The following is a 46,225-nucleotide window of genomic DNA, read 5'->3' as shown; positions in this document are numbered from 1 at the left end:
CTGACCTAGTCGACCAGTCCTTCTTGAATCCCCTGGCAGACGCTGGGGGGTTTTTTCTTCTACCGCCCTCTCCGATCCAGGTGGGAGACCAAAATGGCAAACGGTTTCACCAGGATCTTTCCCCCAGTCAGTTAGAGTAGGGCTATCGCATCTGCGAGTAAAGGATATGGCGATCATTTCTTCTCGGGCTGCGGGGGCTGAGGATCCCGGGCAGCGGCAGCAAAAGAGTTCTGCTCGCAGAAGAGAGTCGAAATTGGCTTTTGCTAAGGCGGAAGGGCTACTGCAACCGCAGGCTCACCCCAGCGAAGCTCAAGAAGAATCCCTGCGCCCGCGCACCCTGGCAGAGTACATTGGCCAGACAGAGCTGAAGGAAGTGCTCTCCATCGCTATTGCAGCGGCCCGCGCCCGCGGGGAGCCTTTGGATCACCTGCTGTTCTACGGCCCGCCTGGCTTGGGCAAAACCACGGTGGCCGCGGTGCTGGCGGCGGAGATGGGATCCCGCTTCTACATGACCACGGCCCCGGCGCTGGAGAGCCCCCGCGACATTGCCGGCTACTTGGTGCGCCTGAAGCAGGGGGACGTGCTGTTTATCGACGAGATCCACCGCCTGCCCAAGGTAACCGAAGAGCTGCTCTATCCAGCAATGGAGGATTTTCGCCTCGACATCACTGTTGGCAAGGGACGCTCGGCCCGCATCACCTCCATACCCCTGGAGCGCTTTACCCTCATCGGGGCCACTACCCGCATTGGCGCTCTGACTTCGCCGCTGCGGGATCGCTTTGGCCAGGTGCAGCGGCTGCGCTTCTATGAGCCCCACGAACTGGCGGAAATTGTGTTGCGCAGCGCTCGCCTCTTGAACACCTCCATTGACCGAGCGGGAGCCGAGGAGATTGCCCGCCGATCCCGAGGCACACCGCGCATTGCCAACCGCCTCCTGAAGCGAGTGCGCGATTATGCCCAGGTGCGGGGGGATGGCCACATCAGCCGTGAGGTGGCAGCCGCTGCCCTGGAGCTGTTTCAGGTGGATCCCATGGGTTTGGACTGGACGGATCGCAAGCTGCTGACGGTACTGGTGGAGCAGTTTGGGGGAGGGCCCGTGGGCTTGGAGACCATGGCCGCAGTGACAGGTGAAGATCCCCAGACAATTGAGGAGGTGTACGAGCCCTACCTGCTGCAGATTGGCTACCTGCAGCGCACGCCAAGGGGTCGGGTGGTTACCCCCGCTGCCCTGCAGCACTTAGGCTACACAGCCCAGTCCCCTCTGCCTGTGTGGAGCTAATGGTTTTCCTCTCCCACCAGGGGAGAGGGGGGTTGAGCTAGCTGCGATCGTTGCTGCCAACAGGTCTGAAACTGGGCACCACGAGCTCCTTGTTTTGCTTGGTGAGGCGGCCATACAGCTCTTGGGTGTTGGGGAAGTTGGCCGCCGGCAAGGTGGGGAAGCGGCGATAGGGCACCGTGTCCTCGCCGAAGAGATCCCGATACTCCTGGGTGTTGAGCAGGGCGCGCACGAAGGCCTTCAACCCCTGGGTGGCCAAGATCTGGTTGTACTTGCGGATCTCCTGCTGGTTTAGGGGTGCGCGGCCCAGGAAGTGCTTGGTGCCCAGCTCGATCACCTTGGTATTGGGATAGGGAGCGTAGAACTCGGAGCGGTACAGTTCCGAGCACCCCAGCGCCTCGACGAACTCCTTGACGGTGATCTCGCCGTTGCGCAGCTTGGACTCGGCAGAGCTGAGCTCGGCGCTGATGTTGTAGATGTCCATGTCGCGCTCGAAGATCTGCCGGTAGGCGGCGCGGATGAGGTTGTTGACCTCGGCTTTGTTGGCCAGGCTGGTGAGCTTGAAGATGGGTACCTCCTGGCGCACCTTGGGCACCCCCTGCTGGACTCGCCGCTGGATCTCCAGCTCGCCGGAGGGCTTGTCCTGGGGCTGGCCCAGCTTGACAAACAGGGGGATATCGTCGTCGGTGCGGATGGGCCTGGTGACCACGGCCATGTCGCTGGATCCGGGGCGCATGCGCCGCCGCGCTAGACCGGCAGGGGTGAGGTAGCGCTCGTAGGGCACGACGTCTTCCCCGAAGACCTGCTGGTACTCCTCGCTGTCGAGGATGGCGTCCACCACGGCGTAGAAGCCCTGCTTGGAGGCGATGTCAAACAGCCGGTTCATCTCCTGCCGGCCGTAGGTGGGCCGGCCCAGCAGCTTGCGGTGGATGAACTCGATGGCCTTGCAGACATAGAGACTAGACCAGTACTTGTTGCGGAACAGATCTGACTTGGCCAACTGGCGGACAAACTCTTTGACGGTAATCTCGCCCGACTCCAGCTTGATCTCCCAGCGGGTTAGCCGTTGGCCTTCATAGGGCACATAGCCGTACACCTGCTGGTAGCAGGCGCGGATCACCGCCTGGGTCGAGACTTCGCTGCCAACAACCCCGGCCCGCACCCCCAAACGCCGGCTGCGATCGCCAGGGGTTTGGGTAAGCTTGAAGACTTTGGGGCCAAGGCTGCCGGGATCCCCGACCGCCTTGGGATTGGTGCGCTCGTTGGTGAGGGCAAAGCCGCGCCGAATAAGGATGCGCTTGACATCCTTGTTGAAGGGGGCGGGGCTGGCGTTGAGGGAGCGGGTTTCTTTGGGGAAGATGGCGCCAAATTGGATCTCCAGCGGGTCGTTGCCGACACCGTAGGCGTGCTGATCCGGCAGGGGGCGGTTGTAGCGGGCAAAGAGGGTAATGAATTGGGGCACCTTGCGGCGCGGAGCCGCGTAGTTGTAGAGGTCAAACTTGGGCCCCCAGTTGGCGCTGGTTTGGGCTTCCACCCCCAGCTTGCGCAGGTAGGGCACCGTCTCCTCGCCGAAGTAGTCGCCGTACTCGCGGCTGTCCACCAGCGCATCCACCAAGCCGGCCAGGCCCTTGCTGGAGACGATGGCAAAGTAGGTCTGCACCTCTTCACGGGTCTCTGGTGCCCGTCCCAGGAAGTGGCGGAAGGCCAGCTCCACAACGCGGCTGTTGATGTAGGGCTCGTAGAACTGCTTGCGGTAGAGTTCGGATTTGCCCAGGCGGCGGATAAACTCCTTCATGGAGATCTCGCCGTTTTTGACCTTCGACTCCAGGTCGGCCAGCTTAAGGCCATAGGCACGGCGGATATCCCGCTCGAACACCTGCCGGTAGGCGGCTTTGATGACCTCTTCTTTCTCAGCATTGGAAAGCCCCGGCTTCATGGCAAAGACGGGAACCTTTTCTGCGGCCAAGTTGTAAACCTGGGGTAGCTGTAGCCCTTGCAAGGGCAGGCCATCGGCGGTGCTGGCGTTGCGCTGCCGCAGCTTGTCGGAGGGAGCAGGGGCAATGAACTCGCTCAAGAGCACGTCGAAATACTGGTTGATGATGGCCACCGCCTCGCCATCTTTGCGGAAGTAGCTGGCTGAGGCCCGCTTCATCTCTTGGATGGCGACAATGGTGGCCTCGGCAGAGCAGGCGTTTTCGATGATCTCCCGCAGGCCCCGGGTGTTAACCACAAGGATGTTGGGATCCCCGGCCACCAGGGCGTAGGTGACATAGCGCAGGAACCAGCTTAGATCCCGCAGGGACTTGCGCATGTTGGCAGCCCCGTAGCGGGAGATGTTGATGGGGCGGAAGTTGGGCGGGATCTCCACGCCGCTGGCGCTGAAGAGATTGCGGATGGCCTCGAGGAAGCCACCCGTGGACTCCACATAGAAGGCGGTGCCCAGCTTAAAGGCTTCTTTCTCGTCTTGAGTGACTTCTGGCCGCTCCAGGTAGGCCATGGGGGAGCCGCCGGTGAAGATGCGGTTGGCAGCTCGGCTGACAATGATTTCGGAGTTGGCGGCGATGACCTCGGCAATCTGCAGCCGCTTCAGACCGCTGGAGAAAAAGTCGTCAAGGCGATCCAGCTCGGTGCGCGAGAGGTAGCGATCCTGCTGTTCTGCCTGGGAGATGGTGGAGAGGGGCACGGTTTGGTAAAGACGGGGGCTGGAGACGACTGCGCCGCCAGATGCGTTGATACCCATCGCTCTCTTAAACTCCGTTTATCGAAAAACTGCCGACAAGGCTCAGGGAGGATGCCCCGGGAAAGGGGCTGACCCATGGACTTAGCTAAACCGGCCCCCATCCCTCTCAGAGTTGGGGAGGAATGGACGCCGCGTCCCTGAGGGGGAAGCCAAGCCTAGAATACTAGGGGGATGCGACCAGAGGGGGGAGGTTGTTGCAGTTTGTAACACTCATTCTCAGTTGCCTTCTCGTCAAAAACCATGGCCTCTGACCCTTCTTTGCACCTTCCCGACTCTCTGCGGGCAGACTGGGAACAGGGATGCTACGGCTCTGTTGCTCAAAGTTTGCAGCGGCAGCTTGAGCAGGGATCCCAAGAGCCCCTGCTGTATTGGTGGCTGGGATCTGCCTACCTACTCCTGGGGCGGGAGCTAGAGGCGCAGCTCACTTGGCAGGAGGGTCTGGCCCTCCTAGGGGCCGAAGCTGAGGCTACCCGCTGCTGGGCAGAGGGACTGCTGGAGCTGGCAGAGGGGCTGTGGGAAAGGGGGCAGTGGCCGCAGGCGGCGGCTTTGTATCGGCAGTTGCTAGAAAGTGGCGCTGCCCCAGAGGCGGCGTTGGCGGCCCATCGCCTTGGCCTAGTCCAGGAGCGCAGCCGACTGTGGCTAGAAGCAGCAGAGTGGTTTGAAGAGGCCTGCCGCTGGGATCCAACGGCCACGGAGAGCTTTTGGCGCTGGGGCCTGGCCCTGCTCAAGCTGGGCCGGTTGCGGGAGGCCCTCTCCCCTCTCCAGGAGGCAGCGCGGCTAAGGCCAGAGTGGGGGGATCCCTGGGTGCAGATGGGCCTGGCTTGGCTGGATCTGGGGGAGCTGGAGCAGGCGGTGGCCTGCTTTCAGGAGGCAGCGACGCGGGGCACCCAGACAGCAGAGCTCTACAGCTACTGGGTAGAGGCTCAGGTGCGGCGGAATGACCCGCAGGGGGCTTGGGAGAAGTTCCGGCAGGCGCTGGCGGCGGAGCGGGAGTGGCTACAGGCCTGGTGTGAGGGCAGCGGCAGAGACAGTCGGCTGCGGCTGGAGCTGGAGCAGGCCCTGCAGGGATCCCCTGGCAGCCTTTGGCAGGAGCGGTACCGCGCCTGGCAGCAGCGCTGGCTCCCTGCGCAGGCAACCCTTCCTTCCCCAGCCTGCCAGAGCCCACCGCCCAGTGCTGGCAACCCCCTGCCAGTGCCCAGCCAGGGTTACCTTACCACCCGGCAGTGGCACCAGGCCACCGGCGAGGGCAGCTACCAGGTGGTGGATCCAGAAGGGGTTCTCTGTCTCCAAGCTCCTCCTACGGCTGACCCTGCCATTGGGCAAAAGCTGCGCTCGCAGCGGATCCCCTTGGCCGAGACCTTTGTGGCCCAGATTCCGCAGGGATCCGTGCACGTGGGCCACTATCCCCGCCACCTCTACGCCAGCTTTGCCAGCGCCGTGCTTACCCGTAGGGGTGAGTTGCTGGCCGATGTCTCCCCCAGCTTGCCGCCGCCGGAGTTTCTCGACTGGGACTGGAAGCCGGCTCACCTAGAACACCACCCCGTTTTGGACTTGCCCCACCTGCCGCCGCCAATTCCGCTGGATGGCCCTGTCGCCCTCTTGCCCCTGGGGGCGGTCAACTACTTCCATTGGATGGTGGACATCCTGCCCGCCCTCGATCTCCTACGCCGCTCCGGCGTCCTCGAAAAGGACATCCCCCTCTTGGTTCACGGCTACCAGGGCAAGCCTTTCCAGGTGCAAAGCTTAGCTGCCTTGGGGATCCCAAGCGAGCGCCTCCTCAGCTTTGAGCAGGCGGGGGGATCCCATGTGCAAGCGCAGAACCTGATTGTGCCCTCGCTGGCGGGGCCGGTGGGGTGTCTAACCCCCAGGGGCTGGCAGGTGCTGCAGCAACTGGCTCCTCTGGGGCAGGCGGCGGGGCTACCGCGGCGGATCTACATTAGTCGTCGGGCTGCCCGCTGGAGGCGGGTCATTAACGAGGCAGAGGTTCTCGAGGCTTTGCGCCCCTGGGGATTTGTGTCTGTGCAACTGGAAGCCCTTTCTCCGGGCGAACAGATAGCCCTGATGCAGAGAGCAGAGGCAGTCATTGGGATCCACGGGGCGGGCTTGACCAATCTTGCCTTTTGTCAACCTGGCACTGTTGTTATCGAGATTTTCCCCACCAATGCCGTGCTCCCCTACTTCTGGAGCCTGGCCCAGGTGGTGGGGCTGAACTACTTTCCCCTGCTGGCTCCAACCTGTGACCCGGCCCTGGTGGCCCTGTTGGCCAGCCCAGAGTTGGATCGGGAGGATGCCTGGGTGCGGATCCCGGACTTGCTGAAGTTGCTCGAGCAAACAGGGCTGCGTTGACTGCTTTCCCAGCCTTGGGAGTGGGATCGGAGGGACTCGAACCCTCACGTTCTTGAAGAACAACGGATTTTAAGTCCGTAGCGTCTACCATTCCGCCACGATCCCTAAAGTAGCCGTACTACTCTACCAGACTCTTTGCTGCAGGGGGCTAGGAGGCTTCTATAGGGAGAGTATGGCATGCCAGCTTCTGCCAGACAGCCTGGCGCAAGAAATGGGCCAGGGCGGCTACGCAGTCTCGATCCTCAAAAAGCAGGTCGCGCCGCTGTTGGATCTGCTGAGAAATTTGCTGCCGAAATTGGGGATCCCTTCCCAGTTGCACGGCTAGATCTTCGTAGCGCTGGAGGTCTTGGGCAATCAAAAGATCAAGGCCCATCCTTTTGAGGATGGCGTAGGTATGTCGGCCCCGCAGGAACCGGCCAGGGCAGGTGACCACCGGCAAGCCGGCAGCAACGGCTTCCAGAGTGGTGATCCCCCCCGACCAGCCGTAGGAATCCAGCATGACGTCGGCGCAGCGATTGAGATCCAAGTAGTCCTGGTGATCCAATTGGGGCAGGAGGCGGCAGTGGTTTTCTATGGCCAGCCCCCAAGCAGAAAAAGCCTGGGAAAGACGCTGCCAAAACTGTCTCCCAATGGCGGCATTGGGCAAAGCTAAGAAAACAAATTGGGCACTGGGCACTTGCCGAGCAATAGCTGGAAAAAGGTAGTCGTATTGCGGCAGGTACTTGCCCAAATACTGGCAGGTGAGATAAACGACGGCATCCTGGTGTAGACCAAAGTCCTGGCGGTAACGTCTCTGGGGAGGCAAAACCGGCTTTTCAAAACAGGTACCCAGTCGGGGCAGTCGGACTAAGGTTTCGCTGTAGTGGGCTTGTCCATCTTCTGGCTCCATCAGGTCGCTAGATAGGAAGTAGTCAATGGTCGAAAGTCCAGAAGTAATGGGATGAGCCCAAGTGGAGCATTGCACTGGGGCTAGACGCAGGGAAGCTAGTTGCAGAATAAGAGGCGATAGTCCAATTTCCAAATACACCAAAACATCAAGCTGATCCTGCAAAATTTGGCGGGCAGCATCTTCAAAGCCAGTGGGAATGTGCCGGAAGACATCGGCATACTGGCGGTACTGCTCGGTCATGAAATCAACTCTGGGATCCAGATGGTAGGCAAACACCTGAAAAGGCCACTCGGCGCTGGCTTTTAAGTATTTCACCCATCCCAAAGAAAGGCGGCTGTAGGAGCAAGCCCGCATGGAGGCCGAGACAAACCCAACGCGCAGGGGATCCCCTGGCTGCCGAGGAAGACACTGCCAATTGGGGTAGCAGGATTGGACAATGCGCTGTACAAACTGAGCGTATTTTTTCTGCAGCTCCAGGTCGTTGTAGCCCTGGTACTGCAGGTGGTGAGGCGTTCCCCAGCTTGACCCCAAAAAGGCCAGCTGCCGCTGTTCTTGGGTATCTAAGGGTGTCTCCTCAATGAGGCGATCCAGGTGTTCTACAAAGCGAGAGCGAAAGCTGTGCAGCTTCTGTTCATCCTGATAGATAGCCGGCAAATAGAGGTGGTAAAGCCAGCGGGCTTGCACCAAGTTGGGATCCAAAGCCACCGCCTTCTCTAGGTGAGCCAGGGCAGGGCCGTGTTCCCCTTGCTCGCGATGGGCCATCCCCAGGTAAAAATGCACCTCGGCCAACGGGATCCCTGCTGCCGGATCTGGATTTTCTAGCAAGGCGCCGAGCAGCGGGATCGCCTCTTCGGAGCGGCGTAGGTTCACAAGAATCTTGCCCGCTTGCAAAGCAGAAAGGTAAGCCTTAGGATCAAGGCTTAGGCTCTGCCGATAGCAGGGTAGAGCCTTTTCCAGTTGCCCCAAGGACTCATAGACAACGCCCAGGTTGTGATGATAGAGGGCTACGTGGGGATTGAGCTCAATGGCCTCGGCAATCAAGGCAGCCGCCCATTCCCCCTCCCCCTTGGCCTGGGCCACCGTCCCCAGCAGGTGCAGGGCATCGGGTTGATCGGGAAACTCCGCCAGAATTTGCGAGTAAATGGCTTCCGCTGTTCGCAAGTCGCCAGCCTGCTGGGCCTGGATCCCGGCTAGAAGCTTCTCTGTAAGGGCGAGATCCGACATCGACAGCCACGGAAGCCGGAGAACTTCCCCCACTATAGGCGCTTCAGCTCTATCCAAAACCCTCCTCACCGCCCCCTGAGCCTCATGTTGCCAAAAACACAAGAAAACGGTATCCGCAGCTCTGCGAGCGATCCACCAAAACCCCAAAAGGCTGATTCTTTCGTCGGATCCCTCGACGCCTTACGCCACAAGGCTTTCAGGCCCCAAAGCCCCCTCGCCAAAGCTCCTTTTGCCAACTTTTTCTCGGATCCCTCGCAAATGGGTCTTGCATCCCTTGCCCTGCTTGGGTTTAATGGGGGTAGAGTTCCCCCTTCGTGGGGATCCCTAAAAATTGGAAACATGTAAACGATCCTGTATTAGTAGATCGGATGAATTTTATGTTCCCCCTTCGTGGGGATCCCTAAAAATTGGAAACGTAAACATATGTACCTCCCTTTACGGGAATAAAGGAACAGTTCCCCCTTCGTGGGGATCCCTAAAAATTGGAAACCTCAATACTCTTCTTTGAACACCAACCCGGGAGAGAATAAAGTTCCCCCTTCGTGGGGATCCCTAAAAATTGGAAACTTAAAGGCCTTTGCAGACACTATACTGTACGAGAGGGGAGAAGTTCCCCCTTCGTGGGGATCCCTAAAAATTGGAAACATAAGACAGGTACGCAGCGTAGTCTAGATACTGTTCAGTTCCCCCTTCGTGGGGATCCCTAAAAATTGGAAACTTCTCAATGTTGACTGCTGGAACAGTTCATGCGATTCTGGTTCCCCCTTCGTGGGGATCCCTAAAAATTGGAAACAGGAAGCGGGAGGTAAAAGGTCAGTAAGAGGTATCCTGGTTGTTCCCCCTTCGTGGGGATCCCTAAAAATTGGAAACAATCTAGGGCTCCTGTAAGGTCCATAAAGGCACAATCTGTTCCCCCTTCGTGGGGATCCCTAAAAATTGGAAACTAATAAATACAACTGGGAGAAAGATTCATGGGCTATTGTAGTTCCCCCTTCGTGGGGATCCCTAAAAATTGGAAACATCCGCTGTGCCCTGTCTTTGGGTGTAGCGCGATAAAAGGTTCCCCCTTCGTGGGGATCCCTAAAAATTGGAAACCAGGTAGAGACGCCGGCTACCGTAAATGTATAGGCGCCGTTCCCCCTTCGTGGGGATCCCTAAAAATTGGAAACTTTATACTGTCCGGGTCGTGACATAGCGGAGAGTTCTTGTTCCCCCTTCGTGGGGATCCCTAAAAATTGGAAACCACCATAATTCAGTACCAGTATGTTCCAGGGTTTAAGGCAGTTCCCCCTTCGTGGGGATCCCTAAAAATTGGAAACACTCTGTAATAGGAATTGTTTTCTCTTCCTCTTGGGGTAAGTGTTCCCCCTTCGTGGGGATCCCTAAAAATTGGAAACGTGTTACTACCCCGTCGTAAAAACGTATCATTCTCACAGGTTCCCCCTTCGTGGGGATCCCTAAAAATTGGAAACCTCCTAACCACCTAACCTCCCCCACCCAACACACCCAGGATGTTCCCCCTTCGTGGGGATCCCTAAAAATTGGAAACACCAGGATACCCCGATCCAGAACAGGTTCTCTAACAGGTTCCCCCTTCGTGGGGATCCCTAAAAATTGGAAACGTGACGGTGGGGACACCAGTAGTAGTTCTTACCCCCAAGTTCCCCCTTCGTGGGGATCCCTAAAAATTGGAAACCCCTGATATACTTGCAGCGAGAAGCACGCAAGATTTGTTCGTTCCCCCTTCGTGGGGATCCCTAAAAATTGGAAACAACCGAGACAACCGAATACCACTATAGTTCATACCACAAAGTTCCCCCTTCGTGGGGATCCCTAAAAATTGGAAACTCGTGAGCGGCGGAAATCCATCTGGTATCTACTCCGAGTTCCCCCTTCGTGGGGATCCCTAAAAACTGGAAACAGGTCGGAGCCCAAGCGCCGGTCGTTTTACAGTCGTGTTCCCCCTTCGTGGGGATCCCTAAAAATTGGAAACATAGCACCCCCGGAGACCGCAGTTGCAGGGTACTAGAAGTTCCCCCTTCGTGGGGATCCCTAAAAATTGGAAACTTGATAAGGTAGCTACAGCAGCCTTGACTAAAATTGCTGTTCCCCCTTCGTGGGGATCCCTAAAAATTGGAAACATTTATCGAGAAAACCCCATGTGCAACTCTCTTTATCTAGTTCCCCCTTCGTGGGGATCCCTAAAAATTGGAAACTATGAGAATACAGTAGTAGTAGCCATAGAATCCTCCTAAGGCGTTCCCCCTTCGTGGGGATCCCTAAAAATTGGAAACACTTTGTTAGCTGATACTCCTCAAACACATCAGAAGAGTTCCCCCTTCGTGGGGATCCCTAAAAATTGGAAACAACTTAGTGTGTTTAGCTGCTGAATCTGATCACTACTCAGGTTCCCCCTTCGTGGGGATCCCTAAAAATTGGAAACTTCCCGGACTACCCATCCCAGGCCACTGTAATACCTGAAGGTTCCCCCTTCGTGGGGATCCCTAAAAATTGGAAACAATTGATCGGGGGACAACTTCTTAGCATTCTTAACCACTGTTCCCCCTTCGTGGGGATCCCTAGAAATTGGAAACTCCCACAGGACAGCTGTGGGCCTAGCGTACCAATTGATTGTTCCCCCTTTGTGGGGATCCCTAGAAATTGGAAACGTGCGGTCTCCGGTGAACTTTGGATTCACCTTCCTCCGCAAGTTCCCCCTTTGTGGGGATCCCTAGAAATTGGAAACAACCGCCAGGTGCTCCCAAACTTCACGCGCCTGTGCAGCAGCCACAATCGGGCAGTGCTGTACGCGCTAGAAGACTTCGGGCTCAAGTATGACGCCGTCCAGGCCCACAACCCTATCGAAAGCAGCATCAAAGCTTAGGCGGAGGATTGGGCCTCCCAGCGGTCAAAGATCTGCAGCAGCAACTGCACCCCATCGGTCAAGGCAGCCGGACCGGGCTGCAGAATCACCTCTGACGGCAGCTCGTAGACGTGTCCGCTCCAGACCGCCGGGATAGTCTCCCACCCAGGGCGGCTGTGAAGCCGCTCAGGCTTGAACCTCTTGCCACACCAGGACACCAGGATGATGTCTGGAGCGCGCCGCACGACCTCTGCCGGTTCAGCTATAATCCGGCGCCGTGCATCGGGATAGGCACTGAATTCGGAAAAGATGTCTTCAGCTCCACACAAACGAATGAGTTCGCTGATCCAGCCGATGCCTGTAATCAAGGGGTTATCCCACTCCTCGAAGTAGACCCGTGGATGGCGGCACCGTTGCTGTCCACGCTGCATAGCTCGGTGCAATCCCTCCCGCAAGGAGCGCACATATGCCCGTGCCTGAGCAGCTCGCCCTACCAGTGCCCCAAGGCGCAGGATCATGGAGAGGATCCCCTCAACCGTGCGCTGGTTGAAGCAGACAACCTCCACCCCCTGGCGAATGAGCTCAGCGCAAATGTTTGCCTGCAGATCCGACCATGCAAGCACAACATCGGGCTGCAGCGCCAAAATCCGTTCGATGTTGGCATCCAAGAGGGTGGACACCTTCGGCTTCTTCCGCGCCTCCGGCGGACGCACCGTAAATCCAGAAATGCCGACGACGAGATCCCCAGCCCCCAAGGCGTAGAGCGTCTCTGCCGTCTCCTCCGTCAAGCACACGATGCGCTCTGGCAATCGCGGTCGCGGAACATGTCTGCCAATCATCGGGATTTCTTCGAGCGAGTCTACGAACTGGTTTGCCAAATGGGCGCTCTAGGCTGCCCGCTTCGATGCCTCACCCCGACGCTCATGCAAGAGCTCTTGCAGTGGGAAGGGGTTCAATGCAAGACGACTGCGGGGGGTTCCTAGAAATTGGAGACAGCTTTAGGAGAAGTCCGCCGCTACCCGGTGGGCGCAGGCAAACCCAGAGAAAGCGACAGCGTTGAGTCCCTGGCCGGGGAAGGTGCTATCCCCCACGCAGTAGAGGTTGGGGATGGCGGTGCGGTTGAAGGGCATGCCCAGCAGGCCCCAGGGAGTGCCGCGAGGGATGGGGCCGTAGGTGCCGTCGACGCGGCCCAAGAAGCGGCGGTGGGTGCGGGGGGTGCCCACTTCCTGCAGTTCAATGTGGGATCCCAGACCAGGCCAGAGGGCCTCCAGGCGGCGGATGAGACGCTCGGCTGCCGCTTGTTTTTGCTGCCGGTACTGCTCTGGGCTCAAGCCCTGCCAAGTCTGCATCCAACTGGGGGTAAAGGCGTGGACGATGTGGCGGCCCGGCGGCGCCAGCTCCGGATCCAAAAGCGTGGGGATGGAGACGAAGATCGTGCCCTGCTCCGCCTCCAGGTCTTGCCAATCTTCTAGAAGAATGTGGTGGCAGTAGCGCTCGCCGGCCAGAGGCTCGGCCCGCACCCCCAAGTGCAGGCTTAAGAAACTGGGGGACTGTTGGTAGCGGCTTTGCCAGCGCCGCTCCGCCGCCGGCAGGGATCCCGGCCAGAGGCGCTCAAAAGTATCCCAGCGGGTGGCATTGGAGATGACCTTGCGGGCCCAGAGCTTTTCCCCTGTGGAGAGCTCGACCCCCACTGCTCGTCCGCGCTCTTCCAGAATCCGCCGCACCGGCGCCCCGTAGCGGATTTGCCCGCCGCAGGCCTCTAGCCCCTGGGCCAGCTTCTGGGCAATCTGCCCCACCCCTCCCTTGGGGTAGTTGACGCCGCCGTAGTGGCGGTCGCAAAACACCATGCCGGCGTTGATCATGGGCGTGCGCTCTGCCGGCACCACCGACCAGCAGTAGCACTCCATGTCCACAAAGCGCAGCAGCGCCGGATCGCGTAGGTGGCGCCGCGCCACCTGGCCCACATTGGCCGGCAAATAGCGGGCCAAAGTCAGGCAGGCGCGGGGGTTGCCGACAAAAGAGCGCCAGAGATAGCCCCACTCCTCCAAAGAGAGCAGCTCCATGGCGTTGAGGCTGTTGAAGATGGGCCAGAAGCGGTCGTAAAAACGGCGGATGCTGCCCGCTTCCTGAGGGAAATAGCTGGCTAGCTCCTGCAAAAACTGCTCGTAGTCCCGGTGCACGCGCGGGCTGAGCCCCTGGGGCAGGTGGTAGGCAATCTGCACCGGGTCGGGGATGGAGTCCAAAGACTGGCCCACGGCAGCCAAGGCGCGGGTAAGCAGGTTGGTGGTGCCCTGCCTGCCCAAGCCAAAGATCATGGAAGCCCCGACATCAAAGCGGTAGACCCCCTTGCCGTTGGGATCCGGGCGCTCAAAGTAGCCGGCGCTGCCACCAGGGATGAGGTATTTTTCCAGCACCAACACCCGGTAGCCCTTGGCCGCCAACTGGGTGGCCGCCACCAGGCCGCCGATCCCAGCGCCGATGACAATGACATCCCACGTTGCCGGGGGAGAGGACTTGAGCTGGGCGGAAGCCTGAGGAAGCAGAGTTTGGGTCAAGGGATCCCTCTCGCACAACGCCAGTATCCTCAACCTACCAGAGCTTGCCAGCAAGCGGCGATCCGCCATCTCCCGGATCCCTAACTCCCCTCTCCCTAAGGGAGAGGGGCTGGGGGTGAGGGGATCCCTTGCCAGCGACTTAGATCAGCTCTTCTAGGCCGCGGCTGCCAACATAGCGGCTATAGGCGTAGATTAGCCCCAGGCTCAGCCCGGTAACCAGAAAGCTGAGGGCCGCTCCAAAAGGGTAGTCCAGGCTGGCGCCAAACTGCATCTGGATGACATTGCCAATCAACAAGGTTTTGCTGCCCCCCAACAAATCGGGCACCACAAACATGCCCAGCGCCGGAATTGCCACCAGGATCAGGCCCGCCGCCAGCCCCGGCAGCGTCTGGGGCAAAAGCACCCACAGGAAAACCTGCCAGCCGTTGGCGTAGAGATCCCTGGCTGCCTCTGCCAGGTGCCAGTCGATGCGCTCTATGGCCGTGTAGAGGGGCAGGACCATGTAGGGCAAGAAGGTGTAGACCATGCCCAGGTACACCGCCAGCCAACTGGGGTAGAGAGCTGTCTGGGGCGGGATCCAGCCCAGCCAGGCCGCCAGCCGTGCCGGCCACCCCTCCGGAGCCAGCACCACCATCCAGGCATAGGTGCGGATCACCAAGTTGGTCCAGAAGGGCACCACCACCAGCGTCAGCAACAGATCCCGCTGTCGGGGCGGGTGGGCGGCAATGAAGAAAGCCAGGGGATAGGCCAGGAGCACACAGAAGAAGGTGGTGACGGCCGCCACCAGCAGGCTGCGGCCCAAGATCTGCCAGTAGATGGGCGTCCAGCCCAGGGGGCCATAGCCGAGAATGCGCAGGTAGTTGGCCAACGTCAGGGGCAGGCCCACCTGGCCAAACTGGCCGCTGCTGAGAAAGCTGCAAACCAGCAGCAACAGCCCCGGCAGCACCAAAAACGTTACCACCCAGAGCACCCCCGGCCCGGCAAAGATGAGGCTGCGCAGCAGCTCCTGCCAAGGGGCGAGCAGCTCCCCTGAGCGCACCTGGAAACGCTGGATCCCTGGCTCTGCCGCTGCTGGCCGCTTCAGCATGGAGCCTCCTGTCGCCGGGGATCCGGCTGCAAGTGCACCAAGTTCTTGGGAGGGAGATGAGCCACTAGGGCCTCCCCGATGGCAAAATCCTGATCCTCGATGTCGGCGTTGAGGGTGAGGGCCTTGAGCTGCTGGCCGCTGGCCGTTTGCAAGAGGTACTGGTTTTCTGCCCCGGTGTAGATGAGGTTTTTTACCCACACCGGCACCTGGTTGGGCAGCAGATCCCAGCCGCTGCGGGAAAGCTGAATCTTTTCCGGGCGGATGGCCAACTGCACCGGCTCCAGGCTGGGTGGGATCCCGGGCACCTTGAGCTTGCCCAGGGGCGTATCGACGCAATCGGTGCCACAGGCGATCCCCTCGATGAGGTTGCTGGCCCCCAAAAAGTCCGCCACAAAGGCTGTTGCCGGCCGCTCGTACACCTCGTCGATGAGGCCAACCTGCTCGATGCGCCCGGCCCGCATCACCGCCACCCGGTCGCTGGTAACCAAGGCCTCCTCCTGGTCGTGGGTAACAAAGATAAACGTCATGCCCAGGCGGCGCTGGAGCTCGCACAACTGCACCTGAAGCTGCTTGCGCAACTTGGCATCCAGAGCCGAGAGCGGCTCATCCAACAGCAGCACCTCCGGCTCGTTGACCAAGGCGCGGGCCAGGGCCACCCGCTGCTGCTGCCCGCCGGAGAGCTCCTGCGGCTTGCGCTTGGCCAGATCCCCAATCTCCACCAATTCCAAAGCGGCGGCCACCCGCTTGCGCAGCGCCTCCCCTCGCACCCCCCGCATGCGCAGGCCAAAGGCAACATTTTCCTCGACGGTCATAAAGGGAAAAAGGGCATAGCTCTGAAACACCGTGTTGACATTGCGCTTGTGGGCGGGCAAATGGCCCACCGGGCGCCCCCGGATCACCACCTCGCCAGCGTCAGCCATCTCCAGGCCGGCGATGATGCGCAGCAGGGTGGTCTTGCCGCAGCCGGAAGGCCCCAACAGGCCAAAAAACTCGCCCCGCCGAATCTGCAAGTCAATGCCGTCGAGGGCCACAAAATCGCCAAAGCGCTTGCGGAGCCCCTTGAGCTCCACATCCCAGTCGGGATCCCTGGAAGTGCCGGCAATGACTCCTGCCACCACAGTTAGCAACCCTGCAATACTCTCTAACTCAGTATGCAGGTTTGGAGAGCGATTGGGGTCACCGAGATCCCGGCGGCTATAGCCATTCCGCCTCAGGCGTTTCCTCTAGTGGCTCCGCTTCCGGCCAAACCCAGTCCGTCAGGTTCTGGGAAGGGATCCCTGGCGGCATGAGCCCGTGGCAACGGGCGCAAAACAGGCAACTGGCACAGCGTTCGCCGTAGGGGAGGGCGGGAAAGGCCTGCGCCTCCAGTTGCCGCAGGCGGCCTAGGGTGGCTTTGAGGTGGGCCAGATCCCGCTCGTAGGCGGCGGCGCTGTAGCGCAACTGAAAAGGCTGCTGCGGGTGCTGCACATACCAAAAGGTAAGCTGCACCTGCTCCGGCTCAAAAGGGCCTGCCAGGGGCAGTTGAGCGGCCACCCCGCAGAGCAACAGCGGGTAAAGGCGCACCTGCCAGTCCTGGGCCAACTGTTCGTCGGGGGGGCGCTGCCGCTCCGTCTTCCAATCGACAATGTGCAGGGATCCCGGCGCAATCACCAGCCGATCCAGGCGAGCCATCAGCTTAAACCCCTCAATCCGTTGCCAGAGGGGCAGTTCCGCCAACACCCGCCCCTGCGGCTGGGCATGGGGACTGGCCAAGAACACCTGCCACCACTGGCGTACTGTCTCCTCCAAGGCCGACAAGCGCGGCTCCACCTGGAGCCCGCGGCTGTACGATTCCACCAGGCGGTGAAACTGGCGTCCCCGCTGCTGCTCCGCTTCGTGCTCAAAGGCATCCGCTGCCGGCCAAATCAGCCGCTCCAGGTACACGTAGCAAAACAAGCGGGGGCAGTAGTCCAACAGCGCCAGAGCCGAAGCTGAGAGGTTGACCTGCTCAAGCGTCAACCTCAGCGGGGAAAAAGCAGCAGGGATCCCAGGCATGGACCAAGAAGAGGAGTTCATGGCCATTCTAGTGCCGCTAGGACTGGAGAATGGCTTCTAGAGCCGCGCGCGGATCTAGACAAGATAAAATTAAGCTCAGGCTCGTGCTAGAGGTCTTGGTTTTTTGCCGCTAGTGTCTGAGCGTCTGCAAACTGTTTCGAGAGCGAGGAAAAGGTCGTGGAGCTAGCTGAGATCGAGGAGTTAATGAGCAAAGCGGTGCAGGCCACCCAGCGTTCCTTCAACACGGTGCGCACCGGGCGGGCTAACGCCAGCCTGCTGGATCGCGTTCAGGTGGAGTACTACGGCGTTCCCACTCCCCTGAAGGCGCTAGCCAGCATCACCACTCCAGATGCCAGCACTCTCTTGATCCAGCCTTTTGATCCCTCGACCCTGGCAGCAATTGAGCGGGCCATCGTCGCCTCCGACCTGGGCCTAACCCCCAGCAACGATGGCAAGGTGGTGCGCCTCAATATCCCTCCTCTAACCGAAGAGCGGCGCAAGGAGCTGAGCAAACAGGTGGCCAAGCTGGCCGAAGAGGGCCGGGTTTCCATTCGCAACATCCGCCGCGACGCCATCGACTCGGTGCGCAAGCGGGAGAAAAACGGCGAGATCTCCGAAGACGAGTCCAAAAGCTTGCAAGAAGAAATCCAGAAATTGACCGACCGCTATATCAAGAAGATCGACGATCTGCTGGCGGAGAAAGAAAAAGAACTGACCACGCTTTAGGGCTTTGTCCTTGAGCACGCCCGCCAACTGTTTTTGGCCCGCTGCAGCCAAGCAGCAGCTCCCTCCCCGGGGCTGGGATCCCGGCCTAGGCCAGCATGGACCTCATCTTGTGTCATCAGTCAGCAGATTTCGACACCCTAGGGGCGGCAGTGGGGGCAGCCCGACTCTACCCTAGCGCCCGCATTGCCTTGACTGGCGGATCCCTGCCGGGAGTGCAGGAGTTCTTGGCCCTCTACCGGGACGAGTTTCCCCTCATCGAGCTGCGTTCGGTGGATCCCCGCCAGGTCCAGCGCTGGATCCTGGTGGATTGTTACGACCCGGATCGCCTCGGTAAGGCTGCGGCCTGGCTGAGCATTCCTGGGGCGAAGATCGAGATTTTCGACCACCACCTGCCGGCCACCCCGCTGGAAGAGCTGTGGCCGCAGCAGCAGGTCAGCGCTCACATTGAGGCGGTGGGCTCCACCTGTACCCTCCTGGTGGAGCGGCTGCAGGGGGCCGGGATCCGCCTCAGCCCTTTCGAGCGGCTGGCGCTGGCGTTGGGCCTCCACATGGACACGGGATCCCTGACCTTCCCGGAGACCACCGCCCGCGATGCCGCCGCCCTCACCTGGCTGATGCGTCAGGGAGTCAACCTGGTGGTGCTGCGGCGCTTTTTGGGCGATGGCCTCACCCCCCCGATGCAGGAACTGCTCAGCCAGGGACTGGCCCAGATGCAGGTGGAGGCGGTGGGGGAGTACCGCTTGGGAACGTGGCTGCTGGAGCTGCCGGAGTTTGTGCCCGGCTTGGCCGGCCTGGTGATGCGGCTAATGGATCTGACAGGGGTGGACGTGCTGCTCTTGGTGGCACGACAGGGGGAGCGGCTTAGCCTCATCGGGCGGGCGCGGCAGGAGTTTGCCCAACTGGGCCGAGTGATGGCCCGCTACGGTGGCGGCGGCCACGACTGTGCGGCAGCCGCTACCCTAAAAGCTTCTCCAGACCAGCCCCTGCCCGATCCCGCCCAGGTGCTGAGCGACCTCAGCCAGGCGGTTAAAGAGCGGATCCCGCCGCCTGTGACGGCCAAGGATTTGATGTCCTCGCCGGTGCGCACCATCCGACCGGAGGTTACTATCCAGGAGGCGCAGCGGGTGCTGCTGCGCTATGGCCACTCCGGCCTGGTGGTGGTGGATGGCCAGGGCCGCCTGGTGGGAGTGATCTCGCGGCGAGATATCGACATTGCCCTGCACCACGGCTTTGGCCATGCCCCCGTCAAGGGCTACATGACTACCGACGTCAAGACCCTCTCCCCCGACACGCCCCTGGCGGAGATCCAGCGGCTGATGGTGCAGTGGGACATTGGCCGTCTGCCAGTGCTCCAGGATGGCCAGTTGGTGGGGATCGTTACCCGCACCGATGTGTTGCGACACCTGCACCAGCTGCCGGCCCTCTCACCCCAGTTGGCTTCTCCTGCTCTCTCTTGTCCTTTGGATCTCACCTTTGCCGCTCTCTCGCCGCAGCACCGCCGGCTGCTAGAGGAAGCTGCCCGAATTGCCGATGAAAAGGGTCTGCGGCTGTATCTGGTGGGGGGGGCGGTGCGGGATCTGCTGCTGCACCGGTGGGGACGGCAGCCCTCCTCTTGCCTGGAACGGCTGGATTTGGATTTGGTGGTGGATGGGCCTTACCCCTCGACCCCCCAAGGGACGGATCCGCCGGGCTGGGGGTTGATCCTGGGAAAAGCCCTCAAGCAGCACTTCCCGGAGGCACGCCTGGAGATCCACGGCAAGTTCCAGACGGCAGCCCTGATCTGGCCAGGGGGCTTTTGTGTGGATATTGCCAGCGCCCGCACCGAGTTTTACCCCTACCCGGCCTCGCCCCCTGAAGTGGCCATGGGATCCATCCATCAGGATCTCTACCGGCGGGATTTTTCCATCAATGCGCTGGCTTTGCGCCTCAACGGCCCCCAGCGGGGTCAGTTGCTGGACTTTTTCGGCGGGCAAGCGGATCTGCAAAAGGGGATCATCCGCGCCCTCCACCCCAACAGCTTCATCGAGGATCCCACCCGCATCTACCGGGCAGTGCGCTTTGCCGTGCACCTGGGCTTTGCCCTGGATCCGACCACCGAAGAATGGATTCGCACGGCTGTAGCCAGCGGCCTCCACGATGCCGTTGGCGGGGAGCGCCTCAAGCAGGAGCTGGCCTACATCCTCCGCTCCCGCGACTGGCCCTTGGCTTTTGAGCGGCTGGCGGCATGGGGAGCCCTGCGCTGCATTCACCCCGCTTTGACCTGGGATCCCTCCCTGTACCGGCGGCTGCAGCGGGTGGGCCGCTGGGCCTATCACTTCCGCCGCCGCTACCCCGAGCTGGGATCCCAGGAGATCTGGCAACTGCGCCTGGAAGCCTTGCTCTTGCCCCTGCCCCAGGCACCCCAGGTAGCCAGCCAGCTCCACCTCACCCAAGCGGGCATCGAACGCCTCAGCCATTTCTCCCACTACCAAGCCCTCTTGGCCCAACTGGAGACCGGATCCCTGTCTCCGGCTCAGGTAGTACGGCTGCTGCAGGGGCTGCGCATCCCGGCGGTGATCCTGTTGGCAGGGCTGGCCGCCAAGCCAGCGCGGCGGCTGCTCTGGCGCTACTTGCAGGAGTGGCATTGGGTGAAGCCACCCCTCAACGGGCACGATTTGCGTTGCCTGGGCTACAAGCCGGGCCCTCTTTTTCAGGAGATCTTGGAGCGCCTGCGCTGCCTCACCCTCAACGGCGAGCTTACCACTCGCGCTGAGGCAGAAGCCTGGCTGCGGAAACACTTCCCCTTGCTGCAATCTCAGCCAAAGTAGCCAAAAGAGTAGAGGGGTTGCCCATTTCTGGTAGGACGATCCCATTGCCAGATCGCTAGCCTGAGAGAAGGTTGTCTTGGAGGGATCCAATGCGGGTATTGAAACCTCGCTCTGCTGTCGAGGCAATCCCGTCGGTGGGCCCCATCCCCCCCCAGCGGCGGAGTTGCCGCGTGGCCAAGCCGGTTGCCTTTGCTCTGCTGGCCATCCTTGCCGCCGGGATGGGATCCCCTGCCCAGGCCCAAGACCTGGTTCGGCTGCTGATCCACGGCCTGCAATGGCTGCAGGTGAGCCAGTTAAACGACGCCCAAGAGGTGAGCTTGGGCCGCCAGATCGACCAGCAACTGAAAGCCCGCGGACAGATTCGCGTCAGTTCAAATTTCTATTGGGTGGAGCGGGTGAACCGCATCGGCCAGCGGGTGGCCGCCCACAGCGAACGCCCTAACTTGCCCTATACCTTTCAGGTGGTGGAGGATCCAGACATCAACGCCTTTGCCACGATGGGTGGTTTTGTTTACATCACCACTGGCGCCCTGGAAGCTGCCGACAACGACGACCAAATTGCTGCTGTCTTGGGCCACGAAATCGCCCATATCAGCGAACGTCACGGCCTCCAGCAACTGCAGCAGGCTGCCGCCGCCCGCTTCGGCGCCCAATTGCTGGGACTCGATGACAACACCTTGGCCGCCCTAGCCCTGGAGCTGGGAGTGCGCCGACCGCAAAGCCGCGAAAACGAGTTTGTTGCCGACGAAAAAGGTTTGTGGGCCGCCTATCGCGCTGGCTTCGATCCCAGGGGCATGTCGCAATTTTCGGCCAAGTTGCAATCCCGTCCATCCCTGCCGGACTTCTTGCGTACCCATCCCCCTGTCGCGGAGCGCATCGCCCGCCTCAACCAGCTTATCGCCGAGCACAGCATGGTCAGCCCTGCTGCCTATGGCTCCGGCGGCCCCACTTGGCCTTCGCAATCTCTCCCCCAAACCCAGCGCACCGAAGTTGAGATTCTGCCGGTGCTGCCGGTTTTGCCCTGAGTAGGCCGCTGGGATCCGTTTTCCCCGTAGGGTGGAGATTCGCATCTGGGGGGAACGCTTCGCACCGCTGGCGCGAGCAGTAGGCGAGGGTAGCCTTGTAAGCTGAGAAAGGGTTTCCTACCTGCCCCGCTGCGTGGTTCACTTGCAGTGGGCCGTAGGACTGGGCAAGCCAGGAGGCATGGGAAGAACATCAAGCAACAGAACGTGCCACACAAAAGGATAGCTTGGTAGCCCCGCACTTGAGTGCAGGGCGGAAAAGCTCGCTAGCCACTTTAGTCGCTTACCCATGATGGGGGTCGTTGATATAGTTTCATAGCTCAAACAACCTCTTCCTGACTTCTCCTACCAAGACCTTTTTCCTTCTCTTTGGCCAAAAAATAAGATAAACAACCGCTAGCCCCACAGCATGGTTGTAGTGATTGTACCGTTGACTTTCCTCTCGCACTATCGCTTGCCCATGTCAGACTGCGGTTGTCATGCCGCTTGCCAACAATGATGGAGTGCGGCTGTCAGCAGGTTCGAGTCAGGAACAGGGAGCTAGTCCCCCTATTAGAGTACTTGTGTCAACAGTCTAATAAGGTGTACAACTGTGCTTTGTACTATGCGAGACAAGTCTATTTCAAAACGAAGCGATGGGCAAGCTATGGTGAGCTTTGTGCTGAGATGGCCAGAACCCAAAACAAGCACTTTATCGCAATGTATGTTTCCGCCGCACAACAGACGTGTAAGTCTGTAGCTGAGGCACTCAGTAGCTCTAAGAAAAAGCTGAGGCTCTCCTGGCAAGAAGGAATGAGTTTAAGACCAAACCTGCCGCGGCCTTCAGGAACTGTCTAGAGGCGCTTTGACAACGCCGTTACGGGTTCTTTTGTGGACTGCGTAAGAATCCCCCGCCTTTAGGCGCTGGGAGTGTCAATGGATCCCATCTCTTCAACAGCAGCACCTATGGATCCCTGTCTGATCCCCGTCAAGCTTCCCCACGGCTCCTACGACATTCTCATCCAGTCCCCCGAAGGCTCCGGCGGCCACAGCCTTATCCAGTTGGGATCCCAACTGCAAGCCAGGGGACTTTCGGGCAAGGCGCTGGTGGTGAGCCACCCCGGCATTGCCAAGCATTTTGGCGAAAAGTTGATGCAAGGGTTGCAACAAGCGGGGTTTGCTGCCCGTCTTTTTCTGTTGCCCGCCGGCGAGCGCTACAAAACCCTGCGCTCGGTGGCCAAGATCTACGATGCTGCCTTGAGCTTTGGCCTGGAGCGCTCTTCCACCCTCGTGGCCCTGGGAGGGGGGGTCATTGGGGATATGGTGGGGTTTGCCGCCGCCACTTGGCTGCGCGGGATCCCGTTTGTCCAGGTGCCCACTTCGCTTTTGGCCATGGTGGATGCGGCCATCGGCGGCAAGACCGGCGTCAACCATCCTGGCGGGAAAAACCTCATCGGCGCCTTCTACCAGCCGCGCCTGGTGTGGATCGACCCAACGCTGTTGCAGACCCTGCCCCGGCGGGAATTTACCTCGGCCCTGGCGGAAGTCATCAAATACGGCGTCATCCAGGCTGCCGACCTATTTGAGTTTTTGCAAGACCGGCCCAGGCTGAGGCGCTACGCCGATTTTGCCCCTGCGGATCTGCACTATCTGCTGCGGCGCTGTGCCGAGTGCAAAGCCTGGGTGGTGCAACAGGACGAGCGGGAAGGGGGCCTGCGGGCCATCTTGAACTACGGCCATACCCTCGGCCATGCCCTGGAAACCGTTACCGGCTACCGCCGCTACCTGCACGGGGAGGCGGTGGCCATTGGCATGGTGGCTGCGGGGGAGATCGCCCGTCGCCTGGGGTGGTGGAGCGCGGCTGAGGCCGAGCGGCAGCGACGCCTTATCGAAAGGGCAGGGCTGCCCAGCCACTGGCCCGCCGGGATCCCTTGGGAGGCAGTGCTGCAGGCAATGCAGGCCGACAAGAAGGTCAAACAGGGGCGGATTCGCTTCGTTCTGCCCCGCCGCATCGGCCAGGCCGAGCTGACCGATCAAGTCGAGCTGGCAGAGGTGCAGGCTGCTTTGGCCTCGATTACAGACACCTCTGGAACCCTAGAATTAGGAAAACCTAAGGACAAGAAAGCATGGCACGGCAACAACGGGTAGCCATTTTGGGAGCAACAGGGGCAGTAGGGACGGAGCTGCTGACGCTATTGGAAGAGCGCCACTTTCCTGTAGCCGACCTCAAGCTTTTGGCCTCGCCCCGCTCAGCGGGCACCTATTTGACCTTCAAGGGGGAGCGGATCCCAGTGGAGCCGGTTTCAGAAGCGGCCTTTCGGGGTCTGGATCTGGTGCTGGCCTCTGCCGGTGCCAGTGTCTCCAAAACCTGGGCCAAGCCTATCGTCGAGGCGGGGGCGGTGCTGATCGACAACTCCAGCGCCTTTCGTCTGGATCCCGATGTCCCGCTGGTGGTGCCCGAGGTCAACCCCCAGGAAGCCTTCCGTCACCAAGGGATCATTGCCAATCCCAACTGCACCACCATCCTAATGTGCGTGGCCATCTACCCCCTGCATCGCCACATCCCCCTGCGCCGCGTGGTGGCCGCCACCTATCAATCGGCCAGTGGGGCCGGGGCCCGCGCCATGGTGGAGCTGCAAGAGCAAACCCGCGCCTACCTACAGGGGCAGCCGTTGCAGCCCCAGGTGTTCCCTTACCCCATTGCCTTCAACCTCTTCCTCCACAACAGCCCCCTGCAAGAGAACGGCTACTGCCAGGAAGAGATGAAGATGGTGAACGAATCCCGCAAGATTATGGGATCCCCCAACCTGCGGCTGACAGCTACCTGTGTGCGGGTGCCGGTGCTGCGTACCCACGCCGAGGCCCTCAACCTGGAGTTTGAACAGCCCTTCCCTGTGGAAAAAGCCCGGCAAATCCTGGCTCAGGCACCTGGGGTGGTGCTCATTGAAGATTGGCAGCAGAACCGCTTTCCCATGCCCATCGACGTGGCCGGCAGGGATGAAGTGGCGGTGGGCCGCATCCGCCAAGATATCTCTGAGCCCAAGGCCCTGGAGCTGTGGCTATGCGGGGATCAAATCCGCAAAGGTGCGGCCCTCAACGCCGTTCAAATTGCCGAGCTGCTTTTGAAGGACTAATTCACCACAACCGTCCAGGTTACCGGTCCTGCCGTGGCAGGGGCGGCCTGAGCGTTGGTCAATGTTACTGGGGAGTTGGGGTAGGTGTAGGTGCCGGCTAGGTTCAGAAGTCCCGTTTGGACAGGGATGGTCACTGTGCAGGTTGCGCCGACAGCCACTTGTCCTCCGGTGAATTGAATGGTGTTCCCACCCACCATGGCCATGAGGGTAGCTCCAGCACCACAGGAAGCAGGTAAGGGAGGAGGTGGAGCAGATACGGTTAAAGGAGGCGGCCCTCCCGGCAAGGTGTGGTCAAAGGCCAAGCCCGTCAATGGAATGGCTGCGTTGTTGGTTATTGTAAACGTCAGAGTTCCATTCCCGGTAACGGGAGGGGGAACTGGGCCGATTGGGCCAAGCGGGTTGGGAGAAAAGGCCATGGTAAAGGTGGGAGCTGGCACCGTTACCGTTAAGTTAATAGCAGCAGCGATGGCACTGAGCCCTTGGTTGCTGCTCAGGGTTACCGCGGGGCTGGTCAGGGATCCCGCTGTCGTGGCTGTAACTTGAAGATCCAGGCTGATGGTGCAGCTAGCGTTGGCTGCCAATGAGCCGTTGATCAGCAAGATGGAAGTTGCTCCTGGTGCAGCTGCCAGCGTCCCGCCACAGCCGTTGTTGAGGTTGTTGGGATTGGCAACGACCAAGCCGGCAGGCAGGGGATCGGAAAAGGCTAGACCCGTCAGGGGCAGAGCGGCTGTGTTGGTGATCGTGTAGGTCAGAGTTGTTGTGGCATTAGGGCCGGCATCTACCGAGGTGGGGCTAAATGCCTTGGTAAAAGTCGGGGCACCCGGCGTAGGTGTCGGAGTCGGCGTAGGTGTCGGGGTTGGGGTGGGTGTCGGAGTTGGAGTCGGTGTAGGTGTAGGCACTGTCGTCCCACCGCTTCCGCCTCCACCGCAGCCGGTCAGTCCTAGACAGGCCGCTCCTAGACTCAAGGCCACAAGAGTTGTAACTGCTTTTTTCTTCATCGCTCTCTCACTCCTCATCACTATCGGACTTGACTTTAGTTTTTATCGACCTGTCTTGCTGCAGTGTACTCCAGTCCAATTGCTGTTCAGGACGCTTCTGCGCCGAGGCAATTTGCAATTATTGTAATAAACCTTGGCTTAGCTGGCAAACTCCAACTAGGGAATAGCTCCTTCAGACTTGCTCTTAGGTACCTTGCTTGTAAGCACAAAATCTGGCGCTCCAAGCCAACTTTCAGAACCTCGCCTATGCCGCTCGAGCCAGCAATGTTCACACAACGTTGGAAAGGGAGGAGAATTGAAAAGCATTCGGCCTTTGTGGAGATTGGCTTGTGCATCCAATTGGGATGGGATCCCTGGCTAGCTTTATCGCCGGCTTGGCGACGGGGCTGGGGGCTTTGCCGGCCCTTTTTCTTCCCTCGCTCTCCGAAAGGGCGCAAGGGATCCTGCTGGGATTTGGGGGTGGGGTGATGCTGGCGGCCACCTCGTTTTCGCTGGTGGTGCCGGGCACCGAGGCAGCCATGGCGCTGGGGTATTCCCAGTTTGGAGCGGCGGTGGCGATGGCGGCGGGCCTGTTGTTGGGGGCGATCTTTCTGGAGAGTGCCCACCAGCTTTTTCCCCACGAGCACTTTTTCAAAGGGGCTGAAGGGGAGAACCGCGCCCACCTAAAGCGGATCTGGCTCTTCATCATTGCCATTGCCCTGCACAACTTCCCGGAAGGCCTGGCGGTGGGGGTGGGATTTGCCACCGGCCAAGTCAGCGATGGGTTGGCGCTGGCCCTGGGGATCGGCCTGCAGAACATGCCGGAAGGGCTGGTGGTGGCCTTGTCGCTGGCCAGCCAGGGGTATTCGCGGCTGTTTGCTTTTGCCATTGCCCTGCTGACCGGGCTGGTAGAGCCCATCGGCGGCATCGTGGGAGCGACGGTGGTCACTTTGGCTCAGCCGCTGCTGCCCTGGGGCATGGCCTTTGCCGCTGGTGCGATGTTGTTTGTGATCTCGGATGAGATCATCCCCGAGTCGCACCGGCAGGGGTTGGAGCGGGAGGGCACCTTTGGGGTCATCAGTGGGTTTGTGGTGATGATGTTGCTGGATATCACCTTGGGCTAGCAAGGGATCCCGTCCTGAGGTGAGGTTTTATGCTGAGCAACGAGCCTTTTCTGTGGCGGGGAAGAGGGGATCATGCCTGCCTGCTGCTGCACGGGTTGGGGGGTGGCGTCTACGAGTTGCAGTGGCTGGCGGAGCGGCTGTTGGCAGCCGGCCTGACGGTGCAGGGGTTTAACTATCCCGGCCATGACCGCCCGGGACCCCGCATGCCCCCTTCCCGCTGGACGGAGTGGTACGGGCGGGTTTTGGAACATTACCTGGCGCTGCAGCAGGAGTACCCGCGCCTTTCGCTGGTGGGGTTTTCCACCGGCTGCCTGTTGGCGCTGCACCTGGCCTTTGCCCACCCTGTCCACAAATTGGTCCTGCTGGCGCCGTTTTTTGCCATTCGCCACCGCTGGTACTATCTCTTTCGCCCGGAGCAGTACCTCAACAGCCTGGGCTGGCTCTTGGAAGAGGTTCCCCGCTTTCGCCTGCCGATTCGGGATGGCGATGTCCGCGCGTTGGCAGAAAGAGTGGCCTATTTGCGCAGCTTCAATCTGTCGGCAGTGCGCAGCGCCCTTGAGCTCATCGAGCGGGTCAGGGGGGAAGTAGCCAGCATCCAAGTTCCCACCCTCATCCTGCAGCCGCGCCAAGATACAGTGGTGGATCCCGACCAGGCGGCGTGGCTCTACCGGGAGCTGGGATCCGCCGAGAAGACCCTGCATTGGCTGGAGCGCTCCGACCACGTTCTCACCTTGGACTGCGAGCGGGAGACGGTGTTTGCCCAGGTCTGCGCCTTTCTCACCCCGGATCCCGCTCCAGCCGCATCAGCGTAACCCGCTGCCAGGCGCCGCCCTCGTCGTAGTCGCGCACCAGGCGCAGCAGGTGGCGGCCCTCCGGCCCTTCCGGAAACCAGCTCAGGCTGACGGAAAAGCGGCGATCCCGGTGAAGAGTGGGGATGGGCAAGGGATCCGGCCCGCCCATCCACAGCCCTCCCGGCAAGGGATCCCAAGGGCTGGCCCACTCTGAGAGATCTACATGAGTTTCGCTGAGCAAGCTATCGGCAGCAGAAAAGCTCTGGGCGATCCCCCGCCATCGCCCTTGCAAGGCCTCTCCCAGTTGCGCTTGGGTCAGCGCAGGAAAGTCGGCCCCAAGATCCAGCACCTGGCCGCGCCGCTCCAAGATGACCGTCACCCGCACCAGGCGGCCCTGGGGATCCCACTGCTGCACCACCCGCGCCTTGCGCTCTCCCCAAAGAAAGCCCTGCTCGACGGCAAAATCGCCAAACGGTGCCAGCTGCAGCCGCCCGTTGGAAAAGGAGCCATCGGGGAAAAAGCGCAAGCCGGGCGAGAAATCTTGATAGACCCAGCTCTGGCGGCTTGTTGGGGTAGGGGATCCCTCTAGGGGGTAGTAGGCATTGGTTTGGCGGATTGCGTCCCGATCCAAAGCCTCAAAGGTGATGAGGCTGCGCTTTTGGCCCACCAGCTCCCAGCCGTGGGCGGTGGGTCGATACTCGGAAAAGAGCCCGTGCCATTCTCCCAGGTGCAGGGCCAGGCATTCTCTCTGGGTTGTCATGAAGCACTGTGAAGTAACATTAGGGAGACGCAACGCGGAAGACAGAGCCGATGGGGAGGAAGTTCCGAGGTGGCATTTTACTGGTTTTGGGGTTTATGCTCTCGCCCTTTTCCTGGTGGAACGATTTGTTCTTCAACCTACCCATTGCCTATGGATTTGGCTACCTCTGCAGCTTGTGGCAGCCCCAGTGGCTTTTGGGAGGAACCCTTGCCGGGTACTGGCTTTCCAACTTGATTGGCCTTCTCCTGATGCAGTTTGGCGCTACTGATGTGGTTGAGCAAGGGGATAAACCCCGCAACCTAAAGCGCGATCTCGTTATTAGTTTGGCTTCTTCTACTGCCTACACTTTGGCGATCCTCGGGCTGGTGCAGCTTCACCTTGTCGATATCGGCGCCCTCTTCCCCACTTCTTAAGCTCATGCCCCTCCCTCTTTTCTGGACAACGCTGGCGGAAGGGATCCTCGCCTTTATTGCCACCCACATCGACGACTTTTTTGTGCTGGTTGTGTTGTTTGCCCAGGTGCAGATCCAACCTACTTGGAAGGGCTGGCAGGTTTAGCTGGGGGGCTACTTGGGCTTGGCAGGATTGATCTTGATCAGCCTTTTGGGGTACTTGGGGGGCCTGGTGCTGCCGCCATCTGCCATTGGCCTGCTGGGACTGATCCCGCTGGCGGTGGGCGGCTGGAAATTCTGGCGATCTGAAGCGGAAGAAGCCCTGTCGAAAGAGCTGGAAAAACTGCAAGATCGACCACCCGCAAAGACTGGGCTGCTCTTTTTGCCCTCGCCAGCTCTGCTGTCCATGTTCCTCACCTTTGCCAATGGCGGGGATAACATCAGCTTGTACGTTCCTTTGTTTGCCGGCAGCACCCCTCTCCAGTTGGCTCTCTTTTCTATAATTTTCTTTTTGATGAAAGGGCTGTGGTTTGCCATGGCTCAAAGGCTGACGGTGCAACCGGAAGTGGCCAAGATCTTGGCTGAACAGGGAGAGCGCTGGGTACCCTGGATTTTGATGAGATTAGGGGTGTGGATCCTGTTCAAAAACGAAACTTGGCGATGGCTGCTCGGGATCCCGTAGCGGGCGGAGTCCCTTCGAGTTTCAGTCGTTGTGCCGCTCTGAAGCCGGATCCTAGTTCAGATCTTCGTGGCGGTGTTCCCGTTCCCGCCAATCAAATAGCGGCGTTCTTCCGCGCTTGTGGGGGACTGATTGAGTTGTGCAATTAGTTGTGCAATTAAGCGACGTAAAGTAGCCGTGCCCTAACCATAAACTGACGCAAAATAATCAACGAGAATCCATCAAGGACTGGTGAGGACAGTTCAAGATCAGAACCATCCAATCATCAAAAAATGGGGTAGGCCAAATTAACTTATCAAAGGATCGTCAAAAGATCCCAGAATGCGCACTTCTGGCTCTAGGAATATCGACCATCGTTGATAAACCTTTTCTTGGGCCAAGCAAATCAGACGGTAGATGTCGTTGGCGCTGGCCTGACCACAATTGAGGATGAAGTTGGCATGGCGCTCGGAGATCTGGGCCCCGCCAATCCGGTAGCCCTTCAGACCGACCTGCTCAATTAGCCAGCCGGCAGGATAGGTTTCGGGGTTGCGAAAGACGCTGCCACAACTGGGCAGATGATAGGGCTGAGAGCTCAGGCGCTGGTTGAGGTGGCGCTGGGTTTGTCGCTGCACCTGAGCCGGATCCCGGCCTGGGAGTAACTGCAGCGTTGCCCCCGTCACCGTCCAAGGAGAGTCCTGTAGCCGCGAGCGGCGGTAGCCCAATTGCAGATCGACCGGTTCTAAGCGGCAGGGCTCCTGCTCTTCATCCAAAATCTGCACTTCCACCAACACGTCCGACATGGCGCGCCCGTGGGCGCCGGCATTCATCACCACCGCTCCCCCCAGCGTGCCCGGGATCCCGATGGCCCACTCCAAGCCACTCCAGCCCCGCTTGGCGGCTGCCCGCGCCAGGTTAACCAAAGGTTCTCCGGCAGCGGCCCAGATCCTCCCCCCCTCCAACAGTTGCATCCCGCGCAAACGCCGGGTGTGGATCACCAGCCCCGGCAGGCCGGCATCGCTGATGAGCAGGTTGCTGCCCGCCCCCAACAGTGTAACCGGGATCCCTTGCGCCCGCGCCCAGGCCAAACATTGCTGCAGCTCCAGATTGTTGTGCGGCTCGCAATACCACTCCGCCTTGCCGCCCACCCGAAAGCTGGTCAGAGGGGCCAAGGGGATCCCCGCTTGAATCCGTCCAGAGAGTCGGGCAACGCTTGAGGCATTGGGCACGCAGGGAGCTGTAGTCATGATGCCAATACCTCAGAAGCCCCCATCTCCCTGATCCCATCCTCCGCTTGCCCCGGCAATTTCCCTTCAAAGTTTGCCAGAGGCTGCTCCCCCAGCCGAGCCGCATAGGCCCGCATCGTAGCGGCTATCTGTTGATTGAGATCGCCTGCGCCCAAAAAAATTGCCAGATCTCCAGGTTGCAAGATAGACGGCAACACCTGCGGCAATTGCGGCAAAGAAGACACATAACGTACATGGGGATGGTGCTCCGCCACCGACACGGCCAGCCGCAAGCTGTCGGAGCCCTCAGGCGCTGCTTCTCCCGCCCCATAAGTGGGCACGATCACCACCACCTGCGCATCCGCAAAGCAGCAAGCAAAGTCCTGGAACAACTTGGCCAAGCGGCTGTGGCGATGGGGCTGGAACACCGCCACCACCCGCCGCTGCTGCAGCCGTGCCGCCCGCAGCGTAGCCCGAATCTCGCTGGGATGATGGGCATAGTCGTCGATAAAGGTGACCCCACCCACCTTGCCCCTGTGCTCAAAGCGGCGCCGCACTCCCGGAAACTGGGCCAGAGCAGAGGCAATCACGGGGAACTCCAAGCCCAGCTGCCGCCCCACGGCAACCGCGGCCAGAGCATTGCTGAGGTTGTGGGATCCCAGCACCTGCAGGCGGAGCTGGCCGAGGAGGGATCCCCTTTCCCAGATCTCGGCAGAGGTGCAATCGGCAGTGTAGAGGATCTGACGGGCCTGGTACTGGGCTTGGGGATGGCCGGCCAGGCTGTAGCCGATGTCCACCTTGAGGTGGGTGGCCACGTTGGGACAGTCCAGACAGGCCACCAGGGTTTGGCTCTGCTGCCCATACTGTTGAAAAGCCCGGATCACCTGCCCCAAATCGGCATAATGATCGGGGTGATCCAGCTCGATATTGGTGATCACGCCAATTTGGGGATAGAGCCGCACCAGGGATCCATCCGACTCGTCCACCTCGGCTACCAGGTATTCCCCCTGGCCTAGACGGGCATTGCCATCCCAGGCGTCCATCTCCCCGCCGATGATCAAGGTGGGATCCCAGCCCGCCGCCAGTAACATGTAGCCAATCATGCTGCTAGTAGTGGTCTTGCCGTGGGTGCCCGCCACCCCAATGCTGGGACGATGGTTAAACAGGGCAGCCAGCAAATCGGCTCGATGCCAAACCTTTAGTCCCTTGTCCAGCGCCGCCGCTAATTCCGGGTTGGTGGGGCGAATGGCGCTGGAGTAGACCACCTGGGGATCCCCGGCCAAACCCTCCAGAGTGTGCCCCTGAATAAAGCGCACCCCCAAGGCTTCCAGGCGACGGGTGCGGCCATTGGCGGCAATATCCGACCCTGAAACCCGAAACCCCTGCTTGGCCAAAATGTAAGCCAGAGCCGACATCCCCACCCCGCCGATCCCGACAAAATGATAAGCCGGAAGTAGCGGGTTCAACGGATCCAAATTTTTCGCAGGCGGAGATGGAGAACGAGCTGGCGCCGGCGCAACGGCATCTTTCCCCCCAACTGTTTCCACCATCGCAACTCCACCTCACTCCTCGCACCACACCTAGAAATCGGCACCTGCAGAAAGGCCCCGGACACGGCAGATCATATCAGGAATCCCTTGGGTTAGGTAGCCGACGAAGGTCGACAACCGAAGACAAGCCGGAGAAAAACGAATACCCGAAAAATAAACACATGAGAAAAACCTGGACATCCTTGCCCCATAAACTTTACATTTATTAAAGAATTGCAACTGTAACGACCGACCTCAACCGCAAAACTCAACGAGTAGGGAACGATGAATCAGCGGCTACTCTGGTCTATTGCGGGAGCTGGATTGCTGGCCGGAACTGGGCTGGCCTGGCTGGGCCTGAGCCAGCAGGCGGCCACCCAATCCGTATCAGAGAATGCAACGGAGGAGACGCGGCTACCTCCCCGCGTTGGCGCCCTGGGTCGCCTGGAGCCGGAAGGAGAGGTGGTGCGGGTGGCCGGCCCTCCGGGAGAGCGACTGGGAGAGCTGCTAGTGGCCGAAGGGGAGCGGGTGAGGGCGGGGCAAGTGTTGGCCCGTCTGGAAAGCTATCGAGAGCGCCTGGCCGAGCGGGAGTATGCTGCTGCCCAACTCCAAGAAGCCCGCGCCCGGCTGGAGGCCGAGACCCGCTTTGGCCAAGCTCAAGTGGAAGAGGCGCGCACCCGCCTCAGCCGCCTAGACGAACCGCAACAGATGCAGATCCGATCCCAGGAAGCGGTGGTGGAGCGCCTTCGGGCGGAGCTGGCCGATGCCGAGGCCAACCTGGCTCGCTTCCAGGCCCTGTGGCAGGAGGGGGCTATCTCCCAGCAGGAGCTAGACCAGAAAGCTCTGCTGGTGCGGCAACGGCAGGAGGACTTGCGGGCTGCCGAGGCCACTCTGGATCAACTGCGCCTGGCCCGCGAGCGGGATCTGCGCAACGCCCAAGCCCAGGTGCAAGCTGCTGAAGCGGGGCTGAGGCGGGCGCAAGCGCAAGTGCAACTGGGATCCCTGGCCCGCAACCTGGAGCTGGCGGAGGCCCGTCTGGAGCGCACCCTCATCCGCGCCCCCCGGGCCGGCCAGGTGCTCAAGATCCGCACGCGGCCTGGGGAAGTTATCGCTGCCGACACAGGGATCCTCGAGCTGGGCAACACCGACCAGATGATGGTGGTGGCGGAGGTCTACGAAACCGACATCCTGCGGGTGCGGCCCGGACAACGGGCCACCATCAGCAACCGCGCGCTGCCAGAAACGCTGCAGGGCCGGGTGGAGCGGGTGGGCCTGCAGATCGGCAAAAAAGACGTGCTCAACACCGACCCCGCCGCCGATGTGGATGCCCGCGTGGTGGAGGTGTACATCCGCCTGGAGCCGGAAAGCAGCGCCCGCGTGGCCGGCCTGACCAACCTGCAGGTGGATGTGGCCATCGAGGTCGAGGGGTAGGAGGGGGGAATGTCCGGCCTGTTCAGCGTAGCGTTTATCGGGCGGCGCATCCCCTTGGCCTGGCTGCAGTTGACGCGGGAGAAGATCCGCCTGCTGGTGGCCCTGGCGGGCATTGCCTTTGCCTGCATTCTCATGTTCATGCAGTTGGGCTTCCAGGACAGCCTCTTGGAAAGCGCCATCCGCTTCCACGTCGCCCTCAAAGGAGAGATCTTCCTGGTCAGCCCCCAGTCCAACGCCCTCATTGCCATGAACACCTTTTCCCAGCGGCGGCTCTACCAGGCGTTGGGCTTTGAGGGGGTACGGGCCATCTCGCCCGTCTATGTGGGCTTTGCCCTCTGGAAAAACCCCCAGACCCGCCGCACCCGCAGCATCTTTGTGGTGGGGGTGGATCCCTCTGCCGACCTGCTGGAGTTGCCGGAGCTGACCCCCGACAAGTTGGAGGAGATCAAGAAAGCAGACGTGGTGCTCTTCGACCGCCGCTCCCGCAGCGAGTTTGGCCCCATCCCGGAGTGGTTTGAGGCCGGTCGAGAAGTTTTTACTGAAGTAGGCAACCGCCGCGTCCAGGTGGGGGGCCTGTTCAAGATGGGGGCCACCTTTGGCGCCGATGGCACCATCCTCACCAGCGACCTCAACTTCCTGCGCATCTTTCCCCAGCGGGAGCGCGGCCTGGTGGATATCGGCGTAGTGCAGCTGCAGCCGGGAGTGGATCCCCAGCCGTTGGTGCAGCAGATGCGGGCCTTGCTGCCGGAAGATGTGCGGGTGCTGTCGCGGGCAGAGTTTATCGATATGGAGCAAAGCTACTGGGAGGAGGGCACGGCCATCGGCTTTATTTTCGGCCTGGGGGTGGCCATGGGCTTCATCGTCGGCATTGTGATTGTCTATCAGATCCTCTACACCGATGTATCCGATCACCTGGCGGAATATGCCACCCTCAAGGCCATGGGCTACACGGATACTTACCTGTTGGGGGTGGTGTTTCAAGAAGCTATTTTGCTGGCCGGCTTGGGGTATATTCCAGCTTTTGCCCTGGCAGTTTTGCTCTACGATTTGACGGCCAATGCTACGTTGCTGCCGATCGCCATGACCTTCAACCGGGCGGTGTTGGTGCTGCTGCTGGCAGTGAGCATGTGCTTTATCTCGGGGGCCATTGCCGTGCGGCGGCTGCGGGCAGCCGATCCCGCCGACATTTTCTAAGTTTTGGCAAGAATGGAGGAGGCAGATGGATTGTTGAATAGCTTGATCAACTGCCCAAAGACTTCTGGGATCCCTTCAATAGGCTTCTGGATGGTTCAATCGCGGCGGTTCCGATGATGGCCCAAGCGGTTACTGAATTGAATTGTCAACCCAAGTTGTTTGAGATTTTGAGCTCCCTATGCTGCCTTCCCTTCTCGATCAAGCTGCCCTCGCTTCCACCCAACATGCCGTTGAGCCGGTGGTCAAAGCCGAAGGGGTGAACCACTACTTTGGCGAGGGATCCCTGCGCAAGCAAGTGCTTTTTGACATCAACTTCGTTTTGCAGCCGGGGGAGATCGTGTTGTTGACCGGCCCCTCTGGCTCCGGCAAGACCACGCTGCTCACGCTCCTGGGAGCTTTGCGCTCGGTGCAAGAGGGCAGCCTGCGGGTGTTGGGGCAGGAGCTGCGGGGCGCTAAGCCCAACACCCTCATCCAGATCCGCCGCCAGGTGGGGTACATCTTCCAGGCCCACAACCTGCTGCGCTCCCTGACGGCGGCCCAAAATGTGCGCATGGCCCTGGAGCTGCACAACGGCCTTTCTCCTCAACAGGTGCAGCAGCAGGCAGAAGCGATGCTGGCGGCGGTGGGTTTGGGGGATCGCGTCCACTACTACCCGGAGCAGCTTTCGGGAGGGCAGAAGCAGCGGGTAGCCATCGCGCGGGCCCTGGTCAGCCACCCCAAGTTGGTGCTGGCCGACGAGCCGACCGCAGCCCTGGACAGCAAGTCGGGCCGCGAGGTGGTGACCCTGATGGAGAAGTTGGCGCGAGAGCAGGGCTGCACCATCCTCATGGTGACCCACGACAACCGCATCCTCGACATTGCCGACCGGGTGTTGCACATGGAGGATGGCCGCCTGGAGAGCCAGGTTGTTGCCTAGTTTGCCGGGGCGTGGCGGCGGTACCACTCGATGGTGCGCTGCAGCCCCTCCCGCAGGCTCACCTTGGCCACAAAACCTATCCTCTCGCGGGCTTTGGAGACGTCCAAGCAGCGGCGCGGCTGGCCGTTGGGCCTGTCGGTTTGCCAGCGGATCTCGCCCCGAAACTCCATCAGCTCGCAGATGAGGGCGATGAGATCCCGAATGGAGATCTCCTCGCCGGTGCCCAAATTGAGTGGCTCAGGGCTGTTGTAGAGCTGGGTGGCCAGGAGAATTCCCCGAGCCGCATCTTCGGCGTAGAAAAACTCGCGGGTGGGGCTGCCATCTCCCCACACCTCGACGTAGTTCTGGCCCCGCTGCTGGGCTTCATGCACCTTGCGGATCAAGGCCGGGATCACGTGGGAGCTTTCCGGATCGAAGTTGTCCAGGGGGCCGTAGAGGTTTACCGGCAGGAGGTAGATGCCGTTGAAGCCGTACTGCTGCCGGTAGGCCTGCAGTTGCACCAGCAGGGCTTTCTTGGCGATGCCGTAGGGGGCGTTGGTCTCCTCCGGGTAGCCGTTCCAGAGATCTTCTTCCTTGAAGGGGACGGGGGTGAACTTGGGATAGGCGCAGATGGTGCCCACGCAGACAAACTTCTCCACCCCCGCCAGGTAGGCGGCGTGGATGAGCTGGGATCCCATGATCAGGTTGTCGTAGAAGAGCTCCGCCGGCTTGGCCTGGTTGAGGCCGATGCCGCCCACATGGGCCGCCAAATGGATGACGACATCTTGTCCCTGCACCACCTCTTGGCAGACCTCCCAGCGGCGCAGGTCGTGGGTGCGGGAGCGTGGGATCCGCACCTGCTCCGGCTTGACCCCCAGGAGTTGCAACTGCTGCAGGACGTGTTTGCCCAAAAAGCCGCTCCCTCCGGTAAGCAAGATGCGCTTTTGGCTGAGATCGATGGCACTGGACAAGCTGTTGGGCGTCATGGCTGGCGCGGAAAATCCCCGGCTTTCATTATGGGGTAAGGCGGCAGCTCCTAACTGCCCAAGCCTGAAGACAGCTCTGCCTGTAGCCGCTCCTGGGCCACCTGCAGGGCTTGGGCCAGTTTCTCTGGCTGTTTGCCGCCGGCCTGGGCCAGGTTGGGCCGCCCACCGCCACCGCCGCCTGTCAGCTTGGCGATCTCGCCGATAAAGGAGCCCGCTTTGAGACCAAGTTTCTGCACCGCCGGGCTAAAAGCCGCAACCAGGCTGACCTTGCCAGCTTCCGGCACCGATCCCAGCACCACTGCCCCTTCTCCCAGTTTGTGGAGCAGATGTTCGGCAGCAGTTTTCAGCGCCTCGGGGGGAGTGGATCCCAGTTCCGCCGCCAAGATCTGCAGATTGCCAACAGCTACAGCCTGGGGCAGGAGCCGCTCTGCCTGCAGCAAGGCCAATTGGCTGCGCGCCTCCTCGAGCGCCCTCTGGGCGGCCTTCAGCTCCGCCTGCAAAGCCGCCACCCGCTCCGGGATCTCCTGGGGCTTGGCCTTGAATTGGGCGCTCAGCTCCCGCACGACGCTATCCCGCTCGTTTAGGTATTCCAGCACCGCCGGCCCAGCTACCGCCTCGATGCGGCGGATCCCGGCCGCTACGCCACTCTCGGAGATGATCTTGAACAGGCCGATCTCGGCAGTGTTGCTGACGTGGGTGCCGCCACAGAGCTCCATTGACACCCCCGGAAAGTCAACCACCCGTACCTCGGCGCCGTATTTTTCCCCGAACATGGCGATTGCCCCCCTGACCTTGGCCTCTGCCAGGGGCATGATGGAGACTTGCGCAGGATGGGCCTCGGCAATCCAGGTGTTGACCAGATCCTCAACCTGCTGCAGCTCTTCGGGGGTGAGGGGACGCGAGAGGGTAAAGTCGAAACGCAGCCGGTCAAAAGCCACTAGAGATCCCGCCTGGCTAATAGAGGGATCGACAACCTTTTTCAGGGCTGCCTGCAGCAGGTGGGTGGCTGTGTGGTGGGCCTGGGCGCGCCGCCGGCAGGCCAGGTCAATCTGGGCCTGCACCGGATCCCCCACCCGCAGGATCCCCCGTTCTACCCGGCCAAAGTGGACAAACAGATCCCCCCGCTTCTGCACATCCTCCACCCGCACCAACACTCCGTCGCCGGCCAGGTAGCCGCGATCCCCGATTTGGCCCCCGGACTCCGCATAAAAAGGCGTGCGATCCAAAACCACCTGCACCACTTGCCCGGCCTCTACCTGGGGCACCGACTTCCCTTCCACCAGCAGGGCCTCCACCACGCCGCGGGCAGAAGACTGGCTGTAGCCCAAAAACTCCGTCTCGATTAAAAACTCGGCCAGCTCGTCCAGGGATCCCTGGGCCGTGACGTCGAGGGTTTGGTGGGCGGCGCGGGCCCGCTGCCGCTGTTTTTCCATCTCTTGCTCGAAGCCCTGCACATCCACGCTAAAGCCGCGCTCCTGGGCAATTTCCTGGGTCAGCTCCAACGGGAAGCCGTAGGTGTCGAAGAGCTTGAAGGCGTCGGCACCCGAGATCTGCTTGGGCGCGCCACTGGCCGTGACGTTGGCAAACAGATCAAACAGCAGCCGTTCCCCCCGCTCCAGGGTCTTGAGAAACTGCTCCTCTTCCCGCTGCAGCTCGGCCTTGATTACCGCCTCCCGCTCCCGCACCTCCGGATAGGCGGCCTCCGCCAACTGGATGGCCGTCTCCACCACCGGCAGGGTAAAGGGCTCGCCGATCCCCAAGAGGCGCCCGTGGCGCACCATCCGCCGGATCAGCCGCCGCAGCACATAGCCCCGGTCCACGTTGGAGGGGATCACCCCATCGGCAATGAGATGCATCACCGCCCGCGCGTGATCCCCAATTACCTTGAGGGAGACTTTCTGCTCGGGGCTGGCCTGGAAGTAGTCCACCCGGGCAATCTCGGCCGCCTTCTGCACAATAGGGAAGATCAAATCGGTCTCATAGTTGTTGGGGACTCCCTGCAGCACCTGAGCCAGCCGCTCCAGTCCCAGGCCGGTGTCGATGTTTTGCCTGGCCAAGGGAGTGAGGCGGCCCTCGCTGTCCCGGTTCAGCTCCATGAACACCAGGTTGTAGATCTCCAAAAAGCGAGAGTCGTCCCCTAGGTCGATCTGCTCATCCCCCAGCTCCGGCTTGAAGTCGTAGTAGATCTCCGAGCAAGGGCCACAGGGGCCGGTGGGGCCGGCAGCCCAGAAGTTGTCCTCCTCCCCCATGCGCCGGATGCGGTGGGGTGGGATCCCGATTGCATCGCGCCAGAGGGCAAAGGCCTCCTCATCTTCTCGAAAGACGCTCACCACCAGGCGCTCCGGCGGCAGGCCAAACACCTCTGTCACCAGCTCCCAGGCCCAGGTGATGGCTTCTTTTTTGAAGTAGTCGCCAAAGCTGAAGTTGCCCAGCATCTCAAAAAACGTGTGGTGGCGGGCCGTCCGTCCCACGTTCTCGATGTCGTTGGTGCGCACGCATTTCTGGGCAGTCGTGACCCGTGGGTACTGTGGATCCTGATGGCCGAGGAAAATCGGCTTGAAGGGCAGCATGCCGGCGATGGTCAGCAGCACCGTCGGATCCTCCGGCACCAAGGAGGCGCTGGGCAATACCTGATGGCCCCGCTGGGCGTAGAAATCCAGAAAAGCCTGCCGGATGGCGGCACCGGAGAAGGATGGAGACATGGCCAAGGCAAAGGGTAACTGTATTGATCAATTCTAGGTTTTTTGGCTCTGGGGCAGTTGAACTCCCGCTCTCGGATGGGGCCAGTGTCGCTCCCCAAAGCGACACAATCTAAGCGATTTCTCTGATTGAGCCCAAGTGGGCAAACGCTAGGATCAGCCTGTTCGAGGCGGATGCGCAAGATTTTTCTCTCCTTGGTCTAGGCTAGATGTATCTCTGGCAACTTGCTTGCCCGCCCATCGGCCCCGTCTCGGTTACCTAGACGTCAGCCGGTAGCGCCTGAATGATATGCCCAACTGCTACTGCCTCAATCCGGACTGTCTGCGGCCGGAAAATCCCCCGGCTGCCTCCACCTGTGCCTTCTGCGGGCAGCCGCTGCTGCTGCGCAATCGCTATCGCGCCTTCAAGCGTCTGGGGCAGGGGGGATTTGGCGCCACCTTCTTGGCCCGCGATGAGGACATGCCCTCCAAGCCCTGGCGGGTGATCAAGCAGTTGCGCCCGGCTGAAAATTCGCCCCAACTGGCCAGGCTGGCGGAGGAACTGTTTAACCGCGAGGCCGAGGTGTTGGAGCGCCTGGGGGAGCACTCGCAAATCCCCAAGCTCTACGCCCACTTCCAAGAAGGCGGCAAATTCTACTTGGTGCAGGAGTTTATTGAGGGGATCACGCTTGCCCAGGAGATGCGGCGCAACGGGCCTTTTTCCGAAGAACAGGCTCGGCAGGTGATGCAGGAGGTGCTGCTCATCCTCAGCTATGTCCACAGCCACAACACCGTCCACCGCGACATCAAGCCGGCCAACCTGATTCGCCGCAAAGAAGATGGCCGCCTGGTGCTAATCGACTTTGGGGCGGTGAAGCAGCTTGGGCCAGGCCACACGTTGTCGGAGGAGGGAACGGCCATTCGCTCCCTGGGCTTTTCTCCGCCGGAGCAGATGGCCGGCCAGGCGGTAGGCCCCGCCAGCGATCTCTACGCGCTGGCCGCCACCTGCCTCAACTTGATGACCCTGGAGTCGCCGGCCAAGTTTTACGACCACAACACGGGCCAATGGGATTGGTCGGATCGCCTGCAGCTCAGCCCCGAGTTCGACGCCATTTTGCGCCGCATGCTGCACCCGGTTATCAGCCAGCGCTTTGCCACGGCTACCGAGGCGTTGCGGGCTCTGCAAGGGATCCCGGTGCAGGAGGGCCCGCCTTCCTCGCCGGTCATCTTGCCCCCTTCTCCCTTGACTGCCGGCTCCAGCCCGTTGCTGATCTCCGACCATTGGACCAGACGCCGTTCAACCTCTCCCCCCCCTGCCCGAACAGATGGGTTCTCGCCTACGCCGCTCCCTCGGCCCGGCGCGGGAGACATGCTGCCCCTGGGATCGGTTCCCACCGGCTGGGGGAGCACCACCGGTTTTACCCAACTGGGCCAAGCCAGCCGCATCACCGGCGGCGGGCAGATCAAGCCAGCCACCCCGCCGCGCATCCCGTCTTTGGCGGGGGCGGATCTGCGGGGCAAGTCTTTTGCCAACCAGAACTTAGCCGGTTACGACTTGCGCTGCGCCGACCTGCGGGGGGCCGATTTTTCGGGGGCCAACCTGCAGGGAGCCGATCTGCGCGGGATCCGCTTCAACACACCGCAACCCCGCTGGCTGCGCTTTTTGAGCCGGCTCCTCGGCTCGGCCAAAACCTTGGGCGAGATCCTAGCAGGCCTGGGAGGGCTCTTGGGATCGGCGGGCCTGGGGTTTTTGCTTGTCCATCTCACCACGCGCAACGTGGCTTACGCCTTGGGAGCAGCCGGGATTGCGGCGGCGGTGGCCAGCTCCGTGCTCTGGTCTGTAGGCAGCAGGGCCTCGCTGCTGCATCAGTCTGAGGAAAAGGGCAAGCGCTTCACCAACTTCTCCAAAGCCGATCTGCGGGGAGCCCAAATGGATGAGAAGTTGCGTAAGTTTGCCCGCCGCCAGGGTGCCATCTTGAGCTAGAGCAGATCCGTTCCCGCCTTAGGCTATGGGAGGAAGGCCTCTGCGGAGGGCCTGGCTCACCTGCTCCGCCAGAGGTCGGCAGGCCACGGCTTTCCCTTGCCGCCGATCCCCTGCCTGGTCGTAAAAGACGATGCCTTCGGCGCGGGAAAGGCCCAGGGCCAAAAACAGCAGCTCCAAAACCCCAAAGGAGGTGGCCTCTAAGTCCGGCGCTTGCTGCCGAAGTTCCGCCAGCGTGGCTTGGGCATCTTCCAGGTGGCCAAAGGCCGGGATCCACAGATGGCCGGGGGGCTCGGGTTCTGGGGGGGAGTCCGCCCCGGCGGAGCTTTCCACCACCCGCACCGTCAGCCAGCCACCATCGGGGTAGCGCAAGGTGGTGTACTGCAGGTGATCCAGGTGTTGGGCCACCTGGGTGAGCACCTCCGCCACCTGCTGCATCGCCGCTGTCGGGATCCCGTTCTGCGGGGCCTCCTCTACCAGCGTTGCTGCCTGGGCCGCCAGACTAGATACCATGATTGACAACCATCCTCATCTAAGTTCAGAATAGGTATTCGCAGCTCCTGGGGCTGTAGTTCAATTGGTTAGAGCACCGCCCTGTCACGGCGGAAGTTGCGGGTTCGAGCCCCGTCAGCCCCGTACCTGTTAGGAACACTGTAGCCTACATCGGCAAGCGGGTCAGCCCTGCTATTATAGGTACCTTGCTCCGTTAGGGTAGGGAGATGTGTGCCTTGCGGTATCTGCGCCCGGATTTGCTTCACCTCAAGCCCTATGATGCCGTGCCGCCCCAAGCTGCCGACAAGTTGGATGCAAACGAGTTTCCCTGGGATTGGCCGGTGGGCTTCAAGCAGAAACTCTCCCTCCTCTGGGAAAAAGGGATCCCGAGCAACCGCTACCCCGATGCTCATCACCAGGGCCTCAAGCAGGCCATCGCCGCCTATGCCGGGGCAGATCCGGCCCAGATTAGCCTGGGCAACGGTTCCGACGAGCTAATCCGCTCCCTGCTCATCGCCACCTGTGTGGGCGAGCGGGGCAGCGTTTTGGTTGCAGAGCCCACCTTTTCCATGTACGCCATCCTAGCCCAGAGCCTGGGGATCCCGGTGGTGCGGGTGCCCCGCCATCCCGAGACGTTTGCTCTGGATCTGGGGCGGTGTCAACAGGCCGTAGCGGAGCAGCGGGTGCGGGTGGTGTGCTTGGTAGATCCCAATTCGCCCACCGGCAATGGCCTGAGCACCGCTGAGTGGGAGTGGGTTGAAGGGTTGCCCGCCGAGATTTTGGTGATCCTCGATGAGGCCTATTTTGAGTTCAGCCAGCACACGGCCCTGCCCAAGCTAGCGGAGCACCCCAACTGGGTTATCTTGCGCACCTTCTCCAAAGCCTTTCGCCTGGCAGCTCACCGGGTGGGCTATGCCATCGGCCATCCGCAGCTTATCCAGGTGCTGGACTCCATCCGCCTGCCCTACAATCTCTCGGCCATCTCCCAGTGGGCCGTTCAGATCGCCCTGGAACATGCCGAGGAGTTTTTGGCCGACCTACCCCTCATCCGTCAGGAACGAGATGCCCTCTACCAAGCCCTGCAGGAACTGCCGGGGGTGCGGGTGTGGCCCAGCCAGGCCAATTTTCTCTACTTCCGGGTGGCAGGATGGGATCCCCAGGATCTGCAGCGGGCCTGGCAAGAGCTGGGAACTTGTGTGCGCTGTACCGGCGGCGGGCTGCGCCTAACGGTGGGCACCCCTGAAGAAAACCAACGCGCCCTGGAGCGGCTGCGGCAGATCTTGCGGTAGTTGGCTCTACTTCCAACTCCTTCTCAACCTGGGCCGAGCAATCGCTGAATCAGGCTATGAACTTGCTGGAGCTGCCTCTCGTTGAGCCGCTTCAGTTCCTCGCGGATTGCCACTTGCAGTCTCTGAGCTTCAGTTTGCTCCCGCTGCAGCAGCCAACTTTGAACAGGGCTGGGGTGCTCCACGAAGTCATGTGGCCAGGGATCCCATTCCTCCAGCTCGGGCTCTGCCTGGGGCAGTTGCTCACGCCAGCGCTCTTGAGCGCGGCTAAACTCCTCCGCCAAAAGATCGGTCGGTCGTCCCTCCGCCTGCAGAGAATCTCTGTACTTCTTGTGAACCAAAAGCCAGCGCTGCCGAATCTGAGAGCGTTGCCATCTTGGGATTCTACCGATTCTGTTTTCAGCAAAGCGCTCATAAAACCTGAGCGCATCTCGGTAGCAGCCCAGTCGCTCGTAGGCTAGGCCCACCTCCAGCGGCTGCAGCCACCAAGCGTGCTCCCCGCGCACACTGCTTACCACTTCCTGCAGAAAATCCCGCAGTCCAGGGAGCTTCCACCTCAGCTCATCCCAGTTGGTTTCCATGTCTCGAGCCATGCTGGCCACCAACTCGTAGTCATGTCCGCGCTGCCACGCCTGTGGGTGGGCCTGAACCAGTTCCCAAAGCCTGCACCACTCGCGGCGCCGGATCAGGATTCGCAGCAGCAGCGGCCACTCTTTCAAGCGCTCCAGGCTGAGAATGACGTCGTTGATGTACTCCTCCCACTCGCCCGCGAGGGGACGTCCCGCCTCCTGCCATTTGCTCACCACTGCTGCGTCCTGCCGGTCTTTGGATAGCCACCTCACCTGGCCAGGCGGCTTCTCCAATTGGATCTTGGCTCGGTAGTAGCGGGAATGCTCCGTTTGGCCACCTTGATCCCAAATGGCAACTGCCTCCTCAAGTTTTTGTTGCTGGAAATAACAGATGCCGAGAATCTTGTGATATTGCCCTGCGAACGGCTGCCGCTGGCCAAGAAAGGCCAAACGCTCCCTCAAAGCCTCAAGAGTCTCTTGCCAAAAAAGTTCACGATCCTCCGGCTTAGGACAAAAAGTCCCTAGGTTATCGAAAACTTCCTCCAGCTCCGCCAAAAACTTCTCCACACAAACCTTCCAAGTCAGATCCGAATGCTTCGGGCTGACCTCAACGCTCAACCAATCTCGCACTCGAACTATCTGTCGAAAGCGCTCCATGGACTTGGCAGAGCTGCTTTGGGTTACCACCATCAAATCCACCAGAGGACCGTAGTTAGGGATCTCGGAGCACCTGGCAAAGTGAGTAGAACGATGCTGCTGCAACTCTGACCAAGCTTTTGCCTTCCAAAAGCACTCCCAGGCTTCTCGGATGAGATTTCTATTGGGTAGGGCGGATCTTTCCAAGCTTAAAAACTGACGGCCTGCAGAAACGTAATCCCTCTGCAGCTTGAGGATCCAAGCTTGGCATTCCTGTTCTAATTTCTGGTTGCCTGCCTGCCGAGCAAAGGCGCGCGCATCTTCCAAGAGCTCAGGATTTCCCTCCTCTACCCCTTGCCTAAGAAACCCAAGAGCCAAGTCCAGCACATCCTGTAAGTTTTTATCCGTCCAGTATTGGATGCCAGTGCCTTGAGCGAAGCCGGCCAGTACAGGCGGATGCGTTTGCCATTGGGATCGATCGGGCTGCAAATGAGAGTGATTGAGCCAAAAGTCAATCTCCAAGGCAGGATCCCAGAATTCCCGCCAGCCGGCTGCAGTATCCACAACAGCTAAGGCTTCGATGGGGCGGGTAATACCAACGTATAGCTGGTTGAGAAAATAATGTAGTTGCAGGGATACCTTCTCTGCAGCTTCTTGAGCGTAGTGGTTAAGCCTTCGGCTAAAGTTTTGTCGATAGCAGTCGCCAAACTTGTAGAGAATGATCTTTTTGAACTCCATGCCCTTGACAGCGGTAACAGTCTGCAGCAGCGCCGGCTTGAGATTTTGCTCCAGCTCTTCGGCAAAAACCCTCTGGAGGTCGGGATCTTGGCGCACGTAGTCCAGCTCCTCTCCTATAGAACAAGGCAGGATGCAAACTGTACCCGTGCTGTTCCTGAGCATACTCCTCAGCTCATGTTGAGTTAAGTTCTTGTCTTGGCCATCCAGTACAAACTTTTGAGCTGGCCTCCCCGGTTCCTGAAAACGCCAAGGCTGCTGTGGGCAAATCCCCCGATCATTGCTAAGAACTCGCCGCCACAAGTTGATAAGGTTGCTAAAACGAGTAATCTGAGGGCTACAGCGGTAATTATTTTTTAACTCCCGGGGACTTGGAATCTCGAGAGAATGGCCGGGCAACAAGTAAGCACGGATATGCTCGTAGAGATACCTCCTCAGGGCACCCCAACGAAATCCTGTAGGATTGATAGTTTGCAGAGGATCCCCAGCAAAAGCATAAGGTAAACGCTCGATAGCCCAATCCAACTTATATTTTCCCCAGGGGGACAAGCAGAAAACAATATTCAGTTCAAGCTGGGTAAAGTCTTGAACCTCATCACAGAAAATGACTGGGTGAATTGATCTAAGAAAACCATTCTGTAACACATCCCTAGCCAAATCTTGATCGTCCCAGTAGCTTCCGTAGGTAGTTCGTTCTTGATAACCCGGCCAAACTTGCTCGTATATTCGATCAAAGACTTCTACATTTACAGTGCGGTCGGCTTGAGGCAATTCCCGATAGCAATCTGGATCCAAGTAGTCGCTTACTCCATAGCCCTTGATCAGAGTACGAATCGTATGCCAAGCTAATTCTACATCACTGCGGCCGCGGTACCAGCTCCGGAATCGATAAAAATTGACATATCGCTCAGGTTGATAGCGTTCTTGTCTCTCTGGTGGAAGGCAGCTTAACAGGTAGTCCTGGAAGGTGCTAAAGAAAGCTTGACATCGCTCAATTTCCCCTTCTGAGAAGTCACTGCCTCTCTCTCGGTAACGATGGTTGACCCGCAAAATTGTACTTACCTTGCTGCGGGCTTGCTGTACTAGACTCGGGCTATAGGTTAAAAAGAGAGGACGGTACTGAAAGCTTCCTTTGCTTGAATCCTTCAGGTACAGTCTTTTAATTTAAAATAGGGTACAGGTATTCAAGAGGAAGGAGAGAAA

Annotated in this window: 32 protein-coding genes, 2 tRNA genes, 1 pseudogene and 1 CRISPR repeat array; of the genes and pseudogenes, 18 read left to right on the top strand and 17 right to left on the bottom strand. The window is 60.3% G+C overall.

Annotated features, from left to right (window positions below; translation table 11 throughout):
- The first annotated feature begins 166 nt into the window (after positions 1-166).
- Positions 167-1,279, top strand: coding sequence for a Holliday junction branch migration DNA helicase RuvB (ruvB, locus tag GG26_RS09045; protein WP_099883820.1), 1,113 nt, complete (start codon positions 167-169; stop codon positions 1,277-1,279).
- Positions 1,280-1,316: 37 nt separating this feature from the next.
- Here ruvB and GG26_RS09040 read toward each other — a convergent pair whose 3' ends face one another.
- Positions 1,317-4,016, bottom strand: a complete 2,700-nt coding sequence (locus GG26_RS09040; protein WP_414390124.1) for a phycobilisome rod-core linker polypeptide — start codon at positions 4,014-4,016, stop codon at positions 1,317-1,319.
- A 240-nt stretch (positions 4,017-4,256) separates the two neighbouring features.
- Here GG26_RS09040 and GG26_RS09035 point away from each other — a divergent pair, with 240 nt between their 5' ends.
- Positions 4,257-6,362, top strand: coding sequence for a glycosyltransferase 61 family protein (locus GG26_RS09035; RefSeq protein ID WP_414390122.1), 2,106 nt, complete (start codon positions 4,257-4,259; stop codon positions 6,360-6,362).
- Positions 6,363-6,383: 21 nt separating this feature from the next.
- Here the strand turns inward: GG26_RS09035 and GG26_RS09030 are convergent.
- The 7 genes from GG26_RS09030 to GG26_RS09000 all read right to left on the bottom strand — a co-directional run bounded on the left by GG26_RS09030 (position 6,384) and on the right by GG26_RS09000 (position 17,035).
- A tRNA-Leu gene (locus tag GG26_RS09030) sits at positions 6,384-6,467 on the bottom strand.
- Positions 6,468-6,510: 43 nt separating this feature from the next.
- Positions 6,511-8,475, bottom strand: coding sequence for a tetratricopeptide repeat protein (locus GG26_RS09025; RefSeq protein ID WP_414390119.1), 1,965 nt, complete (start codon positions 8,473-8,475; stop codon positions 6,511-6,513).
- A 303-nt stretch (positions 8,476-8,778) separates the two neighbouring features.
- Positions 8,779-11,221: direct repeats of the CRISPR family, unit length 36 nt; unit sequence GTTCCCCCTTCGTGGGGATCCCTAAAAATTGGAAAC.
- 134 nt (positions 11,222-11,355) lie between these two features.
- Positions 11,356-12,147 carry a cobalamin-binding protein gene (locus GG26_RS09020; RefSeq protein ID WP_414390116.1) on the bottom strand — a complete coding sequence of 264 codons (792 nt, stop codon included), beginning with the start codon at positions 12,145-12,147 and terminating at the stop codon, positions 11,356-11,358.
- A gap of 189 nt (positions 12,148-12,336) precedes the next feature.
- The gene (gene crtH / locus GG26_RS09015; RefSeq protein ID WP_414390113.1) at positions 12,337-13,893 is read right to left on the bottom strand and encodes a carotenoid isomerase; all 1,557 of its coding nucleotides are present in this window, start codon (positions 13,891-13,893) and stop codon (positions 12,337-12,339) included.
- A gap of 139 nt (positions 13,894-14,032) precedes the next feature.
- Positions 14,033-14,980: an ABC transporter permease gene (locus GG26_RS09010; protein WP_414390110.1), complete on the bottom strand. Its 948-nt coding sequence runs from the start codon at positions 14,978-14,980 to the stop codon at positions 14,033-14,035.
- Positions 14,974-16,095: an ABC transporter ATP-binding protein gene (locus GG26_RS09005; RefSeq protein WP_414390107.1), complete on the bottom strand. Its 1,122-nt coding sequence runs from the start codon at positions 16,093-16,095 to the stop codon at positions 14,974-14,976. Before GG26_RS09005 ends, GG26_RS09010 begins: the two co-directional genes overlap by 7 nt.
- Before the next feature lie 79 nt (positions 16,096-16,174).
- On the bottom strand, positions 16,175-17,035 hold the full coding sequence (locus tag GG26_RS09000) for a PD-(D/E)XK nuclease family protein (RefSeq protein WP_049749827.1): 861 nt from the start codon (positions 17,033-17,035) through the stop codon (positions 16,175-16,177).
- 156 nt (positions 17,036-17,191) lie between these two features.
- Here GG26_RS09000 and frr point away from each other — a divergent pair, with 156 nt between their 5' ends.
- The 3 genes from frr (at position 17,192) to GG26_RS08985 (ending at position 21,572) form a co-directional block, all read left to right on the top strand.
- Positions 17,192-17,740: a ribosome recycling factor gene (gene frr, locus GG26_RS08995; RefSeq protein ID WP_011430687.1), complete on the top strand. Its 549-nt coding sequence runs from the start codon at positions 17,192-17,194 to the stop codon at positions 17,738-17,740.
- A gap of 95 nt (positions 17,741-17,835) precedes the next feature.
- Positions 17,836-20,547, top strand: coding sequence for a CBS domain-containing protein (locus GG26_RS08990; RefSeq protein WP_414390103.1), 2,712 nt, complete (start codon positions 17,836-17,838; stop codon positions 20,545-20,547).
- A gap of 89 nt (positions 20,548-20,636) precedes the next feature.
- Complete coding sequence (locus tag GG26_RS08985; RefSeq protein ID WP_414390100.1) at positions 20,637-21,572, top strand: M48 family metallopeptidase; 936 nt, start codon at positions 20,637-20,639, stop codon at positions 21,570-21,572.
- A gap of 313 nt (positions 21,573-21,885) precedes the next feature.
- Here the strand turns inward: GG26_RS08985 and GG26_RS08980 are convergent.
- Positions 21,886-22,017, bottom strand: a pseudogene (locus GG26_RS08980) (IS200/IS605 family transposase); the annotation flags it as partial.
- A gap of 467 nt (positions 22,018-22,484) precedes the next feature.
- On the opposite strand from GG26_RS08980, the gene aroB reads away from it, so the two are divergent.
- On the top strand, positions 22,485-23,696 hold the full coding sequence (gene aroB / locus GG26_RS08975; RefSeq protein ID WP_414390097.1) for a 3-dehydroquinate synthase: 1,212 nt from the start codon (positions 22,485-22,487) through the stop codon (positions 23,694-23,696).
- Positions 23,675-24,682 (top strand): aspartate-semialdehyde dehydrogenase, encoded by a 1,008-nt coding sequence (locus GG26_RS08970; protein ID WP_414390094.1) that lies wholly within the window; start codon positions 23,675-23,677, stop codon positions 24,680-24,682. Before aroB ends, GG26_RS08970 begins: the two co-directional genes overlap by 22 nt.
- On the opposite strand, the gene GG26_RS08965 is transcribed toward GG26_RS08970, so the two are convergent.
- The gene (locus tag GG26_RS08965; protein WP_414390091.1) at positions 24,679-25,680 is read right to left on the bottom strand and encodes a hypothetical protein; all 1,002 of its coding nucleotides are present in this window, start codon (positions 25,678-25,680) and stop codon (positions 24,679-24,681) included. The two genes, GG26_RS08970 and GG26_RS08965, sit on opposite strands and share 4 nt — an antisense overlap.
- Before the next feature lie 329 nt (positions 25,681-26,009).
- Here GG26_RS08965 and GG26_RS08960 point away from each other — a divergent pair, with 329 nt between their 5' ends.
- The gene (locus GG26_RS08960) at positions 26,010-26,783 is read left to right on the top strand and encodes a ZIP family metal transporter (protein ID WP_414390088.1); all 774 of its coding nucleotides are present in this window, start codon (positions 26,010-26,012) and stop codon (positions 26,781-26,783) included.
- 29 nt (positions 26,784-26,812) lie between these two features.
- Positions 26,813-27,595 (top strand): alpha/beta hydrolase, encoded by a 783-nt coding sequence (locus GG26_RS08955; RefSeq protein WP_414390085.1) that lies wholly within the window; start codon positions 26,813-26,815, stop codon positions 27,593-27,595.
- Here the strand turns inward: GG26_RS08955 and GG26_RS08950 are convergent.
- A complete protein-coding gene (locus GG26_RS08950) occupies positions 27,561-28,334 on the bottom strand; it encodes a DUF3598 family protein (protein WP_414390082.1) in 774 nt (257 codons plus the stop codon). The two genes, GG26_RS08955 and GG26_RS08950, sit on opposite strands and share 35 nt — an antisense overlap.
- A gap of 50 nt (positions 28,335-28,384) precedes the next feature.
- Between GG26_RS08950 and GG26_RS08945 the strand changes: the two genes are divergently transcribed.
- The 3 genes from GG26_RS08945 to GG26_RS08935 are packed head-to-tail and all read left to right on the top strand — an operon-like array spanning position 28,385 to position 29,408.
- Entirely contained in the window at positions 28,385-28,747 is a 363-nt protein-coding gene (locus GG26_RS08945; RefSeq protein WP_071813522.1) for a hypothetical protein, read from the top strand.
- A gap of 4 nt (positions 28,748-28,751) precedes the next feature.
- A complete protein-coding gene (locus tag GG26_RS08940) occupies positions 28,752-28,892 on the top strand; it encodes a hypothetical protein (RefSeq protein ID WP_011430697.1) in 141 nt (46 codons plus the stop codon).
- A 12-nt stretch (positions 28,893-28,904) separates the two neighbouring features.
- Positions 28,905-29,408, top strand: a complete 504-nt coding sequence (locus GG26_RS08935) for a cadmium resistance transporter (protein ID WP_414390079.1) — start codon at positions 28,905-28,907, stop codon at positions 29,406-29,408.
- A gap of 284 nt (positions 29,409-29,692) precedes the next feature.
- Here GG26_RS08935 and murB read toward each other — a convergent pair whose 3' ends face one another.
- Together murB and murC are read right to left on the bottom strand one after the other, a co-directional pair.
- Entirely contained in the window at positions 29,693-30,631 is a 939-nt protein-coding gene (murB, locus tag GG26_RS08930; protein ID WP_414390076.1) for a UDP-N-acetylmuramate dehydrogenase, read from the bottom strand.
- Positions 30,628-32,160 (bottom strand): UDP-N-acetylmuramate--L-alanine ligase, encoded by a 1,533-nt coding sequence (gene murC, locus GG26_RS08925; RefSeq protein WP_414390074.1) that lies wholly within the window; start codon positions 32,158-32,160, stop codon positions 30,628-30,630. Before murC ends, murB begins: the two co-directional genes overlap by 4 nt.
- A gap of 264 nt (positions 32,161-32,424) precedes the next feature.
- Here murC and GG26_RS08920 point away from each other — a divergent pair, with 264 nt between their 5' ends.
- The 3 genes from GG26_RS08920 to GG26_RS08910 all read left to right on the top strand — a co-directional run bounded on the left by GG26_RS08920 (position 32,425) and on the right by GG26_RS08910 (position 35,680).
- A complete protein-coding gene (locus GG26_RS08920; protein WP_414390072.1) occupies positions 32,425-33,570 on the top strand; it encodes an ABC exporter membrane fusion protein in 1,146 nt (381 codons plus the stop codon).
- Positions 33,571-33,579: 9 nt separating this feature from the next.
- Entirely contained in the window at positions 33,580-34,764 is a 1,185-nt protein-coding gene (gene devC / locus GG26_RS08915; RefSeq protein WP_011430701.1) for an ABC transporter permease DevC, read from the top strand.
- A 178-nt stretch (positions 34,765-34,942) separates the two neighbouring features.
- The gene (locus tag GG26_RS08910; RefSeq protein ID WP_011430702.1) at positions 34,943-35,680 is read left to right on the top strand and encodes a DevA family ABC transporter ATP-binding protein; all 738 of its coding nucleotides are present in this window, start codon (positions 34,943-34,945) and stop codon (positions 35,678-35,680) included.
- Here the strand turns inward: GG26_RS08910 and GG26_RS08905 are convergent.
- Both GG26_RS08905 and alaS read right to left on the bottom strand, forming a co-directional pair.
- Positions 35,677-36,645, bottom strand: coding sequence for a GDP-L-fucose synthase family protein (locus GG26_RS08905; protein ID WP_414390069.1), 969 nt, complete (start codon positions 36,643-36,645; stop codon positions 35,677-35,679). The two genes, GG26_RS08910 and GG26_RS08905, sit on opposite strands and share 4 nt — an antisense overlap.
- Positions 36,646-36,695: 50 nt before the next feature.
- On the bottom strand, positions 36,696-39,347 hold the full coding sequence (alaS, locus tag GG26_RS08900) for an alanine--tRNA ligase (RefSeq protein WP_414390065.1): 2,652 nt from the start codon (positions 39,345-39,347) through the stop codon (positions 36,696-36,698).
- A gap of 286 nt (positions 39,348-39,633) precedes the next feature.
- Here alaS and GG26_RS08895 point away from each other — a divergent pair, with 286 nt between their 5' ends.
- On the top strand, positions 39,634-41,307 hold the full coding sequence (locus GG26_RS08895; RefSeq protein WP_414390063.1) for a protein kinase domain-containing protein: 1,674 nt from the start codon (positions 39,634-39,636) through the stop codon (positions 41,305-41,307).
- An 18-nt stretch (positions 41,308-41,325) separates the two neighbouring features.
- On the opposite strand, the gene GG26_RS08890 is transcribed toward GG26_RS08895, so the two are convergent.
- A complete protein-coding gene (locus GG26_RS08890) occupies positions 41,326-41,817 on the bottom strand; it encodes a hypothetical protein (protein ID WP_011430706.1) in 492 nt (163 codons plus the stop codon).
- A gap of 49 nt (positions 41,818-41,866) precedes the next feature.
- Between GG26_RS08890 and GG26_RS08885 the strand changes: the two genes are divergently transcribed.
- Positions 41,867-41,940, top strand: a tRNA-Asp gene (locus tag GG26_RS08885).
- 83 nt (positions 41,941-42,023) lie between these two features.
- Positions 42,024-43,085 (top strand): histidinol-phosphate transaminase, encoded by a 1,062-nt coding sequence (locus GG26_RS08880; RefSeq protein ID WP_011430707.1) that lies wholly within the window; start codon positions 42,024-42,026, stop codon positions 43,083-43,085.
- Positions 43,086-43,108: 23 nt separating this feature from the next.
- On the opposite strand, the gene GG26_RS08875 is transcribed toward GG26_RS08880, so the two are convergent.
- Entirely contained in the window at positions 43,109-45,187 is a 2,079-nt protein-coding gene (locus GG26_RS08875) for a hypothetical protein (RefSeq protein ID WP_414390060.1), read from the bottom strand.
- Positions 45,188-46,225 lie beyond the last annotated feature (1,038 nt).

The sequence above is a fragment of the Synechococcus sp. 'PEA 65AY6A-5F PE A' genome (genome assembly GCF_047462575.1).
GTDB lineage: Bacteria > Cyanobacteriota > Cyanobacteriia > Thermostichales > Thermostichaceae > Thermostichus.
Note: the sequence above shows the minus strand (reverse complement) of the source record. Positions and strands in the feature narration are given on the sequence as shown.

What these genes read in the sequence shown, in the direction of transcription:
- ruvB (WP_099883820.1), top strand. Translation starts at nt 167, where the DNA reads ATGGCGATCATTTCTTCTCGGGCTGCGGGGGCTGAGGATCCCGGGCAG.
- GG26_RS09040 (WP_414390124.1), bottom strand. Translation starts at nt 4,016, where the DNA reads ATGGGTATCAACGCATCTGGCGGCGCAGTCGTCTCCAGCCCCCGTCTT.
- GG26_RS09035 (WP_414390122.1), top strand. Translation starts at nt 4,257, where the DNA reads ATGGCCTCTGACCCTTCTTTGCACCTTCCCGACTCTCTGCGGGCAGAC.
- GG26_RS09025 (WP_414390119.1), bottom strand. Translation starts at nt 8,475, where the DNA reads ATGTCGGATCTCGCCCTTACAGAGAAGCTTCTAGCCGGGATCCAGGCC.
- GG26_RS09010 (WP_414390110.1), bottom strand. Translation starts at nt 14,980, where the DNA reads ATGCTGAAGCGGCCAGCAGCGGCAGAGCCAGGGATCCAGCGTTTCCAG.
- GG26_RS09000 (WP_049749827.1), bottom strand. Translation starts at nt 17,035, where the DNA reads ATGAACTCCTCTTCTTGGTCCATGCCTGGGATCCCTGCTGCTTTTTCC.
- GG26_RS08990 (WP_414390103.1), top strand. Translation starts at nt 17,836, where the DNA reads ATGGACCTCATCTTGTGTCATCAGTCAGCAGATTTCGACACCCTAGGG.
- GG26_RS08985 (WP_414390100.1), top strand. Translation starts at nt 20,637, where the DNA reads ATGCGGGTATTGAAACCTCGCTCTGCTGTCGAGGCAATCCCGTCGGTG.
- aroB (WP_414390097.1), top strand. Translation starts at nt 22,485, where the DNA reads ATGGATCCCATCTCTTCAACAGCAGCACCTATGGATCCCTGTCTGATC.
- GG26_RS08970 (WP_414390094.1), top strand. Translation starts at nt 23,675, where the DNA reads ATGGCACGGCAACAACGGGTAGCCATTTTGGGAGCAACAGGGGCAGTA.
- GG26_RS08965 (WP_414390091.1), bottom strand. Translation starts at nt 25,680, where the DNA reads ATGAAGAAAAAAGCAGTTACAACTCTTGTGGCCTTGAGTCTAGGAGCG.
- GG26_RS08955 (WP_414390085.1), top strand. Translation starts at nt 26,813, where the DNA reads ATGCTGAGCAACGAGCCTTTTCTGTGGCGGGGAAGAGGGGATCATGCC.
- GG26_RS08950 (WP_414390082.1), bottom strand. Translation starts at nt 28,334, where the DNA reads ATGACAACCCAGAGAGAATGCCTGGCCCTGCACCTGGGAGAATGGCAC.
- GG26_RS08945 (WP_071813522.1), top strand. Translation starts at nt 28,385, where the DNA reads ATGGGGAGGAAGTTCCGAGGTGGCATTTTACTGGTTTTGGGGTTTATG.
- GG26_RS08940 (WP_011430697.1), top strand. Translation starts at nt 28,752, where the DNA reads ATGCCCCTCCCTCTTTTCTGGACAACGCTGGCGGAAGGGATCCTCGCC.
- murB (WP_414390076.1), bottom strand. Translation starts at nt 30,631, where the DNA reads ATGACTACAGCTCCCTGCGTGCCCAATGCCTCAAGCGTTGCCCGACTC.
- murC (WP_414390074.1), bottom strand. Translation starts at nt 32,160, where the DNA reads ATGGTGGAAACAGTTGGGGGGAAAGATGCCGTTGCGCCGGCGCCAGCT.
- GG26_RS08920 (WP_414390072.1), top strand. Translation starts at nt 32,425, where the DNA reads ATGAATCAGCGGCTACTCTGGTCTATTGCGGGAGCTGGATTGCTGGCC.
- devC (WP_011430701.1), top strand. Translation starts at nt 33,580, where the DNA reads ATGTCCGGCCTGTTCAGCGTAGCGTTTATCGGGCGGCGCATCCCCTTG.
- GG26_RS08910 (WP_011430702.1), top strand. Translation starts at nt 34,943, where the DNA reads ATGCTGCCTTCCCTTCTCGATCAAGCTGCCCTCGCTTCCACCCAACAT.
- GG26_RS08905 (WP_414390069.1), bottom strand. Translation starts at nt 36,645, where the DNA reads ATGACGCCCAACAGCTTGTCCAGTGCCATCGATCTCAGCCAAAAGCGC.
- alaS (WP_414390065.1), bottom strand. Translation starts at nt 39,347, where the DNA reads ATGTCTCCATCCTTCTCCGGTGCCGCCATCCGGCAGGCTTTTCTGGAT.
- GG26_RS08895 (WP_414390063.1), top strand. Translation starts at nt 39,634, where the DNA reads ATGCCCAACTGCTACTGCCTCAATCCGGACTGTCTGCGGCCGGAAAAT.
- GG26_RS08890 (WP_011430706.1), bottom strand. Translation starts at nt 41,817, where the DNA reads ATGGTATCTAGTCTGGCGGCCCAGGCAGCAACGCTGGTAGAGGAGGCC.
- GG26_RS08880 (WP_011430707.1), top strand. Translation starts at nt 42,024, where the DNA reads ATGTGTGCCTTGCGGTATCTGCGCCCGGATTTGCTTCACCTCAAGCCC.
- GG26_RS08875 (WP_414390060.1), bottom strand. Translation starts at nt 45,187, where the DNA reads ATGCTCAGGAACAGCACGGGTACAGTTTGCATCCTGCCTTGTTCTATA.